The sequence below is a fragment of the Aquirufa esocilacus genome, assembly GCF_042715595.1.
In the GTDB taxonomy this organism is placed as follows: Bacteria; Bacteroidota; Bacteroidia; order Cytophagales; family Spirosomataceae; genus Aquirufa; species Aquirufa esocilacus.
On record NZ_JBBKXX010000001.1, the window covers coordinates 441,645 to 499,315 of the forward strand.

49 protein-coding genes and 2 tRNA genes (1 of these 51 only partly in view) are annotated in these 57,671 nt (G+C 41.8%); 29 read left to right on the forward strand and 22 right to left on the reverse strand.

The window, feature by feature from the left end:
* Positions 1 to 268 precede the first annotated feature (268 nt).
* The 4 genes from SKC37_RS01840 to atpA all read right to left on the reverse strand — a co-directional run bounded on the left by SKC37_RS01840 (position 269) and on the right by atpA (position 4,195).
* Positions 269 to 345 (reverse strand) — tRNA-Arg (locus SKC37_RS01840).
* 41 nt (positions 346 to 386) lie between these two features.
* Positions 387 to 1,664, reverse strand: coding sequence for a GTPase HflX (gene hflX, locus SKC37_RS01845; RefSeq protein ID WP_377979832.1), 1,278 nt, complete (start codon positions 1,662 to 1,664; stop codon positions 387 to 389).
* Positions 1,665 to 1,723: 59 nt separating this feature from the next.
* A complete protein-coding gene (gene atpG / locus SKC37_RS01850) occupies positions 1,724 to 2,602 on the reverse strand; it encodes an ATP synthase F1 subunit gamma (protein ID WP_377979833.1) in 879 nt (292 codons plus the stop codon).
* Between the two features lie 12 nt (positions 2,603 to 2,614).
* On the reverse strand, positions 2,615 to 4,195 hold the full coding sequence (atpA, locus tag SKC37_RS01855) for a F0F1 ATP synthase subunit alpha (protein WP_377979834.1): 1,581 nt from the start codon (positions 4,193 to 4,195) through the stop codon (positions 2,615 to 2,617).
* Positions 4,196 to 4,452: 257 nt separating this feature from the next.
* On the opposite strand from atpA, the gene SKC37_RS01860 reads away from it, so the two are divergent.
* The 8 genes from SKC37_RS01860 to porD are packed head-to-tail and all read left to right on the forward strand — an operon-like array spanning position 4,453 to position 12,216.
* The gene (locus SKC37_RS01860) at positions 4,453 to 5,202 is read left to right on the forward strand and encodes an FKBP-type peptidyl-prolyl cis-trans isomerase (RefSeq protein ID WP_377979835.1); all 750 of its coding nucleotides are present in this window, start codon (positions 4,453 to 4,455) and stop codon (positions 5,200 to 5,202) included.
* A 4-nt stretch (positions 5,203 to 5,206) separates the two neighbouring features.
* Positions 5,207 to 7,300: a carboxy terminal-processing peptidase gene (locus tag SKC37_RS01865; protein WP_377979836.1), complete on the forward strand. Its 2,094-nt coding sequence runs from the start codon at positions 5,207 to 5,209 to the stop codon at positions 7,298 to 7,300.
* Positions 7,300 to 8,100, forward strand: coding sequence for an inositol monophosphatase family protein (locus SKC37_RS01870; protein WP_377979837.1), 801 nt, complete (start codon positions 7,300 to 7,302; stop codon positions 8,098 to 8,100). The genes SKC37_RS01865 and SKC37_RS01870 overlap by 1 nt, the downstream gene beginning before the upstream one ends.
* Position 8,101: 1 nt before the next feature.
* Complete coding sequence (locus SKC37_RS01875) at positions 8,102 to 8,266, forward strand: FeoB-associated Cys-rich membrane protein (RefSeq protein WP_377979838.1); 165 nt, start codon at positions 8,102 to 8,104, stop codon at positions 8,264 to 8,266.
* The gene (locus SKC37_RS01880) at positions 8,253 to 10,004 is read left to right on the forward strand and encodes an ABC transporter ATP-binding protein (RefSeq protein WP_377979839.1); all 1,752 of its coding nucleotides are present in this window, start codon (positions 8,253 to 8,255) and stop codon (positions 10,002 to 10,004) included. Before SKC37_RS01875 ends, SKC37_RS01880 begins: the two co-directional genes overlap by 14 nt.
* 24 nt (positions 10,005 to 10,028) lie before the next feature.
* Positions 10,029 to 10,913 (forward strand): outer membrane protein assembly factor BamD, encoded by an 885-nt coding sequence (locus tag SKC37_RS01885; RefSeq protein ID WP_377979840.1) that lies wholly within the window; start codon positions 10,029 to 10,031, stop codon positions 10,911 to 10,913.
* A 48-nt stretch (positions 10,914 to 10,961) separates the two neighbouring features.
* Positions 10,962 to 11,288, forward strand: coding sequence for a DNA-directed RNA polymerase subunit omega (locus SKC37_RS01890; RefSeq protein WP_130896211.1), 327 nt, complete (start codon positions 10,962 to 10,964; stop codon positions 11,286 to 11,288).
* Between the two features lie 25 nt (positions 11,289 to 11,313).
* Entirely contained in the window at positions 11,314 to 12,216 is a 903-nt protein-coding gene (gene porD, locus SKC37_RS01895; protein ID WP_377979841.1) for a type IX secretion system protein PorD, read from the forward strand.
* Positions 12,217 to 12,381: 165 nt separating this feature from the next.
* Here porD and tilS read toward each other — a convergent pair whose 3' ends face one another.
* Positions 12,382 to 13,716, reverse strand: a complete 1,335-nt coding sequence (gene tilS, locus SKC37_RS01900) for a tRNA lysidine(34) synthetase TilS (RefSeq protein ID WP_377979842.1) — start codon at positions 13,714 to 13,716, stop codon at positions 12,382 to 12,384.
* A gap of 56 nt (positions 13,717 to 13,772) precedes the next feature.
* Between tilS and SKC37_RS01905 the strand changes: the two genes are divergently transcribed.
* Together SKC37_RS01905 and SKC37_RS01910 are read left to right on the forward strand one after the other, a co-directional pair.
* Complete coding sequence (locus SKC37_RS01905) at positions 13,773 to 15,308, forward strand: OstA-like protein (RefSeq protein WP_377979843.1); 1,536 nt, start codon at positions 13,773 to 13,775, stop codon at positions 15,306 to 15,308.
* Between the two features lie 51 nt (positions 15,309 to 15,359).
* Positions 15,360 to 15,710, forward strand: coding sequence for a T9SS type A sorting domain-containing protein (locus tag SKC37_RS01910; RefSeq protein WP_377979844.1), 351 nt, complete (start codon positions 15,360 to 15,362; stop codon positions 15,708 to 15,710).
* A 51-nt stretch (positions 15,711 to 15,761) separates the two neighbouring features.
* Here the strand turns inward: SKC37_RS01910 and htpG are convergent, their stop codons facing one another.
* Complete coding sequence (gene htpG, locus SKC37_RS01915) at positions 15,762 to 17,579, reverse strand: molecular chaperone HtpG (RefSeq protein ID WP_377979845.1); 1,818 nt, start codon at positions 17,577 to 17,579, stop codon at positions 15,762 to 15,764.
* A gap of 87 nt (positions 17,580 to 17,666) precedes the next feature.
* Between htpG and SKC37_RS01920 the strand changes: the two genes are divergently transcribed.
* The 5 genes from SKC37_RS01920 (at position 17,667) to SKC37_RS01940 (ending at position 25,417) form a co-directional block, all read left to right on the forward strand.
* A complete protein-coding gene (locus SKC37_RS01920; RefSeq protein WP_377979846.1) occupies positions 17,667 to 18,560 on the forward strand; it encodes a type IX secretion system membrane protein PorP/SprF in 894 nt (297 codons plus the stop codon).
* A 251-nt stretch (positions 18,561 to 18,811) separates the two neighbouring features.
* The gene (locus SKC37_RS01925; protein ID WP_377979847.1) at positions 18,812 to 21,541 is read left to right on the forward strand and encodes a 2-oxoglutarate dehydrogenase E1 component; all 2,730 of its coding nucleotides are present in this window, start codon (positions 18,812 to 18,814) and stop codon (positions 21,539 to 21,541) included.
* Positions 21,542 to 21,550: 9 nt separating this feature from the next.
* Positions 21,551 to 23,074: a 2-oxoglutarate dehydrogenase complex dihydrolipoyllysine-residue succinyltransferase gene (gene odhB, locus SKC37_RS01930; protein ID WP_377979848.1), complete on the forward strand. Its 1,524-nt coding sequence runs from the start codon at positions 21,551 to 21,553 to the stop codon at positions 23,072 to 23,074.
* A 46-nt stretch (positions 23,075 to 23,120) separates the two neighbouring features.
* A complete protein-coding gene (gene lpdA, locus SKC37_RS01935; RefSeq protein ID WP_377980498.1) occupies positions 23,121 to 24,527 on the forward strand; it encodes a dihydrolipoyl dehydrogenase in 1,407 nt (468 codons plus the stop codon).
* Positions 24,528 to 24,796: 269 nt separating this feature from the next.
* Positions 24,797 to 25,417, forward strand: coding sequence for a hypothetical protein (locus SKC37_RS01940; protein WP_377979849.1), 621 nt, complete (start codon positions 24,797 to 24,799; stop codon positions 25,415 to 25,417).
* 438 nt (positions 25,418 to 25,855) lie between these two features.
* Here the strand turns inward: SKC37_RS01940 and SKC37_RS01945 are convergent, their stop codons facing one another.
* The 5 genes from SKC37_RS01945 to asnS are packed head-to-tail and all read right to left on the reverse strand — an operon-like array spanning position 25,856 to position 30,988.
* Entirely contained in the window at positions 25,856 to 27,214 is a 1,359-nt protein-coding gene (locus SKC37_RS01945; protein WP_377979850.1) for an MATE family efflux transporter, read from the reverse strand.
* Positions 27,214 to 28,521, reverse strand: coding sequence for a UDP-N-acetylglucosamine 1-carboxyvinyltransferase (gene murA / locus SKC37_RS01950; protein ID WP_377979851.1), 1,308 nt, complete (start codon positions 28,519 to 28,521; stop codon positions 27,214 to 27,216). The genes SKC37_RS01945 and murA overlap by 1 nt, the downstream gene beginning before the upstream one ends.
* Before the next feature lie 6 nt (positions 28,522 to 28,527).
* Entirely contained in the window at positions 28,528 to 29,193 is a 666-nt protein-coding gene (locus SKC37_RS01955) for a DUF4290 domain-containing protein (protein WP_223130350.1), read from the reverse strand.
* A 12-nt stretch (positions 29,194 to 29,205) separates the two neighbouring features.
* Positions 29,206 to 29,556 (reverse strand): diacylglycerol kinase family protein, encoded by a 351-nt coding sequence (locus SKC37_RS01960; protein WP_377979852.1) that lies wholly within the window; start codon positions 29,554 to 29,556, stop codon positions 29,206 to 29,208.
* Between the two features lies 1 nt (position 29,557).
* Entirely contained in the window at positions 29,558 to 30,988 is a 1,431-nt protein-coding gene (gene asnS / locus SKC37_RS01965) for an asparagine--tRNA ligase (RefSeq protein ID WP_377977811.1), read from the reverse strand.
* 133 nt (positions 30,989 to 31,121) lie between these two features.
* On the opposite strand from asnS, the gene rpoN reads away from it, so the two are divergent.
* From rpoN to SKC37_RS01990, 5 genes are all read left to right on the forward strand, one after another.
* A complete protein-coding gene (gene rpoN / locus SKC37_RS01970) occupies positions 31,122 to 32,549 on the forward strand; it encodes an RNA polymerase factor sigma-54 (protein WP_377979853.1) in 1,428 nt (475 codons plus the stop codon).
* A gap of 67 nt (positions 32,550 to 32,616) precedes the next feature.
* Entirely contained in the window at positions 32,617 to 32,898 is a 282-nt protein-coding gene (locus SKC37_RS01975; protein ID WP_377979854.1) for a type II toxin-antitoxin system RelE/ParE family toxin, read from the forward strand.
* Position 32,899: 1 nt separating this feature from the next.
* Complete coding sequence (locus SKC37_RS01980; RefSeq protein ID WP_377979855.1) at positions 32,900 to 33,193, forward strand: HigA family addiction module antitoxin; 294 nt, start codon at positions 32,900 to 32,902, stop codon at positions 33,191 to 33,193.
* A gap of 3 nt (positions 33,194 to 33,196) precedes the next feature.
* On the forward strand, positions 33,197 to 33,973 hold the full coding sequence (locus tag SKC37_RS01985) for an enoyl-CoA hydratase/isomerase family protein (RefSeq protein ID WP_377979856.1): 777 nt from the start codon (positions 33,197 to 33,199) through the stop codon (positions 33,971 to 33,973).
* Positions 33,974 to 34,047: 74 nt separating this feature from the next.
* Positions 34,048 to 34,121 (forward strand) — tRNA-Arg (locus SKC37_RS01990).
* 319 nt (positions 34,122 to 34,440) lie between these two features.
* Here SKC37_RS01990 and SKC37_RS01995 read toward each other — a convergent pair.
* Complete coding sequence (locus tag SKC37_RS01995; protein WP_377979857.1) at positions 34,441 to 35,202, reverse strand: hypothetical protein; 762 nt, start codon at positions 35,200 to 35,202, stop codon at positions 34,441 to 34,443.
* Between the two features lie 621 nt (positions 35,203 to 35,823).
* Between SKC37_RS01995 and SKC37_RS02000 the strand changes: the two genes are divergently transcribed.
* Both SKC37_RS02000 and SKC37_RS02005 read left to right on the forward strand, forming a co-directional pair.
* Complete coding sequence (locus tag SKC37_RS02000) at positions 35,824 to 36,333, forward strand: M23 family metallopeptidase (protein ID WP_377979858.1); 510 nt, start codon at positions 35,824 to 35,826, stop codon at positions 36,331 to 36,333.
* Between the two features lie 80 nt (positions 36,334 to 36,413).
* Positions 36,414 to 37,280, forward strand: coding sequence for a bestrophin family protein (locus SKC37_RS02005; RefSeq protein ID WP_377979859.1), 867 nt, complete (start codon positions 36,414 to 36,416; stop codon positions 37,278 to 37,280).
* Positions 37,281 to 37,284: 4 nt separating this feature from the next.
* Here SKC37_RS02005 and SKC37_RS02010 read toward each other — a convergent pair whose 3' ends face one another.
* The 3 genes from SKC37_RS02010 to SKC37_RS02020 all read right to left on the reverse strand — a co-directional run bounded on the left by SKC37_RS02010 (position 37,285) and on the right by SKC37_RS02020 (position 40,711).
* Complete coding sequence (locus SKC37_RS02010) at positions 37,285 to 38,529, reverse strand: alkaline phosphatase family protein (RefSeq protein ID WP_377979860.1); 1,245 nt, start codon at positions 38,527 to 38,529, stop codon at positions 37,285 to 37,287.
* Positions 38,530 to 39,753 (reverse strand): DEAD/DEAH box helicase, encoded by a 1,224-nt coding sequence (locus tag SKC37_RS02015; RefSeq protein ID WP_377979861.1) that lies wholly within the window; start codon positions 39,751 to 39,753, stop codon positions 38,530 to 38,532.
* A 70-nt stretch (positions 39,754 to 39,823) separates the two neighbouring features.
* Entirely contained in the window at positions 39,824 to 40,711 is an 888-nt protein-coding gene (locus SKC37_RS02020; protein ID WP_377979862.1) for a hypothetical protein, read from the reverse strand.
* 149 nt (positions 40,712 to 40,860) lie between these two features.
* On the opposite strand from SKC37_RS02020, the gene SKC37_RS02025 reads away from it, so the two are divergent.
* A complete protein-coding gene (locus SKC37_RS02025) occupies positions 40,861 to 41,520 on the forward strand; it encodes a hypothetical protein (protein ID WP_377979863.1) in 660 nt (219 codons plus the stop codon).
* Here the strand turns inward: SKC37_RS02025 and SKC37_RS02030 are convergent.
* From SKC37_RS02030 to rsmA, 4 genes are read right to left on the reverse strand one after another with little or no spacing between them, the layout of a single operon-like run.
* Entirely contained in the window at positions 41,517 to 41,843 is a 327-nt protein-coding gene (locus tag SKC37_RS02030) for a nucleotide pyrophosphohydrolase (RefSeq protein WP_377979864.1), read from the reverse strand. The two genes, SKC37_RS02025 and SKC37_RS02030, sit on opposite strands and share 4 nt — an antisense overlap.
* A gap of 2 nt (positions 41,844 to 41,845) precedes the next feature.
* On the reverse strand, positions 41,846 to 42,295 hold the full coding sequence (gene dtd, locus SKC37_RS02035) for a D-aminoacyl-tRNA deacylase (protein ID WP_377979865.1): 450 nt from the start codon (positions 42,293 to 42,295) through the stop codon (positions 41,846 to 41,848).
* Between the two features lie 4 nt (positions 42,296 to 42,299).
* Positions 42,300 to 43,676 (reverse strand): magnesium transporter, encoded by a 1,377-nt coding sequence (mgtE, locus tag SKC37_RS02040; RefSeq protein WP_377979866.1) that lies wholly within the window; start codon positions 43,674 to 43,676, stop codon positions 42,300 to 42,302.
* 50 nt (positions 43,677 to 43,726) lie between these two features.
* Complete coding sequence (gene rsmA, locus SKC37_RS02045; RefSeq protein ID WP_130896242.1) at positions 43,727 to 44,509, reverse strand: 16S rRNA (adenine(1518)-N(6)/adenine(1519)-N(6))-dimethyltransferase RsmA; 783 nt, start codon at positions 44,507 to 44,509, stop codon at positions 43,727 to 43,729.
* 72 nt (positions 44,510 to 44,581) lie between these two features.
* On the opposite strand from rsmA, the gene SKC37_RS02050 reads away from it, so the two are divergent.
* The 4 genes from SKC37_RS02050 (at position 44,582) to SKC37_RS02065 (ending at position 52,721) form a co-directional block, all read left to right on the forward strand.
* On the forward strand, positions 44,582 to 47,749 hold the full coding sequence (locus tag SKC37_RS02050) for a PAS domain S-box protein (protein WP_377979867.1): 3,168 nt from the start codon (positions 44,582 to 44,584) through the stop codon (positions 47,747 to 47,749).
* Between the two features lie 111 nt (positions 47,750 to 47,860).
* The gene (gene clpB, locus SKC37_RS02055; RefSeq protein WP_377979868.1) at positions 47,861 to 50,461 is read left to right on the forward strand and encodes an ATP-dependent chaperone ClpB; all 2,601 of its coding nucleotides are present in this window, start codon (positions 47,861 to 47,863) and stop codon (positions 50,459 to 50,461) included.
* A gap of 417 nt (positions 50,462 to 50,878) precedes the next feature.
* Positions 50,879 to 52,111: a hypothetical protein gene (locus SKC37_RS02060; protein ID WP_377979869.1), complete on the forward strand. Its 1,233-nt coding sequence runs from the start codon at positions 50,879 to 50,881 to the stop codon at positions 52,109 to 52,111.
* Complete coding sequence (locus tag SKC37_RS02065) at positions 52,089 to 52,721, forward strand: hypothetical protein (RefSeq protein WP_377979870.1); 633 nt, start codon at positions 52,089 to 52,091, stop codon at positions 52,719 to 52,721. Before SKC37_RS02060 ends, SKC37_RS02065 begins: the two co-directional genes overlap by 23 nt.
* A gap of 185 nt (positions 52,722 to 52,906) precedes the next feature.
* Here SKC37_RS02065 and SKC37_RS02070 read toward each other — a convergent pair whose 3' ends face one another.
* From SKC37_RS02070 to SKC37_RS02080, 3 genes are read right to left on the reverse strand one after another with little or no spacing between them, the layout of a single operon-like run.
* On the reverse strand, positions 52,907 to 54,265 hold the full coding sequence (locus tag SKC37_RS02070; RefSeq protein ID WP_377979871.1) for an aldehyde dehydrogenase (NADP(+)): 1,359 nt from the start codon (positions 54,263 to 54,265) through the stop codon (positions 52,907 to 52,909).
* The gene (locus tag SKC37_RS02075; RefSeq protein ID WP_377979872.1) at positions 54,265 to 55,086 is read right to left on the reverse strand and encodes a fumarylacetoacetate hydrolase family protein; all 822 of its coding nucleotides are present in this window, start codon (positions 55,084 to 55,086) and stop codon (positions 54,265 to 54,267) included. The genes SKC37_RS02070 and SKC37_RS02075 overlap by 1 nt, the downstream gene beginning before the upstream one ends.
* On the reverse strand, positions 55,083 to 55,667 hold the full coding sequence (locus tag SKC37_RS02080) for an IMPACT family protein (RefSeq protein ID WP_377979873.1): 585 nt from the start codon (positions 55,665 to 55,667) through the stop codon (positions 55,083 to 55,085). Before SKC37_RS02080 ends, SKC37_RS02075 begins: the two co-directional genes overlap by 4 nt.
* A 22-nt stretch (positions 55,668 to 55,689) precedes the next feature.
* Between SKC37_RS02080 and SKC37_RS02085 the strand changes: the two genes are divergently transcribed.
* Together SKC37_RS02085 and SKC37_RS02090 are read left to right on the forward strand one after the other, a co-directional pair.
* Complete coding sequence (locus SKC37_RS02085) at positions 55,690 to 57,240, forward strand: NFACT RNA binding domain-containing protein (protein ID WP_377979874.1); 1,551 nt, start codon at positions 55,690 to 55,692, stop codon at positions 57,238 to 57,240.
* Positions 57,241 to 57,301: 61 nt separating this feature from the next.
* On the forward strand, positions 57,302 to 57,671 hold the beginning of the coding sequence (locus tag SKC37_RS02090; protein ID WP_377979875.1) for a sodium/sugar symporter. The gene runs 1,301 nt beyond the window's last position; only the first 370 of its 1,671 coding nucleotides appear in the window; its start codon is at positions 57,302 to 57,304; its stop codon lies off the right edge, out of view.

A 57,671-nucleotide genomic window follows, 5' to 3' on the forward strand; every position in this document is an offset into this window, starting at 1 on the left:
GAGCGTTTAGAAGGTGCGCTCTCTTCTTTTCGTCCTCCGGACTCATTTCCTCCGGACTGACGCTTCGCGTCATGTGGCCCCGCTGGGAATCGAGTCGAGCGCGACCCCGGCCGTCTCTAGCGTTTAGAAGGTGCGCTCTCTTCTTTTCGTCCTCCGGACTCATTCCCTCCGGACTGACGCTTCGCGTCATGTGGCCCCGCCGGGAATCGAGTCGAGCGCGACCCCGGCCGTCTCTAGCGTTTAGAAGGGGCGCTCTTCTGCTTCCCTCTGGGTGGCCCCGCCGGGAATCGAACCCGGATCTAGCGTTTAGGAAACGCCTATTCTATCCGTTGAACTACAGCGCCAATATCTCTACTCTCTACTCTATTATCTCTAATCTATTATCTCTACTCTCCTTCAGGAGTATACCCATCACTATGCCCCATCAAGTGATTTCCCTCCAGCCAGTTAGGGAAAATCTGCATGTGCTTATCTTTCAGCATGTCCATAATCGTCTCCCGAAGTTCCGCTAAGTTGCTGCGTTGTTCTGCTGAGATGAAAACGGTTTTAGGGGTATTCGTTTTCCAATGGGTACGTTTTAAAAAGGCAGTTACTCGGTCCATTTTACTCAATTCGGGCTCGCCGTCTATGCCTACTTCGGATCCTTCGAAGAAAATATCTTCGACGGGGAAGAGGTCAATTTTGTTGAAGACTAAGATAGTTGGTTTGTCACCTACGCCCATTTCATTTAAAATACCCTGAACGACCTCGATTTGTTCCTCAAAATTTGGGTGGGAAATATCTACCACGTGCAATAACACATCCGCCTCACGCACTTCATCTAAGGTAGATTTGAAGGATTCGATCAATAGGGTAGGGAGCTTGCGAATGAAACCTACGGTATCCGTTAATAAGAACGGAATACCCTCCCAAACCACTTTACGGACGGTGGAGTCCACGGTGGCGAATAATTTATTTTCAGCGAAAACATCTGTTTTAGCTAGTTTTTGCATCAAAGTAGACTTGCCCACGTTCGTATATCCTACTAAGGAAACACGGACCATGCGGTCGCGGTTCTTGCGTTGCGTGTAGGATTGCTTGTCAATGGCCTCTAATTTGTCCTTTAGGAAAGCGATTCTATCGTTTGCAATACGTCTATCTGTTTCTAATTCCTTTTCACCGGGACCACGCATACCTACACCGCCACGTTGTTTGGAAAGGTGAGACCACATCCGGGTTAGTCGCGGCAACATATATTGGTATTGCGCGAGTTCTACTTGGGTGCGGGCTTGAACGGTTTGGGCTCTTTGGGCAAAAATATTCAAGATCAACAAACTGCGATCGAGAACTTTGACCTCTTTTCCATATTCCTGGATGTTAAATTCGATGTTGCGGACTTGTGAGGGACTTAAGTCGTCGTCAAAGATGAGCATGTCCACGTCTTTTTCGATAACGTAGGCCATGATATCCTCAAACTTTCCCTTTCCCACGTAGGTCTTGTTGTCTGGTTTCGCTAGGTTTTGGGTAAAACTGTGTAGCGTTATCACGCCTGAGGTAGAAGCTAGAAAAGCTAATTCCGCGAGGTATTCAGCCGTTTGTTCGGCATTTTGCTTTTGGGAAGTGACTGCGACTAAGACCGCGGTTTCTTGTTCCTCATCCGTACTGTGTACTACGTTATTTTTCATTTTAGCTAAAAAAAGCCTTTCTGCGAAGAAAGGCTTTCTTGTTAGGTAAGCTGTTATACTTATGCGTTTAGCGCTTCTGCACCCCCTACGATCTCTAAGATTTCCTTCGTAATGGCTGCTTGACGTGAACGGTTGTACTCTAATTTCAATGCTTTAATTAATTCACCTGCGTTATCAGTCGCTTTATCCATCGCTGTCATACGTGCACCGTGTTCAGAAGAATTCGATTCCAATAAGGCACGGAAGATAGATAATTTGATTGACTTTGGAATTAATTCAGAAATGATTTCTTCCTCAGATGGTTCAAAAATGTAATCAACAGAACTTGCTTTTTCGCCTGATTCTGAGGCTACTAAAGGAAGTAATTGTTCTGTTTGGATGATTTGAGTCGCTACGTTTTTCGAATAGTTGAAAAGAACCTCTACTACATCGAATTGCTTCTCTGTGAAGGCATTTAAAACTACTTCACCGATTTCGCGTACATTCGTAAAATTCAATCGAGTGAAAATGTCAGCGTGAGCCTCATTCACTTTAAATCCACGACGAGAAAGGTATTCTCCTCCTTTTTTTCCTAAGGCCAAAATCTCCACATTCCCAGCTGCGTTCAAGTCTGCATATTTCTCTTGTACTAAAGCCATCGTCGCTTTTCCTACGTTCGCATTGAATGCGCCGCAAAGTCCACGATCAGACGTTACTACAATGATTAATGCACGTTTAATCTCACGCACTTCTGTGAAAGGATTCTCTGCGCCTGCCTCTGTTTGAGCAGAAACCGTTGCAATCATTTCCGCTAATTTCTGAGCGTAAGGGCGCATTTGGTGGATTGCATCCTGAGCACGACGCAACTTAGCCGCGGAAACCATTTTCATGGCTTTCGTGATTTGTTGCGTCGAGTTAACGGATACAATTCTATTTCTTACTTCTTTTAAGGAAGCCATAGTATTCTAATTTTATGCTTTGTACTTAGCTGCTACTTCATTACCCACACGCTTCAAGGTAGCGGTTAAGGCATCATCGTATTTCCCTTGACCTAATGCTACTAACGTATCATTTTCTGTCGCACGTAATACTTGAATGAAATCTTGTTCGAATTCACGAACTTTTTCTACTGGAACGTTATCTAAGTTACCAGTTGTAGCTAAATAAATCATCGCAACTTGCTCCTCTACACGTTGTGGTGCGAATTGAGGTTGCTTTAACATTTCTAAGTTACGGCGACCACGATCGATCGTTAATTTAGTCGAAGCATCTAAGTCAGATCCGAATTTAGAGAAGGCCTCTAATTCACGGAATTGAGCTTGATCTAATTTTAATGTACCAGCCACTTTCTTCATTGACTTGATCTGCGCGTTACCACCCACACGAGATACCGAGATACCTACGTTAATCGCTGGACGAATACCTGCGTTGAACAAGTTTGTTTCTAAGAAGATTTGACCATCGGTGATCGAAATTACGTTCGTAGGAATGTAAGCCGAAACGTCACCCGCTTGTGTTTCGATGATCGGAAGAGCTGTTAAGCTACCGCCACCTTTCACTAAGTGTTTGATCGATTCTGGTAAGTCATTCATATTACGAGCGATCTCATCCGAGTTGTTAATCTTCGCTGCACGCTCTAATAAACGAGAGTGAAGGTAGAAAACGTCACCTGGATACGCCTCACGTCCTGGTGGACGACGTAATAATAGTGAAACTTCACGGTAAGCTACCGCTTGCTTCGATAAGTCATCATAAACGACTAAAGCTGGACGACCTGTATCACGGAAGAATTCACCGATTGCTGCACCTGTAAAGGGAGCGTAGAATTGCATCGGAGCTGGATCACCTGCTGAAGCTGAAACAACAACGGTGTAATCCATCGCACCTGCTTTACGCAAAGTTTGCTCAATTTGCTTCACAGTGGAAGCTTTTTGACCAATCGCTACATAGATACAGAAAACGGGTTCTCCTTTATCGTAAAATTCTTTTTGATTAATGATTGTATCGATACAAACCGCTGTTTTACCTGTTTGACGGTCACCGATTACTAGCTCACGTTGTCCGCGACCTACTGGGATCATTGCATCAATCGCTTTTATACCTGATTGTAATGGTTCTGTAACGGGTTGACGGAAGATTACTCCGGGTGCTTTACGCTCCAAAGGCATCTCGTATAAATCACCTGAGATAGGACCGTTTCCATCGATAGGTTCCCCTAACGTGTTAACGACACGACCTAAGATTCCGTCACCTACTTTAACAGAGGCGATTAAGTTGGTTCTTTTTACGGTATCCCCCTCCTTTACTGAGCTAGAGTCTCCTAATAATACAGCACCTACGTTATCCTCTTCTAAGTTCAAGGCTAGTGCTTTTAGACCGTTTTCAAAAACGATCAATTCACCTGCTTGTACGTTAGATAGGCCGTAAATACGTGCCACACCATCACCCACTTGGAGTACGGTACCTACTTCTTCTAGTTCTGCGACAGTTTTAGCTTGGGATAATTGTTCCCGTAAAATGGCTGAAACTTCATCTGGTCTTACTGATGCCATATAAAATGGAGGGGTTTATTAATTTATAAACTGATTTTTAAACTATTTATTTTGAATCAAATTTCGGGTGCAAAATTAGTCATGAAATTTGAATAATCCCATGATTTATTCAAAAAAAAGACGATAATCATAAGACTTTTTAAAGAACGTTATTTTGACAAATAATTTACACGTGTTAAATGCCGTTAAAATTCTTGAAAGAGAGGCTTTTTTCTGTATCTTCGAGGCTTTCTTTTGACATTAAATTAACACGAAATATGAAAATTAAATTACTTGCCATTCTGACTTGTCTTGTGTCTTTATCTACTTTGGCGCAAACTAAATCAAAACCTAAGCCTACTACAAAGCCTAAATTAACTATTTCGCTGACAAAAGTGCCTGTGAAAGAATTTGCGAATGAAGTTGATTCCGTTTCTTATGCCGTGGGTGTGTTAGTTGCTCAAAATTTTAAATCTCAAAAAGTGACCTTGAATCCAGCGATGGTGGCCAAAGGTTTCGAGGCAGCTACCCGAGGTGGCGCGTTGAAAATGACAGAACAAGAGTGTCAAAACGTTGTTTCTGCCTATATGATGAAAAATCAAGAAGCACTTTCTCTAGAAAAATCGAAAGAATTTTTGCCGAATAAAGAGGCGGGAGAGAAGTTTTTGGCAGAAAACAAAAAGAAAGATTCTGTTATCGTATCAGAATCAGGTTTGCAATACAAAATCATCAAATTAGGCACGGGCCCCAAGCCAGTAGCGACAGATAAAGTGAAAACACATTACCATGGTACTTTAATCGATGGTACGGTATTTGACTCTTCCGTTCAACGAGGCGAACCTATTTCGTTTCCAGTGACAGGAGTGATTCCAGGCTGGGTTGAGGCTTTGCAATTAATGCCAGTTGGTTCGAAATTTAAATTGTTTGTTCCGGAGTATTTGGCTTATGGCGTACGTGGCGGAGGACAAGTTATCAAGCCATATTCTGCTTTAATATTTGAAGTAGAGTTGTTAGAAATCGAAAAATAAACCGATGAAGAAAATACTTCCCATTTTTATTCCTTTATCCCTATTAGTTGTTTGGTTTATGCATGGCTCAGACCTGCAAAATCAGGTGAACTACCAAGAGGGTGATTTACAGCCGTCTGCTTTGCAACGTAAAGTGGAAAGTAAGGTTTTTGAGATTTTAAGTAATTACCATTACCGAAAGGTGCCGGTCAATGATTCGCTGTCTTCGAAGATTTTTGATTCGTATATCAAGCAATTGGACCCGAACAAAGTATTTTTTATTGCAGATGATATTTCTGAGTTAGAAAAGTACCGTTTTGCTATTGATGAGTCACTTAATCTAGGGGATTTAACTCCTGCGTTTCAGATATTTAATGTCTACCAAAAAAGAATGAAAGCACGCTATGCGTTCATTCACTCACAGTTAGATAAGTCGGCAGATTTTACCGTAGACGAGTCCTATCAGCCTAATCGAGAGAAAGCGACTTGGGCAAAGTCGGTTTCAGAATTAGATGATTTTTGGCGTAAGGATTTGAAGCGTCAACTATTGGATTGGAAAATTGGGGGTAAAGCGGATACAACGTCTGTTCGTGAATTAAAGGAACGCTACAAGCGTACTGAAAAATACATGGCGAAAACGAAATCTGAGGATGTGTTCCAGATTTTTATGAATGCCTACACGGAAAGTATTGATCCGCATACGACCTATATGATTCCGAAAGCGGCGGAGGAATTCAATAAGGATATGTCCCAAAGCTTCGAAGGAATCGGTGCCACACTTCGTTTAGATGGTGATTATGTGGGTATTGTAGACCTAGTTCCAGGTGGACCAGCTTACCGAAGCAAGCTAGTGAATCCTAAAGATCGTATTGTGGGTGTTGCCCAAGGCGATGATGGCAAATTCGTTGATATCATCGGTTGGTTTACAGATGATGCGGTGAAATTAATTCGTGGCCCGAAAGGAACAGTGGTTCGCTTAAAGATATTACCCGCTTCCGGTGTAACAGGTTCGCCTACCACAGAAGTGCGTATTGTGCGCGAGAAGATTAAATTAGAGGAGCAGACAGCTAAGAAAGAGATTTTGTTCCAAAAACAAGGCGACAAAACCATCAAAATCGGTTTAATCACGATACCCATGTTCTACCGTGATTTCGAGGGTGCTCGCAATAATGAGGCAGGCTTTAAATCGACTTCGGCAGATGTGCGCAAGTTTTTAGTGGAATTCAAGAAAGAGGGAATAGATGCTTTGTTAATTGACTTGCGTAATAATGGCGGAGGATCCTTGATTGAAGCCGTAGATTTAACAGGCTTATTTATTACGTCTGGACCAGTGGTACAACGTAAGGAATCAACCGGTCAAATCACACAAGAAAACGACGAGAATCCGGAATTAGTCTACGACGGCCCGATGGCTGTTTTGATCAATCGTTTCTCTGCCTCGGCGTCTGAGATTTTTGCCGGTGCGATTCAAGACTATCAACGTGGTATTATCGTAGGGGAGCAATCTTACGGTAAAGGAACCGTTCAAAGCGTGTTAGATTTAAGTCGTTTCGTTCGTTCTGAGAAAGAAAACCCAGGTGTCTTGAAAATCACCTTGGAGAAATTCTACCGCATTACCGGAAGCTCTACTCAGCACAAAGGGGTGAGTCCAGATTTCGCTTTACCATCTGCTTTTTCTGCTGAGGAGTTTGGCGAAAGCTCTCAGCCAAGTGCATTGCCTTGGGATATGATTCGTTCTACGACGTTTACGAAGACGGGAAAAGTAAATCCAGCGACCGTTAAATCATTACAAGTAGCTTTCCAAAATCGCTTGAAAACGAAGCCTGAACTATTGAAATTGAAAGAGGATTTAGAGCGTTGGAAGAAATTAAAGGAAACGAATTCGATTGCCTTGCAATACGATAAGCGCAAGAAGGAATTAGATGACCAAAAGAAAAAACCAGATGAGGCTGCGGCTGTGATGGAAGTGATGGCGGGTGCTGAAACGGAAGACACGAAGTTGGTTTCTAAAGAAAAAGACAAGCACGCGAAAGATACGTATTTGAAAGAGACGCAACAGATTATTGCGGATTGGTTGAAAGGACCTTTGGCAAGCGTAAAACCTGTGGCTAAAAAATAATGAAAGCGTTAACCGATGTGTTGATAGAATCTTCGCAACTGGTTCGAGAGACCGGCCAGTGGATTCTGCAGCAATCATCGCAGTTCACGAGTTCGGATATTATCTATAAAGGAACAAATGATTTAGTTTCGTTTGTAGACCAGCAGGCTGAAGCGAAATTGAAACAAGGTCTTTCTGCTATTTTTCCGGAAGCGGCCTTTATCGCGGAGGAAACTTCGTCGAATTACGAGGAAGTAGGGGATGGTTACTATTGGGTAATTGACCCTTTAGATGGGACCACGAATTTCTTGCATAAATTACCGGTATTTGCGGTTTCAGTGGGTTTAATCCTGAATAAACAACCCATTCTAGGTTTAATCTATGAACCGAATCGCGATGAATTATTTACGGCGGTAAAGGGACACGGAGCGCATTTGAATGGCAAACCCATCCAAGTTTCGACTGAAAATTCGCTTTCTAAGTCCTTACTGGCTACCGGATTTCCTTATTATGATTTCTCTTACCAAGACCGCTATTTAGATTTATTGAAGGAACTTATGCGTTCCTCGCACGGTTTAAGACGCATGGGTGCGGCGGCGATTGATTTAGCTTATACGGCCTGTGGGCGTTTTGAGGGATTTTTTGAAGCAAATTTGAAGCCTTGGGATGTCGCTGCAGGTAAAATCATTATCGAAGAAGCTGGTGGGATGGTGACCAATTTTTCGGGTGGCCAAGACGTTATTTTTACGGGTGAAATTATTGGTGCAGGTCCCATATTCTCGGAATTTTTAGGAACTTTGCAGTCTAAGTGGTTTGATTAATATGGAAAACGGGATCATCTTTTTGGTATTTGCTGCGGCGCTCGTTTATTTAGTTCGCCTGGTGTACAATCAGTTTTGGGGTAAGAATGCAGGCAACTGTGCCAAAGGCTGTGGAACTTGTGCGGCCTCTTCCACCCTCGATAAAATGAACAGTGAAAGAAGCTAATTCCGGTAAAACATTCGATTTTCTGATCATTAAACGTTTGTATGGCTTTATTCAGCCCTATCGTTTTCGCTTTTGGTTTCTGGTCTTTTTGATTCTCTGTATGGCAGGAATTTCTCCTGTTGTACCATTGCTTATACGCTATACCTTAGATAATTACCTAGGATTGACCTTTCAGTCAGATTTATTGAGAATGCTCGGTTGGATGCTAGGAGCGCTCTTATTGCAAACTGGTTTACAGTTTTCTACCTCGTATTTAGCTGGTTATTTAGGCCAAACCGTCATCCGTGATATTCGTATTCAATTGTATGAAAAGATCGTTAATCTGCGATTAGCCTTTTTTGATGCGACGCCTATTGGTCGTTTAGTGACAAGAACAGTCTCCGATATTGAAACACTGAATGATGTGTTTTCTGAGGGATTAGCTTCTATTGCGGGTGATTTGCTGCAATTATTCCTGATTTTAGGAGTGATGTTTTATGCGGATTGGCGCTTGACCTTGATCATCATTGCGACAGTTCCTTTTATGGTCTTTTCGACCTATGTATTTAAGGAATACATCAAGAAATCATTCAATGAAGTTCGGACGGCAGTGGCAAATCTAAATTCATTTGTACAGGAACATATTTCAGGAATGTTAATCGTTCAAATGTTCCATGCCGAAAAGCAAGAATTAGCGAAATTTAACCGCATTAATGAAGAGCACCGCGATGCCAATATTCGAGGTATTTTGGCCTATTCGGTCTTTTTTCCGGTAGCTGATGTTATTGCAGCGATTGGAACGGGGCTTGTGGTGTGGGCAGCGTCTACTTATATCGTGAAAGAGGAGATGGGAGTGGGTACTTTGACCGCTTTCATTATGTTTATCAACTTATTTTACCGACCTATTCGTATGTTGGCTGATCGCTTTAATACCTTACAAATGGGTATTGTATCGACAGAACGTATATTGACGCTCTTGGATTCGACGGATTATATCCAAAATAATGGAAACATTCAGGCGGATCACATCGATGGTAAAATTGAATTTTCGGATGTTAGTTTCGCGTACCAGGAGCCAGAATGGGTAGTTAAAAATGTGAGCTTTACGGTGGAAGCGGGTAAAACCTGTGCCATTGTGGGAGCTACGGGAGCGGGTAAATCATCTATTATAGGTCTTTTAGGTCGTTTATACGATTGCCAAAGCGGTGAAATTAATATCGATCGCGTCCCATTGACTTCGTATGAAATAGGTTCTTTGCGCAAAAATATTGCCGTTGTTTTGCAGGATGTATTCTTGTTTAGCTCCTCGATTGCGTACAATATTCATCTAGGGGACGAATCCATTACGAAAGAAAAGATGGAGGAAGCTGCAAAAGCAGTGGGAGTACATGATTTTATTCTTTCACTTCCAGGTGGCTATGATTATGAGGTCAAGGAACGTGGTGCTACGTTAAGTGTGGGGCAACGGCAGTTGATTTCATTTGTGCGTGCTTTGGTCCATAATCCGAAGATTATTGTCTTAGATGAAGCTACTTCTTCCGTGGATTCTGAAACGGAAGTGTTGATTCAGCAAGCGATTTCAACCCTTATGAAAGGACGTACGGCCGTGGTGATTGCCCATCGACTGTCTACCATTCGGAATTCAGACCAAATTTTAGTGATGGACAAAGGGGAAATTAAGGAACGTGGAACGCAGGATGAATTATTGTCTTTGGATGGTTTATATGCGCAACTCTATCACCTACAATTCAGAAAATAAACGTATCTTTGCGGGCTTATGAATTTGAAAAATAAAATATTAGTTTGTTTAATCGCCTTAATCGGTTTAAGTGCGTGTGGAAAGTTTGAGAAGTTCAGAAAGAGCGCAAACTTACCTACGAAATATAAAGCGGCTGTCGATTACTACAATAAGAAAGATTTTGATAAGGCAGGAATTCTTTTTGATGAGGTATTGCCTTTGTTGACAGGTGATTCTACACAGGAAATGGCTACTTTTTACCAGGCCAAGTGTGATTTCGAATTAGCGAATTACACCGTAGCAAATACCCATTTTAAGCGATTCTCAGAGGTATTCTCTCGTTCTGAATATGCGGAAGAATCTATCTATATGGCGGCTTTTTCGTTGTATAAGGATTCTCCTAACTTTAATTTGGATCAAACAGGTACTTTATCTGCTATTAATGAATTGCAGAGTTATTTGAACAATTATCCGGATTCAAAATACCGCGAGGATTGCAGTTTAATGATTAAGGATCTGCGAAAGAAATTAGAAAAGAAAGCCTATGAAAAGGCGAAGTTGTACTATAAAACCTCGCCATTTAATATTGCCTCGCTAAAATCAGCTGTTATCGAGATTACGAATTTCCAACGCGACTTCCCTGATTCTGATTACAATGAGGAGATGGCTTATTTCAAGGTGGTTTCCCAGTTTGATTTGGCAAAAAGTACTGTCGAATTCAAACAAAAGGAACGTTACGAAGAAGTATTGAAGTTCTATTTAGAATTCATTGATAAATACCCACAAAGTTCGTTCTTAAAAACAGCTGAAAAATGGTATACGGAAAGCCAAAATGAGGTGACCCGAATCGCCAAATTAGAAGCAGAATACAAGGCATTGCAGGAAAAAGAGAAGTCGAATACTTCAAAAATTGCTACGAGCCCGCAATAGTATTTCTTAAAAATTAACGTTAAATTTGCAATCTTAAATTATATAGAGATGTCTAAGACACCAACAAATCCATCCATCATTACACGTGATGTAGACAAGATCGCTGCTAAAACTGGTAACGTATACGAATCAATTTCGATCGTAGGACAACGTGCTCGTCAGATTTCAAGCAAGATGAAAGAAGAATTATCAGGTAAATTATCTGAGTTCGCTTCGTCTGTAGATAATTTGGAAGAGATTTTTGAGAACCGTGAGCAAATTGAAATCTCAAAGTACTATGAGCGTATGCCTAAGCCATCTGCTTTAGCTATTGATGATTTTTTAGCTGATAAAGTTGATTTCAGAAACCGCGAAGAGGGTACAACTGAAAACTAATCCAATCTGATTTTAAAGATCGATCATGAAATCACTACGATTTCTGTTGATATTCCTTTTAAGTTCTTGGGCTGTTCAAGCTCAAGAACTTTTAACTTCTATTAGTATCAGTACCGAGCAAATTCAGCTCGATCAGCAGCGTGGAGGTTCTCAAGTTTACGCTGAATTACAAAGAACGATGCAGGAATTTATGAATGGCCGAAGATGGTCATCTGATAATTTTGCGCCGGAAGAAAAAATCAAATTAAATATCAATTTACTGTTAACGAAATCCTCTGCTCAGGGAGACATCGAGGCCACGGCGCGTGTTCAAGTGTTACGTCCGGTTTTTGGCACTTCATATGAGACGGTCTTGTTGAATTTAGTGGATAAGAATTTCAACTTTAAGTACCAATTAGGTACCCCCATTACCTATAATGACAACAGTTTTTCTGATAATCTGAGTTCGATGATGGCGTTTTATGCTTATTTGGGATTAACTTATTCATATGATTCTTTTGGACCTAAAGGTGGAGATCCTTTTGTTCAGAAGTTAAATAATCTAACTAATCTAGCTCAAAATTCTGGTTCAGGCTGGGGTGTCATCTCAGATGTTCGCAGCAGAATGGGCGTTTCGGAAAACTTGATTAATCAAAACCTACAACCGATGCGGGATGTCTATTACGAATATCATCGTTTGTATTTAGATAAAATGACTGAAAATCCGGACGCTGCCCGAAAAGGCATGTTGGAAATATTAAAGTCAATTCGTCAGATCAATACGTTACGTCCTGGTGCCGCAAGTATTCGTGTCTTTTTTGATGCCAAATCAGAAGAAATCATTTCCCTTTTGGATGAAGCTCCTCCGGCTGACCGCCAGCAAGCCTTTACCTACCTCAGTATGTTGGATCCGATTAGGACGGAGGCTTATCGCAGATTATTAAAATAGCCTCCGGCTATTTTAATAATCTGCGATAAAGCATAGAGCACAAAGCATAAAGAATAAATTTCGAAGTAAATTAGTCCGAAGTCCGGAGGAAACATTTCAAATACTATCCCAGAATGGGATACCATCTTTATTCTTTGTGCTTTATTCTTTATGCTTTAAAAGATTTTAAATCGTAGTTTTTAAATCTTTTAACTCAAACACCGCCACCAACTCTGTCTTATCCGTCACCTTATTCCGATTGTCGATTCGCTGCCCTAGTATCCAAGCAACTGAACCTTTGCTAAGTAGTATTTGCGTATTCTTTTTAATGGCTAAAGGAACTTTCTTGTCAGTCAGGAAGTCAGATATTAACTTCTTTTGGTTCATCCCTAAAGGGCAAAACCAATCGCCATCCTGTACTTTTCGGATTTCAAGCGGAAAGTCCAATGTATCTGCATCTAGGCAGGCCACATTTGGATCTGTAATCGCTTTCCAGTCAGCTGTTCTTTCTTCGATGAAAATATGTAATTCTTGGGTTCCTAGTTGAATAACTTCATCATCCTCAGAGATGACGATGGGTTTGAAGTCAGCTTGACTTTTTAAACTAACAATCCATTGTCCGCGATCGATATTTAAAATATGGCTTGGAGATTCAAAAATGGCTCCTACTTTATCTGCTTTTAAAATAGCTTCAATAGAGGTTGAATTGAAATGGTAGCGGAGTAAAAGCTCCGTTAGTATAACGGTGATTTTAGGCGAAGTAGGCGGTATTGTAATCGTTGTATTTCCTGTGGTATCACTAGTACAGAAATCGTCTACAAAGGCTTGTAACTCTGCCTGCATCCAGGCTTCGATGCCTTTTATTTTTTGGCTGGTGGATGCTAGAGATTGCTCGAAATTTGCGTTTAGTTCTTGGAACTTGGGCATAATTTCGTGGCGAATAAAATTGCGTTGGTACTTGGTCGATCCATTCGATGAATCTTCACGCCAAGCTAATTTATGGGATACGACAAAGTCAAATATGTCGTCTTGGCTGGCAAAGGATAGAGGTCGTATTAAATTACCTGATTTGATTGGAATACCATGAAAACCGGCGATCCCCGTTCCTCTGACTAAATTAATGAGCATCGTTTCAGCGCTGTCAAGTAAGTGGTGTCCCGTCGCAATAAAATCGTATCCCTCTTTCACGCGAATTTCTTCGAACCATTGGTAGCGCAAAATGCGCGCGGCCATTTGGGTAGAAATCTTTTCCTGTGCAGCGAATGCGTTTGTGTCGAAGCAGATGGTGTGGTAGGGCACCTTAAAGGTTTTGGCGAATTTCTTTACAAAAACCTCGTCCGCTAACGATTCCTCGCCCCGAAGACTGAAGTTGACGTGGGCTATGCCGAAATTGAATTTGGCCAAAGAAAAGAGTTTACTCAATACAATGGAATCAATTCCGCCACTCACGGCGATCAAAATTTTCTGATCGGGTTGGAATAAATTCTCTTTTTGGACAAAATGGATAAAATCTTCCAGCATAAAAATGGTAAATTGCGTATTCAATGGAGTCACGAAATTAGTGATTCAATTTCAAGATGCGTTACAAAGGTTGGATTTTCCTGGTATTTCTTCTGAGTCTGTCGTTTTTTAGTCAGGCGCAAGGACAGCTTTTGCAAGTCATTCGGGCGGATAGTTTGAATGGAATGCAACAGGAATTAATTGTGCGCAAGACACTAATAGGACGTGTTTTATTACAACAAGGAACTACCACACTCTCTTGTGATCAGGCCATCTTGAATTCAACTACGAATAATGTGGAAGCTTATGGTCACGTTCGCATCATTCAATCAGATACGGTGACAATTACGGGTGATTCAGCACTATATAATGGGAATATGCGTCAGGCATACATCAGCGGTCGGGTGAAATTAGACGACCATACGATTATCTTGAATACGCCTAAACTTGACTACGATCTAAACTCTAAAATGGCGATTTACCATTCAGGAGCTAAAATTATAGATAAAAAATCCACCTTAACAAGTCGAGAGGGGTTCTATAATACGACTACCAAAAACTTTTTATTTAAAGACAAAGTACGCGTGATTGACAAAGAGGGCGGCTCAGTGAAAGCAGATTCATTGAAATACAATACGCTCTCAAAGGAAGCCTTTTTTATCGCACCCACTGAAATTGTGACGAAAAAAGATACGGTGATTACTAGTCGCGGTTTTTACAATACGGTTTCCAAAGTGTCTAATTTTACAGGTCGCTCCACGGCAAAAACGGATGAGTATATTCTGACAGCGGATACTTTATTTTATGATTCACCTACCCAAATTGGTGTGGCAAAGGGTAAAGTGGAATTTATCAGCCAAAAAGAAAAGGTGATTTTAAAAGGTGATAATGGTCGTTATGCTGGTAAAACAGGTGTTACCCGCGTGTATGGGCATGCTTGGATGCAGAACATCATGGAAAAAGACACCTTGTATTTGACCGCAGATACACTCGTTTCGATTAACATTAAAAAGGACTCCATTCGTAAGTTGTTTGCCTATAAAAATGTCCTCATTTATAAGTCAGATCTTTCCGGCCGATGCGATTCATTAGGTTATAATGTGCAAGATTCGATTATACATTTCTACCAAAAACCGATCCTTTGGACCCAGGATTCTCAATCCCAAGCGGATTCGATTTCTTTGTTTATGGGCAACCAAAAACTAAAGGAAATGCGTTTGCGCGGCAAGTCGTTTGTTATTTCCATTGATTCTGCGAACCATTATAATCAAATAAAGGGCAGAAAAGTATGGGTGCATTTTAAGGAGGATTCTAAATTGAATCGGGTGAATGTAGAGGGGAATGGGGAAAGTATTTATTATGTCATCGATGACAAAAAAGTAACCACTGGCCTAAATAGGGTAGAGTGTAGTCGAATGAACTTGTTTTTTGAAGATAACAAAGTGAAGAAGATTGCCTTTATTACGAAGCCTGAAGCGAAGTTTGTGCCTCCTAAAGAATGGAAAGGTGACCTGCAAGAATTAGACGGTTTCCGCTGGCGCATTTCAGAGAAGCCCACCCTACAAACGATCCTCAAGCGAGTTGAGTATCAGACACTTGTTAAAAAACCTTAAAATGCTTAGAGAGATATGAATTTGTACTAAATTCGTCTCAACGATTTGAGAATGAAAATAGTATTGCGACATATCACTTTAATTTTAATCCTAGCCACCTTGTTCGGATTTAAAAATGACCCCTACTTATTTCAAGGGGATCGCATTTTCGTTTCTCATTTATACCCTAATCCTGCCGTTGATTTTGCTCAAGTAGATTATCAATTTTCTGGTACGAATCAGGAGGTTAAAATTGCGATTTATAATGTATTAGGATTAGTTGTGAAGGAAGTCGAATTGGATAAAGAAGATCGTAGTGCTAAAATTTCCTTACGCGAATTGAATAGTGGACTTTATATGTACCAGCTCCTCGTAGATGGTAAGCCGGTCGCGACGAAGAAGTTGATGGTCCGTAAACAATAAAAAAAGAGCCGCTTAATTAGCGGCTCTTTTGATTTGCCTTAAAGAGGTGTCTTAAAAACCTCCCACTGTTCTCTTAATGAAAGCTGTTAAGTCAGCTCCTGTCAATAGATTTTGCGATAGTAAAGCTAGGTCAGAGATTTGTTTCGCTAGCGCTTTTTGTTCGCTCTCGTCTTTCAAATCAGCTAGTTTACTAATCAACGGGTGGTTTGCATTGATGGTGATGTTATAGGTGTTTGGCATAGCTCCAAACATGCCCATACCGCCACCGCCGGTCTTCGACATATCACTCATTCTGCGCATAAACTCGTTTTGAGTGACGATGGCAGGTAATTCATCGGGTGACATTGCCTCTACGGCTACCACTTTTTGTTTGTCATTCAGGGTTTCTTCGAAGACTTTCTTTACGCTCTCTTTTTGAGCATCAGATAAAATCGCTTCTAGGGTAATCCCTGTATCAATTAATTTGTCGACCGCATCAGCATCTACACGCTTCCATTGCGTCTTTTCTAATTTAGACTCCATCGTGTTAATGAAGTGGCTGTCGATCAGGGTATCCAATTTAATGACTGAATAACCTTTGTTTTGGGCGGATTGAATAAAGGCATCTTGTTGCTCGACGTCGGTGGTATACAAGAAAATCTTGTTTCCGTCCTTGTCTGTTTGGGCAGCTTGCACCTCTTCACTGTATTCGTCTAACGTGAAATACTTGTTATTCGTATCTTGAACTAGACAAAAATCTTTTGCTTTCTCTAAGAATTTCTCATCCGAGATCATTCCGTATTTGATGAATAAACCGATGTTCGCGAACTTCTCTTCGAAAGCAGGACGATCCGATTTGAATAATTCAGCTAACTTATCAGCTACTTTCTTCGTGATGTACGAATTGATTTTCTTCACGTTCGAATCTGCTTGTAAGAACGAGCGAGACACATTCAATGGAATATCGGGTGAGTCGATGACCCCGTGCAATAACATCAAGAATTCAGGAACGATGTCTTTGACCTCATCGGTAATGAATACCTGACGGCTGTAAAGGGAGATTTTTTCGCGTTGCAATTGCATCTCGTTCTTTACTTTTGGGAAATATAAAATACCCGTCAAATTAAACGGATAGTCCACATTTAAGTGAATCCAGAACAAGGGCTTCTCTTGGAATGGATATAATTCCTCGTAGAACTTCAAGTAATCCTCGTCTGTTAAATCAGATGGAGATTTAGTCCAAATCGGGTTCGGATTATTGATCACCTTATCGCCAAACTCAATCTCAATCGGCAAGAATTTGCCGTATTTCTCCAAGATCGACTTTAATTTGAACTCCTCTAAAAACTCTTCTGAATCTTCTGCGATATGCAAGATGATATCTGTTCCGCGCGTTTTCTTTTTGGCTGATCCAATCGTGTATTCGGTAGAACCGTCGCACTTCCAAGTAGCGGCCTCAGAACCCTCTTGGTAGGATTTAGAGATGATCTCTACTTCTTTTGCCACCATAAAGGCAGAATAGAAACCTAGACCAAAATGTCCGATAATACCTTTGTCATCTCCTTGGTCCTTGTATTTCTCTACGAATTCCGTAGCTCCAGAGAAGGCGATTTGGTTAATGTATTTCTTGATTTCTTCTGCGGTCATACCGATACCGTTGTCAGAAATTGTGATCGTCTTTTTGTCTTTGTCAAAACTCACTTTCACCTTTAGCTCCCCTAATTCACCGTTAAATTCACCAATGGAACTTAAACGCTTGATTTTTTGGGACGCATCTACGGCGTTTGAAACTAGCTCACGAAGGAAAATCTCGTGATCCGAATAGAGAAATTTCTTAATGATGGGGAAAATGTTCTCGGTGTGAATGGAGATGTTACCTGTTTCTTTCATATTTATTAAAATTAATAATCCTAAATTTGGTCTACCTTTTGCAATTTTAATTCCAAGTCGTCAGGAGGTGTCACATTGTCAGTTTTTATGAAAAAACTCGTCTTACTTTTATTCCTTTCATTATCATTAAATGCTCAGCAGGAATCTTTGCGGATGGCCTATCCATTTCTCCCCTTAGCCATTAATCCAGCGGATGCAGGAGCGCAGAAGATTTTTTCTGCCAAAGGGATCTTTCGCAAAAAACCTCTTTTTCAGACGATAGGCGGCGCCTCGTCTTCACAACAGTTGATGAGCATTGATATGCCTTTGCAAAAGGGGAGCTGGGGCTTAGGCTTTTTGGGTTACAATACTGATCAATCCTATGCAACTCCCTCTGGCATTATTTCATCGAATTTAGGATTAGCCGTGGTGGGTTCTAAGCATGAGTATTGGGGCAGAGGGAATCAACTGAGTTATGGTGTCAATCTTGGGGTGAATCAATATCCTATTTTAGGCAAATCGGGTTCTAGTGAGTTGTTAGGGAGTATCGGGATAGGGGCGACCTATCGAAAAGAAGCCTTGATGGTGGGAATTTCGAAGCCTACTAATCGATTTGATGGCTTGGGTGATGCGCCTCTATATTTGCAAGCGTCCTATTATTTCCCGGTGGGTGATTTGCATACACTGAAAGTGGGAACCGTTTTGCGAAAGGATCTGCAAACGAAAGTGGATTTTAATGCCGTGTTTTGGTACCAGGAAAAACTAGGTATTGGTTTGTGGTACCAGCAGACGGGTTCTGAGTTTGGTGATCCAGCTTTATTAGGTTCGCTGGAGGTACCGCTAGGTTTGAATTTCAGGGTAGGCTACTCCTATGATTTTCTGGGTAAAAATGTATCGACACTTGGTTCGACTACTTCCAGTGAAGCGTCTGGTTTTCATCAAATTTTCCTCCGTTATGACCTCGATTTTGGGCTGGGGAAATTAGGGCAATTTAGGCCTTAAAACAATAGGCTAATTATTGGTGATTTTAGAGGAAAAAATTGAAATTATTAAAGATTTTTAAAAGCTCTTTTCTACTAGTTACAAAACCTCAGAAATTTGTGCACTTATAGCTAAAAAACCCATGAAAAATTAGGGGTATTTTGCGGAGCAAATAGTAAATTGCGTAGATTTTAGCATTTATAGATTGTTAAGATTGTACTAAACCAAAACATTGAAACATTTCTTTGGCCTAAAGCCTAGAAAATTAACTTATGGATCCATTTTCCTACGTAGCCAATGCCGACACGCAAGTCATAGCTGACTTGTATGAGGCGTACAAACAAGATCCCAATTCAGTAGATAGCTCTTGGAGAGATTTCTTCAAAGGTTTCGACTTTTCTCAAACCTGGTTAGGTGAAGGAGCTCCTGCGGGCGCTGTTTCAGCTGATTCAAGCCACGTTCAGAAAGAAATGGCGGTTATCTCATTGATTAAGGCATTCCGTTCAAGAGGCCACTTATTATCTAAAACCAACCCCGTGCGTGAGCGCAAGGATCGTAAGCCACGTTTAGATTTGGCGGATTATTCGTTGTCTGATGCGGATTTAGATACCGTTTTCCAAGCGGGATCTTTCATGGGTTTAGGAGCGGTGACTTTGCGCACGATTCAAGCAGCTTTACATAAAATCTATGCGGGTTCAGTGGGTTTTGAATATTCGTATATCCGCGACGTCCAGCAAAAAGAGTGGTTACGTAATAAAATCGAGAAGGAAGCACTTTCTTTTAAGCCTACGTTTGAGGAGAAAAAGCACATCCTTCAGAAGATGAATGAGGCCGTTGTTTTTGAGAACTTCTTAGGTACAAAATATTTAGGCCAAAAACGTTTCGGCCTAGAAGGTGGTGAATCCACTATCGCCGGTTTAGATGCGATTATCAATGTGGCAGCTGATGCGGGAGTGAAAGAGGCGATGATCGGGATGGCGCACAGAGGTCGTTTGAACGTTTTGGCAAACATCATGCACAAATCATACGAAGCAATTTTTGATGGTTTCGAAGGAAATGTGCCTCATGAGATTCATGGTGACGGTGACGTAAAATACCACTTAGGTTATTCCAGTAAGCATATTTCTCCAAAAGGAAGCGAGATTTCATTGAAATTAGCTCCTAATCCATCGCACTTAGAAGCGGTAAATCCCTTAGTAGAGGGTTTCTGCCGTGCAAGTGCAGATGCGCATTATAACGGAGATTACGATAAAGTATTACCTATTTTAATTCACGGAGATGCGGCGGTAGCCGGTCAAGGTATCGTATATGAGGTAACTCAGATGGCGAAATTAAAGGGTTACGGAACGGGTGGAACCATCCACTTTGTGATCAATAACCAGGTAGGTTTTACGACAGACTTTGAAGATGCTCGTTCGGCGATTTATTGCACGGATGTGGCTAAAATCATCGATGCGCCTGTATTCCACGTGAATGGTGATGATCCAGAAGCGGTGGTATTTGTGTCTCGTATGGCGGCAGAATACCGTCAAGAATTTAACCGCGATGTATTTGTGGATATGGTTTGTTACCGTCGTAATGGCCACAACGAATCAGATGAGCCTCGTTTTACGCAGCCTACATTGTATGCGAACATCACGAATCATCCAAACCCACGCGAGGTTTACACACAACAATTAATCAAGAACGGCGAGATTGAGGCTAAATTAGCCGAAGAAATGGATTCTGCTTTCAAAGCTGAATTACAGGCTCGTTTAGATATGGTGAAGCAAAAAGTGAGCCCACCGTATGTTCCCTTGAAATTAGATAATCGCTGGTCAGCACTTCGTTTCTCGAACGAAACGGATTTCGATTCATCTCCTAAAACGGCGATCTCAAAAGACGTAATTGATTCAGTAGCGAAGGCCTTGACTTCATTGCCAAAAGGTTTTACTGCCTTAAAGCAAATCGAAAAAGTGATTGCAGATCGCAAAGGATATTTCGAAAAAGGCCAATTAAACTGGGCTACGGCAGAATTATTAGCGTATGGTTCACTTCTTTTAGAAGGCAAACCAGTACGTTTATCTGGTCAAGATGTGCAACGTGGTACGTTCTCTCACCGTCACGTCGTATTACACGACGCGAACACGAATGAGAACTACAATTCGTTAAACCACATCAAAGAGGGTCAAGAGCAAGCGCAGATTTATAACTCCTTACTTTCTGAGTATGGGGTTTTAGGTTTTGAGTTTGGTTATGCCTTAGCGAATCCAGATGCACTAGTTATCTGGGAAGCACAGTTTGGTGACTTCGCCAATGGCGCTCAAACGATGATTGACCAATTCGTTTCATCTCACGAATCGAAGTGGGGTACACAGAATGGTTTAGTGATGTTATTGCCGCACGGTTATGAGGGACAAGGTCCAGAGCATTCGAATGCACGTCCAGAGCGTTTCTTGCAGTTAGCTGCCGAAAACAACATGATCGTGGCGAACTTAACGACGCCAGCGAATATTTTCCACGCTTTACGTCGTCAATTGACTTGGGATTTCCGCAAGCCATTAGTGGTGATGTCGCCTAAGTCCATCTTCCGTCACCCGAAAGTGGTTTCGCCTATCGAAGAGTTTACGAAAGGTAAATTCCAAGAGGTGATCGGTGATAGTTATGCAGATAAGGCCAAAGTGAAGAAGGTATTACTTTGCTCAGGCAAAGTATACTTCGATCTATTGGATCGTCAAGAAAAAGATAAGCGCAAGGATGTGGCGATTGTACGTTTGGAACAATTACACCCATTCCCTACGAAGCAAGTAGACGCAGAATTAGCGAAATACAAAGGCGCAGATGTATTCTTCGTGCAAGAAGAACCGGAAAACATGGGCTACTGGTCGTATGTGATCCGTGAATTTGGCTGGTCTAAATTCAAAGGTTTAGTAGCACGTAAAAAATCCGCTTCTCCAGCGACTGGGTTCTTGAAAGTTCATGGCGTAGAGCAAGCAAACCTAATTAACAAAGCATTCGAATAATAGATTATTATGGCTATAGAAATGAAAGTGCCCGCTGTGGGCGAGTCGATTACGGAAGTGACCGTTGCTACTTGGAACAAGAAGGAAGGCGATCACGTGAAACTAGACGAGGTTTTGTGCGAATTAGAATCGGACAAAGCGACCTTTGAATTGCCTGCAGAGGCGGAAGGTGTGTTGCATATTGTGGCGAAAGAAGGCGATGTTCTTCCGATCGGCGCAATCATCTGTACGATTGAGGCAGGTGGAGCAACGGCTTCGATTAAAGTGGCAGATGCGGCACCAGCGGCAGCTGTGCCTGCAGCAGCAGCAGCTCCAGCTCCAGCGGCGGGTCCTACGTCTGTTTTAGAAGTAAAAGTTCCTGCGGTAGGGGAGTCGATCACGGAAGTGACGGTTTCTGTTTGGAATAAGAAAACAGGGGATAGCGTTTCTTTAGACGAAGTACTTTGCGAATTAGAATCAGATAAAGCGACGTTCGAATTGCCAGCTGAATCAGCGGGTGTATTAGAAATCGTGGCTGAATCAGGAACGGTTGTTCCGATTGGGGGTATTTTGGCAAGAATCACCGTAGGAGGTTCTGTGGCTGCGGCGGCTCCGGCTCCTGCAGCAGCGCCATCTGCTCCAGCAGCTCCTGCTTCTTCAGGGGATGCGACTTATGCAGCTGGTCACCCATCTCCAGCAGCAGCAAAAATATTAGATGAAAAAGGAATCTCCGCTGCTTCGGTAGCAGGTTCAGGCGTAGGTGGTCGTATCACGAAAGAGGATGCGGTTTCTGCGGTTAAACCAGCTTCGGCACCGGCTCCAGCCGCTTCTGCTCCAGTAGCAGCAGCGTCTTCAGAACGTACACGTCGCGAAAAAATGAGCTCATTGCGTAAGACAGTGGCTCGTCGTTTAGTGGCAGTGAAGAATGAAACAGCGATGTTGACGACGTTTAACGAAGTCGATATGAAGCCTGTGATGGATCTTCGCGGTAAATACAAAGATAAATTCAAGGAGAAACACGGTGTAGGCTTAGGCTTCATGTCGTTCTTCACGAAAGCAGTTTGCGTGGCTTTAAAAGAGTACCCATCGGTGAATGCAAAAATCGATGGAGACGAAATCGTATTCCACGACTATTGCGATATTTCCATTGCGGTATCTGCGCCGAAAGGCTTAGTAGTTCCTGTGATTCGTTCAGCGGAAAACTTATCTTTAGCAGGAATTGAATCAGAAGTGGTTCGTTTAGCGGGTAAGGCTCGCGAGAACAAATTGAGCTTAGAGGAAATGAGTGGCGGTACGTTCACCATTACGAATGGGGGAGTATTTGGTTCGATGTTATCGACTCCGATTATCAACGCACCACAAGTGGCGATCCTAGGTATGCACAATATCGTAGAGCGTCCAGTGGTGGTAGATGGTCAAATCGTCATCCGTCCTATCATGTACTTAGCCTTATCATACGATCACCGTATTATCGATGGTCGTGAGTCGGTTAGCTTCTTAGTTCGCTTAAAGCAGCTTTTAGAGGATCCAGCTCGTTTATTATTAGATATTTAATCAATTGGATAGGCCTTTAGGGGCCTATTCGCTTTCAATCGCCTATATGCAAGATTTTGATGTAGTAGTTATTGGTTCTGGCCCTGGTGGATACGTTTCGGCGATCCGTTCGGCTCAATTAGGTTTCAAAGTAGCCATCGTTGAGAAATATGCTGTGATGGGTGGAACTTGTTTAAATGTGGGATGTATTCCTTCCAAAGCGCTTTTGGACTCGTCTGAGCATTATTACAATGCCGTTCATAGCTTCGAAGAGCACGGAATCGATATCGCGAAGCCGAAGGTGAATATGGGCCAAATGATCAAGCGTAAAGCGGGTGTGGTTTCGAATTTGAATGCAGGTATTTCGTATTTGATGAAGAAAAATAAGATCACTACTTTCCACGGTTTGGGTTCATTTGATTCCGCTAAAACGGTGAAAGTGACGAAAGAAGACGGTTCTTCCGAAGTGATCTCTGCTAAAAATATTATCATCGCAACCGGTTCTAAGCCGACGATCTTACCTTTTATCCCCGTGGATAAGGAGCGTATCATTACATCGACGGAGGCTCTAAAGATGAAAGAAGTTCCGAAACACTTAATTGTTATCGGTGCCGGAGTAATTGGTGCTGAATTAGGTTCGGTTTATGCGCGTCTAGGTGCTAAAGTTTCTTTCGTTGAATTTGCGGATAGCATGATTCCGACGATGGACAAGACAATGGGAAAAGAATTACAGAAGTCGATTGCCAAAATGGGCGCCGATTTCTACCTTTCACACAAAGTGACTTCTGCGGCTGTTAAAGGCAAAGAAGTAACGGTGAAAGCACAAGATTCCGCTGGAAAAGAAGTCGAAATCAAAGGTGACTATTGCCTAGTATGTATCGGTCGTCGGCCGTATACAGATGGTTTAAACTTAGCTGCGGCTGGTTTGACTGCTGATGAGCGTGGTCGTGTGGCAGTAGATGAGCACACTCTTCAAACTTCGGTTCCAGGCATTTATGCCATTGGTGACGTCGTTCGTGGTGCGATGTTAGCGCACAAAGCGGAGGAAGAAGGAACCTTTGTAGCGGAAGTGATTGCCGGTCAAAAACCACACATCAACTACAATTTAATTCCAGGTGTTGTCTACACGTGGCCTGAAGTGGCTTCTGTGGGAAAAACAGAACAAGAATTAAAAGCAGCAGGTATCGCATACAAAGAGGGTTCATTCCCGTTCAAAGCCTTAGGTCGCGCGATTGCATCGGGTGATGTGGATGGCGTATGTAAAGTGTTAGCTGATGCAACAACAGATGAGATTTTAGGTGTTCACATCATCGGTGCTCGTGCAGCTGATATGATTGCGGAAGCAGTCGTTGCGATGGAATACCGTGCTTCAGCTGAAGATGTAGCTCGCATGTCTCATGCGCACCCGACGTATACGGAGGCGATGAAAGAGGCTTGTTTAGCGGCTACGGCGAAGAGGTCGATTCACTCGTAGATAAGAGATTATAGAGTAGAGAGTATAGATGGGTTCTACCGTTACAGTCATCAAAAAAGGGAGCATTTGCTCCCTTTTTTGATGGGTATTAATCAGAAGATTTGATTCTTAATAAATATAGTTGGAATCCATTGAGGGGATGAGTTTGGGAAATGTTTTTCTTTTTTTTGAATTAAATGAGAACATTTGACCGTTAGATAAATAGAGAATTTCAGTAAATAAAAAATTATTATATTTAAAAAAAAATTTTAAAAATTAAAAATATAGTCATGTTGTATACTTTTTATTTAGTGAGAATTTTAACATATCTAGTTCTCTTATTACTATTTTTAGGATTTTTCAAACCAAACATATCTCTTTTGTGGTTTAAAGGTGAAAAAACTAAATTGAAATCATTCTTTATATATTTAATTGCCTTAATAATTTTATTAGTACTTCGTGCCCTAACGATGCCGAAAGAAATTCGTGATCAAATCGCTAAAGAAAATATTAGAATTCAAAAAGACAATGATAATTATCGCGAAGAACAAAGAAAGAAGAAAGAAGAAGAGATAAAAAACAGAAAACATAAAATTGAAAATTGTAATAATTTTAAAGACAATACAGGTAATTATACTGGATTTATTATAGAAGATGTATTTTATTATGACTCAAAAAATGTGTACCCTTTGCGTACTTTAGTTGATGGAACCCCAGGTAATACAGTCGCCGTTTCATTCTTTCATCTTGACAATGATGGAAATCAATGTAATATTGATGTTGAGATTCCCACAGACCTTGTAGTTCCCAATATTATAGTTAGTAGTGAAAAAGTGAAATTGAATTTTACTTGTACAGCAGGTCAACTTAAAAGTGGTAATATTATAAATTCCATATCACGAGTTGATTAAAATCAAATTATTCTTACGAATACTGTAATATCAGTTATTTTCTTTTTTTTGTTGGCGTAGTGCTATCATCGGTAAAAGATGAAGCGAAACAAGATTCAGAGGAAAATAACAAGAAATTTAAAAACCTTAGGTGGAATGAAGAAACATGGTTATAGTTTTGTTTTTGGTATTTTTCTTCCCGTTAGGATTATATTATACTTGGAAAACCCCAATTTGGTCCAGTGAAATGAAAACAATTATTTCTTTAATTTATTTTTTTCCGTTAGGTTTATTTAAAATAATAAATCACAGGTTATGATTTTTCTAAACGAATCAAATTTCAAGCAGTTTAACTAATAATTAATTAGTAATTAAATTTGAATAAAATAAAAAAGGTATACTTCCTTAGGGAAGTATACCTTTTTTGATTCTATATCTATTATCTATAATCTCTTATCTCTACTCTACTTCTAATTCCTCAAACTTCACTCGCTTCGCCCTCGCATAAAAGCGCCATGATAGCAGGGCAGAGGAACAAACTAAACTGGCTGTTAAGCCTACCCAGATGCCCACGGCACCTACTTTCTCGTAAATTCCTATGTAATAACAAAGTGGAATTCCGACTCCCCAATAGGAAATAACGGTAATGGCTGTGGGGATTTTATAATCTTGCAAGCCGCGCAATAAGCCGAGTGAAACGGCTTGAATACCATCAAATAGTTGAAATATAGCGCCCCAAACTACTAAGGTAACTGCAATGGCAATCACGGGTAATTCTTTCGTGTAACCCCGGACGAGGTATTCGCGGCCAAAGAAAAACAATAGGGCACAGGCACCCATAAATAGGAGGGAAAGAATTAACGCTGCTTTGCCAGACTTGATGATTCCTGCTCGGTTTCGTTCGCCTATGGCTGTTCCCACATTAATCCCACCCGCCACCGCGATCCCTGTCGCCATCATATACGTAATGGAAGCCATATTAATGGCAACGATATGGGCTGCTTGTGCTGTGACAGAAATCCACCCCATCATAACAACGGCCATCCCAAATGTAGCAATCTCAAAGAAGCCTTGCATTCCTGATGGTACCCCGATGCGGAGAATATTTTTCTCTAACACATTCTTCTGCACATGGACATGTCCTTTTCGCAGGTAAGGTTTGAACTCTTCTCTTGTAAATACATAAATAGCTAATGTTCCCGCCATGAATAAACGTGACAGTAAGGTGGATATGCCAGATCCGAATAAACCCAAGGCAGGTAGTCCCCACAAACCATTGATCAACAAATGGTTGCCGAATACATTTAAAGCCAATGCGATGATGGTAATTGTCATACCCACGGTAGTACGTTGCAATCCATCCATGAAGCTTTTCAAAGCGATGAACCAGAATATGGGTAAAACGGATACGGAGATTAAACTTAAAAAGGGTAAGGTCAAGGCTTTGTTAGCCTCTGTCTGTCCAAATAAGTTGTAGTTTAAACTAACGAGGTACGTGATCAGGATGGTGATTAAGCCTAAAAAAGTAGCTACCCGTAGGTTTGCCCGCAATAAATTACCACATTCTGTTTTATCACCCTCAGCTACGGCTTTAGAAATCATGGGGGATACAATTTGTATGCAAATGATCCCAATGATGGCAATAGTAAAAAATATGGACTGCGCCATGCCGGATGCACCGAGGCTTTCGGCGGCACCGGTGGACATTTGGCCTACTTGAATCGTATCTGCAAGGCCCATAAGCATAACGCCCAATTCGCCTACCACGATAGGTAAGGCCAATTGGACGGTCTGTTTGATTTTAGGAAAAAGGGACATTAGATACGGACGATTTCTGCGCCGATGGCATTTAGGCGTGTATCAATGTTTTGGTAACCACGATCGATTTGTTCGATGTTATCGATGATCGAAGTTCCGTTAGCTGACATCGCTGCGATTAAAAGGGAAACTCCTGCACGGATGTCTGGTGACGACATGCGGATTCCTTTTAATGTTTGCTTGCGGTCGAATCCAACAACTGTAGCACGGTGTGGATCGCAAAGGATGATTTGGGCACCCATTTCGATTAAGCGGTCGACAAAGAAAAGACGGGATTCGAACATTTTTTGGTGGATTAAGACCGTTCCTTTGGCTTGAATCGCTGTCACTAAAATAATCGACAATAAGTCGGGAGTGAATCCTGGCCATGGGTGGTCAGAAATCGTCAACATTGAACCATCAATGAAGTTTTCTAATTCATAATGCTCTTGAGATGGGATGAAAATATCATCGCCACGGAATTCCATTTTGATTCCTAGTTTTTTGAAAACCTCAGGAATGATGCCCAATTCAGGAATTTGGCAGTTTTTGATCGTGATTTCTGATTGTGTCATCACCGCTAAACCGATGAATGAACCGATCTCGATCATATCTGGAAGCATTGTGTGTTCTGTTCCATGCAATTCGTCTACACCTTCGATGATCAACATGTTAGATCCAATACCGGAGATTTTCGCTCCCATTCGGTTCAACATCTTGCTCAATTGTTGCAAATAGGGTTCACAAGCAGCGTTGTAGATGGTAGTTTTTCCTTTGGCTAAAACGGCTGCCATCAAAATATTCGCCGTACCCGTTACAGATGCTTCGTCTAATAACATGTACGCACCCTCTAAATGCGAAGCATCTACCTCATAGATTCCGCCATCTTCTGGGCTATAGTTGAACTTAGCGCCTAATTTCATGAAGCCAAAAAAGTGGGTGTCCAATCTTCTGCGGCCGATTTTGTCTCCACCTGGGGAAGGAATACGTCCTTTTTTGAAGCGGGCCAAAGTGGGTCCTAAAAGCATTACCGAGCCACGAAGCGCAGCCGCTTTCTTTTTATAGGTGTCTGAATCTAAGTAATCAATGTTGACTTGCGAGGCATCAAATTCAATGCTCGATTCCGATAAACGACGCATGCTCACGCCCATGTCGCCTAATAAATCAATTAATTGATTGACGTCGCGAATGTTCGGGATATTGTGGATGGTTACAGGCTCTGCTGTTAAAACCACGGCACACAAGATCTGTAATGCTTCGTTTTTTGCTCCTTGAGGAGTAATTTCTCCTTTTAAACGGCGGCCACCGGTTACTTTAAATGATGCCATAACTGATTACTTATTTTTACGGAAATTGTTATTTCGGTTGTTGTTATTGTTGCTTCTGAAGTTATTCTTCCGGTAGTTATTGTTCCGGTTATTGTTGTTGCTATTCGGGTATTCCGGAGCGTTATAGGCGTTTCTAGCGTTATTTGCCACCTTAGCGTGGCCTAATCCTTCTTGCGAAAGCTCATCCACAATAGTGCCTAAAAGGTTTTCTGACATCTCTTTGATGTTTTGCCAAATCACCGCATCGTCCACCGATTCCTTGTTCCAGGTTACATAAAAACCTTTCATCAAACGGGCGATGTACGCGACTAAAATTTTCTTATCCTCTACTTTTTCTTCTGCGATGGCACGAAGAATTAATAATTCGACGTTACGGCCATAATGCTTGAAACGCAAGTTGTGTTGGTTGTACGCCACTTTACGCGGTGCTTTACCTAACGATTCCGGGGATGGAGAGGGGAAAGGGCCTTGCACATTCAATTCGAAATTCGACATGATGTATAAATCATCCCAAAGCTTCTTCGAATAATCTTGACTATTGTCCTTCATATTCGGGTGAATTTGTTTCATCACCTCTACCATCAAAAACGCGTATTTTGTCCGTTGCTCTTCATCTGCAATGGTCAAAATATAATTCACTAATTTTTGAACACTTGATCCGTATTCTTTCATATTTCTGTGCTCTTAAAGCATTAAACTCATTAAAATGCGCGGGACAGCGACGAGTAAGAAGACGATAATCGCCCAAATCGCCATCACTAAAACCGCTCCAGCGGCATAATCTTTGGCTTTCTTCGCTAATTCACTTTGCTCCGGCGAAACTAAATCGGTGATACGCTCTAATGAGGTATTCAACAACTCAGCCACCCAAACACCCGCCACCGCTAAGGAAATCCAAAGCCATTCCGACGGCTCAAAACCTACTTTCCAGCCCACATAAATCACGACAGCTGTGCTCACCAAATGAAAACGCGCATTGCGCTCATTTTTGATGAGTTCCACTAGTCCATTTATCGCGTGCTTTAAACCAAACATCTTAGAATTCAGCCGTTTTAGGTGTACGTGGGAAAGGGATCACGTCACGGATATTGCTCATACCCGTCACAAACAGCACTAAACGCTCGAATCCAAGTCCAAAGCCAGCGTGTGGTGCAGATCCGAATTGACGCGTTTCTAAATACCACCAGATGGATTCTTCTTCGATACCCACCTCTTTCGTGCGTTGCAATAATTTCGCATAATCATCTTCACGCTGCGATCCACCAATGATTTCACCAATGCCTGGGAACAAAACGTCCATCGCACGAACCGTTTTTCCGTCCTCATCCAGCTTCATATAGAACGCTTTGATGTCTTTAGGATAGTTCGTTAAAATCACCGGTTTTTTGAAGTGTTTCTCTACTAAATAACGCTCGTGCTCAGATTGAAGATCGATTCCCCATTCAACTGGATAAACGAACTTGCCATTCTTATGCGCTTTCGAATTCAACAAGATGTCGATCGCTTCTGTATAGGTCAAGCGTTCGAATTCGTTTTCTGTCACGAAACGTAATTTTTCCGACAAACTTAATTCCGATTGCTCTTCTTTCTTTTTGTTCTTTTCCTCTTCGATTAAGCGCTTTTCTAAGAAAGCAATATCATCAGCGCAGTGATCTAAGGCGTATTTGATACAGAATTTAGTGAAGTCTTCCGCTAAATCCATGTTGTCTACTAATTCATTAAATGCAACCTCTGGCTCGATCATCCAGAACTCCGCTAGGTGGCGGGTTGTATTGGAATTTTCCGCGCGGAAGGTAGGTCCGAACGTATAAACTTTGGACAAAGCCATCGCTCCTAATTCTCCCTCTAACTGTCCTGAAACAGTTAAATTCGTCTCTTTTCCGAAGAAATCTTCCTTGTAATCCACTTTGCCCTCTTCCGTTAATGGAGGATTAATGGGGTCCAAAGTCGTCACGCGAAACATCTCGCCAGCTCCCTCTGCATCCGACCCGGTAATGATGGGCGTGTGTAAATAGAAGAATCCGTTGTTATTGAAATAGGTATGAATCGCGTAGGCCAAAGCATGGCGAACACGCAATATCGCAGAGAAGGTATTCGTCCGAGGACGTAAGTGCGCAATCTCGCGCAAGAACTCTAATGAGTGTTTCTTAGGCTGTAAAGGGTATTTTTCTGGATCTGCCGTTCCGTACACTTCGATGGAAACGACTTCCACCTCTACGTTTTGGCCTTGTCCTTGTGAGGCAATTAACTTACCCGTAACGGCGATACAAGAGCCCGTAGTCACTAATTTCAACGTTTCTTCTGAAACTGTTCCCTCGGATACTACCGCTTGAATATTGTGGATGGTCGACCCATCATTGATCGCAATAAACGCGACAGAAGAGGAAACTCTTTTCGTACGAACCCATCCTTTCACGACGATGCTTTGCTGCGTGGGTGTTAAACCTAGTATTTCTTTGATTTGCATAAATGACTCGGGCATTATTAATAAAAAGGCCTCAATAGAGGCAATAACCCTCAAAAATACGGATAAAAAACCGATTTATTTTATTTATTTGTAATTAAAAATCGGCTTATCTTTGGTGTAGATTATTTAGACAATGCAGGGATTATCCTTAAAACAGAATCAACAACAGAACCTCTCGCCACAACAGATACAATATATCAAGTTGTTGCAGATTCCTACGGCTGAATTAGCGGCTAGGATTGAGGAGGAATTGGAGGATAATCCAGCCTTAGAAGAAGGTTTAGATCACAATGAGGAGCAAGAACCCCGCGAAACTCTAGATGATCTGGAGCGAGAGGAGATGGAAGTAGGGGATTATCTGCAAGATGATTATGCCGGTTATAAGATGGCCGGGGATTCGTATGATCCGAATGAGGAGACGCGTGAACGCCCTTTGGCCACCGAATCCAGCACCCAAGAATATTTATTAAACCAAATCCGTTACGTTGTTCGGACGGAGCGCGAAGAGGTTTTAGCCCAGCAAATCATCGGTTCCTTGGAAGAGGACGGCTATTTGCGTCGTAATATCGAGAGTATCGTGAACGATCTTGCTTTCACCCAAGGCTTTGAAACGGATTATGACGAAGTAGAGCAGGTATTGTTCAAAGTGCAATCCTTAGATCCAGCCGGTATCGCCGCTCGTACTTTACAAGAATGCCTTTCCTTGCAATTGCACCGCAAAGAGTCAGAGTCGCCTGCGCATCTTTTGGCGATTCGATTAGTGGATGATTTTTTTGAGGAGTTCTCCAAAAAGCACTTCAATATCTTACTCTCCAAATTAGCCATCACAGAAGAGGAGCTCAAAAAGGCGATGCAAGTCATCACCCATTTGAATCCCAAACCAGGTGGGGGAGACGACGCTCCCATTGCCCCTTATTTACAGCCAGATTTCATTATCACGAATCAAAACGGCAAGATAGAGATCAAAATCAACGGCAAAAACGCTCCTGAACTTCGTGTTTCCCGTGCTTTCCAAGAAATGTTGCAGACCTACGACAAAGGCGACAAGCAGCAAAAGGATATCAAAGAGGCCGTTACGTTTATTAAACACAAATTAGATTCCGCTTCTTGGTTTATTTCTGCCATACAGCAACGCCAAGGTACCTTGATGAAAACCATGGAGAGTATCGTTGCGAAGCAATATGATTTCTTTTTGACGGGAGATGAGTCCGTTTTAAAGCCAATGAAGATGAAGGAAATCGCCGCCATGATCGAAATGGATATATCCACGGTCTCTCGGGTGGTCTCAGCGAAGTCGGTGCAAGCAGATTTTGGCATTTATCCCTTAAAATACTTCTTCTCCGAAGGCATCACCCACGAATCTGGCGAGGATTTCTCTACCCGAGAAGTGAAGAACATCTTGCGCGAGATCATCGAACAAGAGCCCAGCTCAGAACCGCATTCAGATGAGGATTTGGAGCAATTATTACTCGAACGTGGCTTCGTCGTGAAGCGCAGAACCGTCGCGAAATACCGCGATCAACTGGGGATACCGGTGGCGAGGTTGAGGAAACATTTATAATCAGTTTCTTGATTAGGAATTCAATGTAATTTACTTACCTTTGGAGTTAGTAACGTGATGCGTCATTATGATCAAAACCTTTGGTTCTAAAGAAACTTTAAAAATTTGGAATGGGGAGAGGTCGAAACGCTTACCATTTGAAATTCAAGATATTGCGCGTAGAAAATTACGTATGATTCAAGCCTCAGAGAATATAAACGATTTGCGAATTCCACCTGCCAATCGGTTAGAAAAGCTTTCTGGTTCTGCATCTGAATTCTATAGTATTCGCATAAACGATCAATGGCGAATTATTTTCAAATGGATAAATAACTCAGCAGAAGAAGTAGAAATTGTAGATTATCATTGATATGGAAAACTTGAAAAACATACACCCTGGAGAGGTTTTATTAGAGGAATTTCTAGTTCCTATGGGTATTTCTGCTTATCGCTTAGCGAAAGAAATTAATATACCTCAAACACGTATTTCAGAAATAGTAAAAGGTCGCCGCCGTGTGACAGCAGACACAGCCTTGCGTTTGTCTTTGTTTTTTGGTAATTCTGTGAAATTCTGGATGGGTTTGCAGGATGATTTTGATATTGAAGAGGAATTGAGATTAAAGAAAAATGAATTTGATTTAATTCGTAAATATGAATTTGCATAAGCTATGACTTTCAACTACTTAAAGCTCCAACGCAACGGTCCCATCTGGACCTTGACTTTACACCGTCCTGAGGTATATAATGCCTTGAACGCAGGTTTAATTCACGAAATCAGGGAAGTGGCCGAAGCGGCGCAGATCGATGATGAGGTGCGCGTTTTAGTGATCACGGGAGAGGGAAAAGCCTTTTGTTCTGGGGCAGACTTGAAGTCCGGAGTGAGTGATCCTAATCTGGGAAATGTGTTGCGTTCCATCTACAACCCAATGATTACTGCCTTGCGTGGTTTAAACAAACCCGTTATTGGAGCGATTAATGGGGTCGCAGCGGGTGCTGGCTGTAGTTTAGCCTTAGCCTGTGATTATATTGTTGCACACGAGGATGCTTATTTTTCTGAGTTGTTTGTCCAAATAGGTTTAGCGATGGATGCGGGTTCTACCGCCTTTTTAATGCAGTCTGTGGGCTATCACCGGGCGTTTGATTTAGCGACTACCGGTAGAAAGGTGGGAGCAAAAGAGGCAAAGGAGATTGGTTTAGTTGCTGAGGTTGTTTCAGGGGCTGATTGGGCAGGGAAGGTGCACGAGGTGGCTTTGGCCTTTTCGAAAAAAGCGACCTTAGCTATTTCCTTGATGAAACTTAGTTTACAACGCGCTTATAATCAGGATTTAGCAGCGACGCTAGCCTCAGAAGCGGAAGAACAAACGATTTTGGGGTACAGCGAAGATTTCGCGGAGGGGGTGACTGCCTTTATGCAGAAAAGGGCTCCTCACTTCAAAGGGAAATAATTTTTATAAAATTTTAGAGGATAGTTTTTCATTTTGCCAAAGAAATTCTACCTTTGCAATCCCGAAAGGACAATGGTTGCGTAGCTCAATTGGATAGAGCATCTCACTACGGATGAGAAGGTTTGGGGTTCGAATCCCTACGCGACCACTGATAATAAAATAAATGGCCTGTAGCACAATGTGTTACGGGCTTTTTTGTTTTCAAGGTACAGATATTGGTACAGGTTTTAATTCTGCGTGTAACTTTCGTTGTGTACACACCACCCCAATATTTATGTCTTTTTAGAGCCTATTCTAATTTGCTTACAGTAATAAATATATAGCATTAACTGCTTCGGATTGAAAAGTAGAATCTAATTTATAATACATAAAGAATAACGCCGAATTTTTACGGCATGAGTAGCAAATTGGATAACGCGAGACGAGAGTTGATTTCGCATAAAAATTTCAAATCCGTTACGCTGGGGTTACTCTTGTATATATTCATCAAGATTAATATTCCTGAATAAATATGGTTCTTTTCTTTTTATTTGATTTAATACTTGTGATGCAGTCATATCAGTCATTTCATTGCCATATTTAAACTTAGTAATTCCAATATTCTGAGAACTAAGTGAATTAGACTTATCAAATCTATATTTTACGATTTCTTGTCTATGTTTTTCAAAAGCAGTTTCTCCTCCTCCCCAAACAGAATTAAGTATTAAAATTTCATTATCATTTTTATTATATGCAACAAAGCTTAACGTTCCAGATTTAAAGATTTCTCTAATCCTTATTTCTCCTTCATCAATGAAAACTAAGTAATGAGTTCTTAAAACCCATGCATTATTTGCTGACTCACTTCTTACTAAATAGAGTCTTCCTGATTTTGATAAATCCTGACTAACACCTTTATAAAGTTTAGTTGGATAAAAATCATATTTTTGAACTAATTGAATTAGATTATCTTGGCCCCTAAATACCATAGTAACTGGGGAGTATAAAATAGAATTAGTTCCATCAATGGAATCTACAACTGAATATGGTTGCATCCTTTCGTTATACCTATCTCGTTGAATTGAAATATTGAATTTTTTGTTGTTAATATCAACATTATTACAAGTTGTATCTAGGATAAAAAATGCTTCATCAGCGTAATGTTCATGAATTTTATTTTCCTGAGCATTACAAGAATAAATAATTGAGGCTAAGAGAATAAACTTAATTACCCTTATCGATATTTTCATATTTTAATTTTTTGTTTTGAATAAATAAAATTAAAAAAAGAGCTTAATAACCCAATATCTGCAGTTTTGGCTGTAATTTTTTTTATGTTCATCTGAAACAATAAATAAATCATTTTCCAATTCATAAATATCCTCAGCATATTTTAAAGGGAAAAGCAGTTTTCCTGAATATGAATCTAATAAGCCGATCTTAAGTTTGTTATTTTTGTATTTACCAACCTGAATATATTTTTCCGATAAGGAAAGAACTGAATAATCATACTCTTCATTTGAGGCATATGTCGAATCAGTGGAATTGAATATAGAATATTAAAGATTTTCCTCTAAAAATGGGATGAAATTTTGACCGTAAGTGGATAAAAATAAACTTAATAATACTGTAAGTCTTAAAAATAAGTAAGTCACTTTTTTTATTTTTTCTCCACAACCATAAGAGTATCTCATTTTAAATTTTAATATTCAATTCAAAGCTAGATAATATAATCAAAGAAATTTCCATAGTAAGATATGTAATTATTTAACGGTATTTATTTCGATTTAGGAATAGGTCTTTTTTGTTTTACCATTGTAGTTTAATACTAAACACCACCCCCTTATCGTTCTGAGAAGTAAAATTTCTGCATGCGTCGTAAAATCAAAATTTCATTCCTAGTCTTTTTTGTCATTCTAGGTCTATCTCTTGCACTTCTTTTGGCCTACATTCAGGCGGATGCTAGATTTATTATGCCGGTGAAAAATGCGTCAAGAAACGATTATAGTCAAAAGTCGATGGGTTCTCCCCGCGTAGGGCACAAGCACCAGGGATCTGATATTTTTGCCAAAAAAGGAACCCCTGTTTTATCTGCAACTAGGGGGATTGTTATCTACAATGGAATTCTGAAGCTAGGTGGTAAGGTGGTGCTTGTTTTGGGTCCAGATTTTAAAATGTATTATTTTGCGCACTTGGATACCATCATGACGACTAAATTGCACATGGTGGAAGTAGGAGAGCAGATAGGTGAAGTAGGAAATACAGGTAATGCTAAGTCTACTCCTGCACACTTACATTTTTCTATTCGAAACTTCTTTCCCTATAAACAAGGCAGTTATGAAGACCCTGTGCCATTTTTGAATAAGGCGAGTCGTCGTTAATTCGAAGATTGTGCTAATGGCATATGGAATGGAAGACCTATATTTTTACAGGTCTTTTTTTTTGCCTAATTTACAGTCCTATGGTACAATACAATACAAAAGACTGGATAGCCTTTATCTTTAAGCTGCACAAGTCAGATACTTTTAGGCAATTATTGCCTCTCATGTTCTTTATTGGAGGATATTCCGGATTTATATGTTATTTAGAGATGGAATATTTTCACTTAGGAGAGGATAGCAAGGTGAAGAATATTTCGATTATGCACGGTATGCTGGGATTTGTTATCTCTTTGTTGCTAGCCTATAGAACTAATACGGCCTATGATCGCTGGTGGGAGGGAAGAAAATTGTGGGGATCCTTAGTGAATTCAAGTCGCAATTTGGCATTAAAATTAGCGTCGATTTTAGATAATGAAATTGATCGTCATTTTTATCAAAAAATCATTCCGCTATATGCTCATGTACTTCAAAAACATTTAGCTGATGATGAATCAGGATTAGTGCTGTTTGATGGATTGGATTTGGAAATTGATCATACGAAACACAAGCCTAATCAAGTGGCTAAAATGATTATAAAAAAATCAAATGATCTTTACAAGTCAGGCAGCTTAAGTGGACATCAACTGCTCTATATAAATACAGAATTACAGTCGTTTACGGATGTATGTGGAGCCTGTGAACGAATTAAGAATACGCCTATACCATACTCTTACAGTGCTTTCATCAAGAAATTCATCTTTATATATGTCATGACCTTGCCTTTCAGTTACGTGTTTACTTTAGGTTTTTATGTGATACCCGTAGTGGTTTTTATCTTTTATGTGTTGGCTAGTTTGGAATTAATTGCAGAGGAAATTGAGGATCCTTTTGGGAATGATGCGAATGATTTGCCAACGGAGAAAATTGCGGCAAATATCAAAAAACATGTAGAAGAGATATTGGGGTAATGCCTTATTTCAAGGCCTTTTGCAATACTTGAATATTCCCATCGATCGATTTCGTGTCGTAGGTTAATCCTAAGATTTTGGCCACAAAAGGGTAGACGTTCACATTCTCAAATCCATCTAGTTGAAGTCCAGATTTGATGGCAGGGCCCCAGGCCTGGAAACTGGCACGCATTTCGGATAAAACAGTATCAAAACCGTGTTTGCCTTTTGAGGTTTTGCGCGTAGAGAGGTTGAATACTTGTGGGAGTTTGGGCACTAATAAAAGATCTCCTAAACGGTTATAGCGATCATCTGATTTGCGGTAATGCCAATGCGCTGGAGTTTCATCCATCATATAGGTCGTAAAACGAGTATCCTTTTTCAATTCCTGGTAGGTAGAATCGATTTTCGATGGATCTTTGGCATACACATGTAACAAAGCATCGCCCCAAGGCACCTGAAACGCAGCGGTATTCAATGGCGCAGGTTTACTTATGGTATTCACATTGTCCACCTCTTTCATGCCATGATCGGAGACAAAAACGAAGTTGATGGGCAGTCCTAGGGGAGCAATGGCCGCTTCTAAATCCGCGAGTGCTTGATCGACAAATTGTACCGATTGTTTTACACGCGGGTCTTCTGGGCCAAATTCGTGTGCGTCGTGATCGACCTCCGGAAAGTAGAACGTGATTAAATGCGGACGCTTATCAGCGGGTAAGGAAAGCCAATTTTTGACCTGTGCGATACGTGTTTTGATATCGATGACCTCGTTGTATACGTAATAATAGGAGGGGTAGGTGTCTTGAATATTCGCATCTGACGCCACCCAGTAAAAGCTAGCGGCCATCATTTGCTGTTTTTCAGCGAGTACCCAAAGCGGCGTTCCCCCATACCATTTTCCCTCGCCCACCATTTTCTTGTTGGACATGCGGTACTCTTGACCTGAATGAACGTCTAGATAGGTGTTATCCACTAAGCCGTGATGCGCCGGGTATAAACCCGTGGCGATGCTGTAGTGATTTGGGAATGTTAAAGATGGGTAAGAGGGTTGCATATAGCTCGCCTTTACGCCGGACGCTTCTTTCGATTGCAGGAATTTTGCCTCGTATTTGTGCGAAAAATCGGATCGAAATCCATCTGCTGAAATGATGATAACATAAGGCTTATCTTGTTGAATCTTGGCGTTCGATCTTCCCGCAATGATGTGTTGGGTAGTATCTTGCGCCCAGCCTGAAAGGCTAAAAAACAATAATAAAGCGAGTATTCTCATTTACTTCTTTTTCCAAAAATTGCCTCCAGACTTTCCGCCTGAATGACCACCTGATTTACCACCACCTTTGTATCCACCTGACTTGCCCCCGCCCTTATAGCCTCCGAAAGAACTTTTTTGGGCAGCGGGATTGTATTCAGGCGTCTCCCCAAATTCCTCCGGAACAGGCGCTTTCGTTACTTCTTTCTCTAATAGATCTTCGATTGTCTTAAACTTGCGTTGCTCTGATTCTGTGATGAACGTGTAGGCAGTTCCTTTCGTCTGTGCACGTGCGGTACGACCGATACGGTGGATATAATCCTCTCCATCATTTGGCACGTCGTAATTAATGACTAATTCAATTTCATCAATGTCGATACCGCGACTTAAGATATCCGTAGCGACTAAAATCTTCGTTTTCTTATTTCTAAAATCTTGCAATACTTGCTCGCGAACCTCTTGCTCTAAATCCGAGTGTATTTCCTCAACAGAGAATCGCGCGCGTTTTAAATCAGCCGTCAGGGATTTAACGTTTTGCTTTTTGGAACAAAAAACAATCACGCGGGTATAATCCTGCAACTTCAATAGGTGCTTCACTAGCGGACTCTTTTGCTTCTCGTATACCACAAAAGCCTCCTGAACGATTTGCTCTGGGGGTTTCGAAACGGCGATGTTGATTTCGACCGGATTTTGCAATAGTTTTTGGGCCAAGGTACGCATCTTAGGCGCAAAGGTTGCGGAGAATAGGAGGTTTTGGCGCTTTTCTGGCAGGAACGAAATGATCTTCATCAAATCATCCGAGAATCCCATGTCTAGCATGCGATCCGCCTCATCTAGCACTAAATAACTGCAGTGTTTTAGGTTCACATAGCCCATATTCAAGTGGGCGATCATGCGACCTGGGGTACAAACCACGATATCAACGCCGCTTGTCAAAGCTGTTTTCTCCGTCGTAAAGGAATTTCCATCCCCACCACCATAAATGGCTATCGAGCTCACATTCGTGAAATAACCTAAACCTTCCATGTTTCCGGCGATTTGAATCGCTAGTTCACGGGTAGGAACAATGATCAGGGCATTAATGTGGTCCTCTGGATGAGGTTCGGTAATTAATTTGTGAATGATGGGCAAAAGGAAAGCGGCGGTTTTTCCGGTTCCGGTTTGGGCTGAAGCTAAAATGTCGCGGCCCGCTAAAATGGGTTGTATAACTTGGGATTGAACCGGCGTTGCGGTCTTGTATCCCATGGAACTGATACCGTCTAAAATTTGTGGGCTGAGCCCGAGTTCTTCAAATGTCAAAGTATGTGTGTTTATTTTACCTTCTTAAAGGTGGACAATCAATGCTTCGATCTAAATGGAAGATTAACTGAAATTGAGTAACAAAATAGTGATCGACTAAGTTCGTCGCGTATTCGGATGGAATTAAAAGTTTTGTGGTTAGCTCCGTTTGTGCCGGTTGGTTTTTAGGCGCTGAAAAAAGATTGCCTAATTGCGTACGCAAGCTAGCTTCAAAGCCAAAATCCATAAAGTCGTTCAACCGATAACGGAAACCTACCCCTACAGGAATAGAAAATCCAATCGATGGAATTGTTTCATTGTAATTGTGAATCGGATTTGTCGGATAATCACTAGCTATCACGTCAGAATAATTCCGCCAAGAGGCTCCGGGGATACCAGCACCACCTAAAGAATCCAACTGATAAAGCTCTGGATTCGTAGAAACTAAGGCAATTCCTGCGGATAAATAGGGTGAGAATCGATTGCGCTTTAAATAACTCTGTTGGTTACCATTTAATTCCAAAAGTCCCGAAAGACCGAATTCTATGATATCATTTCTAAAACGGAAACGTAAATCTGGTGTTTTAGGAAGCAGCGCTGAGTTGTCAAAAGTATAATCATTTCCGGCTAAGCGGATATAATTCAAATTTCCTTTAATCGAAAAGTTCTTGCTGACGTGGCGGGTTAAATGACCCCCTACATTGAAACGACTTTGGTCATTCACTAGGCGATTAAACATTGTTAATTCGTCCGTTAGGCTGTAGTAATGCGAGCTGCCTGCCCCAAAACCAATCGAAGTATGTGGATTAAAGGTAGATCTTCTGAAACCAGTACCTCCTTTTTTACCTATTTTCCAAAATTGAGCCTGAGTGGCTGAACTAAACGCCAGGGTAATGATGAGGATTAATGAACTTATTCGTAGCATAGTATGCGGAATTTTTAACGTCAAAAACAAATATACTCATAATTCGATAAACGCTAAGAGCTTGGAATTATTTTGCGTAGCTAATTTGGAATATTTCTAACTTGCTTCTGTCCGGAAGCTTCGGTAATTTTAGGTATAATTCTGTAACCATGAAAAAAATCATTCTCCTTATGTCTTTGGCCATATTGGCTTCTTGTGGATCTAACTCAGAAGTGAGCGCCCCCACTGAGAACTTAAATGAAGTATTGACGTGTATTGATGCCAAAGGCTTAGTCTCTAAATACGGCGCTAAATCAGTTATTCTGGACACATCGATTGTTTCAGGGGATGATACCCTGAAAGGAGCGATCCTTTTCCCAGGGACGGCTAAACAAGCGAATGTATTCTTTCACGATGGGAAAATTTCTGACGTAAGTATTCAAGGTGAAAGTTCTGCTTGGAAAACCGCTTCAGGCTTATATCTAGGTTTGCCTTTGCAAGATGTGGAGAAATTGAATACGAAAAACTTCACCATCTCGGGATTTGGTTGGGCGCACGGCGGCTCAGTGGTTTCTTGGGAGGGAGGTAAATTAGCCGGGGATAGTACGCTAACACACTTGGCTTCTTTCCGTAATAAGCGCCAAAATATCTCCGTAGAGGAATTCAATAAAGTATCAGGAGAGGCTGAATTTGATGTGCGTCATCCATCCATTCAGCAAATGAATCCGGTACTAGAGCAAATTACGATTTTGAAGCCTTACATCCCGTCGAAAGAAGAGGGGAAAGGCATTGCGAAGAAGATTCAATCTAGCCAAATACCGGTTCGCTAAGCTAATTTAGGGTTATTCTTGTGGCGGTCCGCATCGCGTTCCGTCTTCTTTAAGAGGTTCTGTTTTAGAGCCTCTTCTAGGTTTATGCCGGTTTGGTTTGCTATACAAATTAGAACGAAAAGCACATCAGCCATCTCATCACCCAAGTCCTTATTCTTATCAGATTCTTTCTCGGATTGTTCCCCATAGCGACGCGCGATAATCCGAGCGACTTCGCCCACCTCTTCCGTTAACATCGCCATATTGGTTAGCTCGCTGAAATAGCGAACGCCTACCGTTTTAATCCACTCATCTACTTGTTGCTGCGCATTTGAAATCGTCATAATTAAGGGTTTTTAGAGTCGATGATGATGGTGACTGGTCCATCGTTTGTCAAGTTGATTTGCATATCGGCTCCAAAGACGCCGGTTTGGATTAGTTTGCCTACTTTGTCTGACAAGGATTTAATCATCAGCTCATATAGTGGAATGGCTTTTTCAGGTCTGGCGGATTCCAAAAAGCTAGGGCGATTCCCTTTGCGAGTTGCCGCATACAAGGTAAACTGACTCACTAATAAGAGCTCGCCTTGGATGGCTTGTAAATCTAAATTCATTTTTCCCTCCTCATCGGAGAATACACGTAATCCAGCGATTTTACCAGCTAAATAAGCCACATCTTCCGGCGTGTCGTCCACGTGAATGCCTAGTAAAACAACAAAGCCCTGTTGAATGGAAGCCTGTAATGCACCCTCAATGTGCAAAGTAGCTTGACTCACGCGTTGAATAACGGCAATCATAAGATTACAGGAGTAAGTAGACGATCATGAAATAGACTCCATAGCCTAAAATGTCATTCGTCGTCGTGATAAACGGGCCACTTGCCACCGCTGGATTGATCTTCAATTGATTCAATACTAGGGGGGTAATGGTACCCATTAGACTAGCCAGCATTACCACCGCAAAAAGCGAGATGGAAACGGTCATGGATAACATAATTTGGCCTGAATCCACTAATAAAGAACATCCAAAAGCGAATATCGCCGCGATTAATGCGTTGATTAAAGCAACTAAGAGTACTTTCTGAAGACGTTTCCACAACGTGGTATCTAAACCGCTTTTATCTGCTAAAGACTGCACAATTAAAGAAGAAGATTGAATTCCTACATTACCACCGGTCGAACCGATCAACGGAATAAAGGCAGAAATGGCGGGTAAAAGGGAGATGGTATCGTCGAAGCGATCGATGATTTTAGCGGCTAAAAAACTACCCACCATACCACCAATCAACCAAGGAAGACGAGATCGTACTAATAACCACACGGAGTCATCTTCCTCTACATCCTCCGAGATACCGGCCATGACCTGAATATCTTCTTGTGCGGATTCTGTGATGAAATCGACCACGTCATCGATGGTGATGCGGCCTAGTAATCGGCCTTGAATATTAACCACTGGAATGGCCTCTAAATCGTATTTCTGCATTAAATCGGCTACTTCCTCGCCGGAGGCATAGGTTTGAACCGAAACAATTTCATCATCTTCATAGACGTCAGCGATCTTAGAACCACGCTTCGCTAAAATGATTTTCTTTAAGGAAACCGTCCCTAATAACTTACCATCGTCGTCGATCACGTAGACCGAATACACTTTCTCCACGTCCTCCGCTTGCTTGCGGATTTCCTCGACACATTCGGTCACGGTTTGGGAGATGTTAATCTTGATTAACTCTTTTTGCATTAGACCACCGGCGCAGTCTTCGTCGTAATGCATTAAATCGATAATGAAACGGGCCTGTTCGCGGTCTTTCAAGAGTGCGATCACTTCCTCACGTACTTTGACCGGTTGTTCATTTAGAATATCCACCGCATCATCGGAATCGATCACGTTAATGTATTGCGCGATTTCCTTAGAGGTAAAGTTCTTTAGGAATTTCTTGCGGTCATCGGTATCGAGAGTTGATATGATTTCAGCGGCGATTTTCGTGTCAATTAATAACACGATATATTTCGCCTCCTCCGTCGTTAACTCTATCAAGATTTGCGTGATATCCGCAGGGAATAAGCCGTCTAACTTCAATAAAATCTCCTCATTCGCCTGATTTTCGATCAATAAGCGAACGTCCTCTATGAACTCTTTAGTCAGTTCAAACGGAAGGTGATTTGGGTTAACTTCTTCCATGGTTTGAGGGATTTTAGATTTAACAGCGCAAATTAGTAAAAATAGATCGATTAAGCGCCTAGGTAGCCATTATCTTTCCATAAAATCGTTAATTCGGTGAACTCGGCTACGCCTAGTTGTTCGGCACGTTTACTCAGCAAAGGATGTTCCGGTAATTGCAAGGCTCTGAGGGCATTACGCAAAGTCTTGCGACGTTGGTTAAAGGCCATCTTCACTAAAGACTTGAATTTCGCTGGATCGCATTCTAGTTTTTTGTCCCAATTTCGAACGAGGCGAATGACGCCGGAGTTGACTTTGGGAGGAGGGGTAAATACCTCCGGTCCTAAGCTGAACAAGTACTCGATATCGTAGAAGGCCTGCAAAAGCACGCTCAAAATACCGTAATCCTTGTTTCCTGGCTTGGCCGCTAGGCGTACTGCCACTTCTTTCTGTAGCATGCCTACCACCTCAATGCATTGGTCTTTGTATTCCAAAATGCGGAAGAAGATCTGCGTCGAAATGAAATAGGGGAAGTTTCCTACGATGGCGAATTTTTCATCGCCAAAAATGTTCTCTAACGGATAACGCAAGAAATCGCCGTCGATTAAGCGCGGCCCGGTAAATTCTAAATAGTTCTTACGTAAGTAGTCCACAGACTCTTTGTCGATTTCGATGAGGGAGGTTTCGTATTCGGTTTTTTTGACCAAAAACTGTGTCAACACACCCATCCCCGGCCCAATCTCCAATACTTTCGTATAGGCTCCAGCGGGCTGTAAGCCATCTACGATGCGCTTTGCCGCGTCTAAATCATTTAAAAAATGTTGTCCTAAACTCTTTTTTGCTCTTACTTGCACCGGGTCTCTGGGGTTTAAGGAGTAAAATTAAGCCCTTTTTTGTACATTTAAGCAAAATTTTCGATTAAAGGCATGGAGGACAAGCAGGCCCTGATTAAAACATTGGATACCCTGAAGCTTTTTGGCATCGTTATGGCGCTCGATGGTACCATCTCGCATGCGAATGCCTACACGCATCAATTGCTTGGCTACAAGCCGGGGGAATTAAATGGAAAGGACTTTTTTAGCACCCTTGTCCCGGACGGAGAAAGCGAAATCCGCCGTACCTCTTTTGACAAAGCGATCCAGACCGGTGGTCTATTCGAAGAACGCGAACGGAATTACAAAACGAAGTCAGGGGCCATCAAATGGGTAGAAGTCGCTTCTACCGTAGTGAGCGATAATTTCCTGAGTATCATAGGGGAGGATGTCAGCGAGAAGAAGAAAGTGTCAGAAGCCCTAACTCGCTCGAATGCCCAATTACAAGACTTAATTAACAATACGACCGACCTGATTCAAATCACCGGGGTGACCGGACGTTTCCTTTTCGTAAACCGTGCCTGGTTAGAAACCATGGGATATACAGAGGAGGAAGCCAAAGATTTAAAAATACAGGATGTGCTCCATCCCGAGTTTGCTCATCAGACGCAAGCTCAATTTGATATGCTGGCGAAAGGGGAGGATATTCCAGAATTTACCGCCGTATTTAAACGCAAAGATGGTCGAAGGCTCTATGTTTCAGGATCTGCCACATGTCGTTTCGAGCGTGGGGTTCCTACGGCATACCGTTGTATTCTACATAACTCTACGGCGAAAGTCCGTGCGGAGCGAGCGAATAAATTATTCTCTTCTATCTCTCAGGTAGCGATCAATTCCTCAAATCTAGATGATTTGTTTGTGAACATTCACAAGCAATTAGGCGAGGTGATCGACGTGAAGAACTTCTTCATCGCGCAATACGATCCAGGGAAGAGTTATATCTATTTCCCCTACTACATCGATGAATATTTTAACTCCCGGGTGCACTTTACGAAGCGACGCTTAGGGAATGGCTTGACCGAATATGCGTTGATGGCGAATAAGCCGCTGATTTTGCACGATGATGAGATCCATCAGTTAGCGGCAGAGAAGAAGATTTACTTGTATGGGGTGGTTCCTAAAGTTATGCTCTGTGTTCCCCTCCGCATCGGTGATCGCGTGACGGGTATCATTGGAGTGAAATCCTATGAGCGGGCGAATAAATACGAGAACCGAGATCTAGAGTTATTGGACTTTATTTCTGGGCAAGTGGCGATTGCGATTTCGAGGAAGCAGGCGGAAGAGGCTTTGGCCAGAGAAACGGCACGATTAAATTCCATCTTCGAAAGTTCGTCTCACCTCATGTGGTCTGTGAACAAGCGATTGATGCTGATGAGTTTTAATCACGACTATGCGGACTTATTGCAGCAAGAGATCGGGATTACGCCACAATTGAATTTTAGTTCGGAGACGATGGGCTTCAAGATGATGGCGCCGGAGCAACGAAAAGCGATGGAGGAGCATTATAAACAAGCGTTTAGAGGCACGAAACAGCACTTTGAGCTTTGCCTGAATAAGAAAGATGGGACGGATCGCTGGTTAGAGATTTATTTGAATCCCATTTTAGACCAGGGTATTATCTCCGAGGTTTCCGGTATCGCTCGGGATATTACGGATATTAAGAAGTACCAAACAGAACTAGTGGAAGCCCGCGAACAAGCGGAGCACTCGTTGAAGGTGAAGGAACAGTTTTTGGCGAATATGTCGCACGAAATTCGGACGCCTATGAACGGGGTGATTGGGATGGTGGACTTACTTTGCGATACACCGCTGGAGGAAGAACAACGGGATTATTTACAAACGATACGCAAGTCGTCAGAGACGCTACTGCATATTTTGAATGATATTTTGGATTTGGCCAAAATCGAAGCCGGCAAGATGGTCTTACATCCTACGGATATTCTGCTAGAGGATGTTTTCGATCGTTTGATGGCTTTATTTACGCCGTTAGCACATCAGAAAGGGAATAAAGTCTCGTATAAACTAGACGATAAAGTGCCCGCGTATGTGAAGGCTGATGAGACCCGCTTATTACAGATTCTATCGAATCTTACTTCAAATGCACTGAAGTTTACCGAGAATGGTTCCGTTAAGATCTCGGTGAAACCCATTTCGGTTTCTTCTGATGTGTCGGAATTAGAGGTTCGGGTTTCGGATACGGGGATTGGTATCAGTCCTACGAATTTAGAAAAACTCTTTAACGCGTTCCAACAAATAGATAATTCTACCTCGAAAAACTACGGTGGAACCGGATTAGGACTAGCGATTTCTCGCGAATTCTGTAAGATGATGGACGGTGACATCGGGGTGGAGTCAGTGGAGGGAAAGGGAAGTACGTTCTGGTTTACGATTAAACTCGCGATAGGGGATTCTTCTCTAGCGGCCAAAACAAAGAAAGACGAGAATCTTTCCATTTCTGGGACTTTGCATTCCGTACATGCGCGTGTCTTGTTAGTGGATGATAATGCCACAAATCGCAAGGTAGCAAGTCAGATTTTGATGAAGGCGGGTTGTGAGGTTTTGATGGCCTCCAGCGGCCAGGAAGCCATAGGTATTTTGCAAAAAGACGCTCATTTCGATTTAGTGTTGATGGATATCCAAATGCCAGAAATGGATGGAATGGAAACTACGCGTCGTCTGAAAGCATTGAATCTAGCCGCTTTACCACCTATCGTGGCGATGACGGCCTATGCGATGAAGGAAGATCGAGAGCGCTTCTTAGCAGCCGGAATGGACGATTATTTAGCCAAACCGATTCGGGCGCAGCAAATCATTCAGATGGTTTCGCGCTGGGTGTCCGAGGGACACGGCGTCATTCAGGAGGCCGAGGTGTCTACTGGTTTTGTGGTCGACGAAGAGGTTTTAGCCTCGCTTTCGGACGCTGTGGGCGGAGATCCTGCCTTTGTCCAAAGCATGTTAGAAGAATTTACCGCAGAGGCCAAAGAACAGATTACGGCTGCTATCTCTGCTCATGCTGAGTCGAATTGCAAAGGAGTTCAATCCGAACTACATACCTTAAAGGGAAATTCAGGTACCTTAGGTGCGGCACAAGTGCATTCGATTTGTGAAAAGATGGAGTTGAAGGCCAAAGTCTGTGATTTCACCCAATTCGCCACCGAGATTGTCGATCTGCAAATTGCTTTGAAGAATTTCGAAGACGCGATTAAAGCCAAATTCGCCTAATATGCGCCATTTTGGCGTGTTTTTCTTTTTCGTTTCGCGAAATGTTTGCCATTTTTTCCGAATTTATCAATTGGGTATTCATTTGCTAGGTAGGGGAAAAACCTAGCCGATATGAACCCCAATAATTACACCTCACAAGCTGGAATTATTATTCAAAACGCGATGGAAATCGCGAGCCAGAATGGCCAGCAAGCCATTGAAACGGGTCACCTTTTGCAAGCCATCTTGCAAGATGACACCCAAACATCCGCCTTTCTTTTAAAGAAGAATGGCGTGTCTGTTCTACAAATTCAAGAGAAATTACAATCCATCCTTTTTTCTTACCCGAAAGTATCAGGCGCTCAGCCTTATGCGAGCAATGCCTTGCAGCAGGTTTTGACGAAAGCGGAGGCGTTGAAAACTGAATTTGGCGATTCGTATGTCAGTGTAGAGATTTTATTTCTCGCTTTAATCGAATCCAAAGATGCTGTCGCAGACCTATTGAAGTCGCTAGGTATCAACAAAACAAATTTTAAGAAATCCATCACAGAATTAAGAGGAAATAGAAAAGTGAACGATCCACATGCAGAAGGTACTTACCAGTCTTTGGAAAAATACGGTAAGAATTTAAATGAATTAGCGAAAGCCGGAAAAATCGATCCGGTCATTGGACGTGACGAAGAAATTCGCCGGGTCTTGCAGATATTATCCCGCAGAACGAAAAACAATCCCATCCTTTTAGGGGAGCCAGGCGTAGGTAAAACCGCTATTGTAGAAGGTCTAGCCCAACGTATCGTCTCTGGAGACGTGCCTGAAAACTTGAAATCCAAAATCGTGATGTCGCTCGACATGGGACTTTTAGTCGCGGGGGCCAAGTACAAAGGGGAATTTGAGGAGCGTTTAAAGGCGGTGATCAAAGAAGTAACAGACTCCGACGGAGAAATCGTCTTATTTATCGATGAAATCCACACCTTGATTGGCGCAGGTGGCGGAGGCGAAGGAGCAATGGATGCGGCAAACTTATTAAAACCCGCTTTAGCGCGTGGTGAGCTGCATGCCATCGGTGCCACGACTTTGAAAGAGTACCAAAAATACATCGAGAAAGACAAAGCCCTCGAGCGTCGTTTTCAATCCGTTTTAGTCGAAGAACCAGATGTCGCTGATGCGATTTCCATTCTTCGTGGGATCAAGGATAGATACGAATTGCACCACGGTGTTCGAATCCAAGATGACGCGGTGATCGCGGCAGTAGAGTTATCGAACCGCTACATTTCTGATCGTTTCTTACCTGATAAGGCAATTGATTTGATGGATGAAGCGGCTGCCAAAATGCGTCTCGAAATTGACTCCGTTCCAGAGGAAATCGATGACATCCAGCGCAAAATTATGCAGCTGGAGATCGAGCGTGAAGCGATTCGCCGCGAGAATAACAAAGAGAAAGAGACGATCTTAACGCGTGATTTAGCGGATTTATCGGAGAAAAGAGATGCCTTGAAGGCCAAATGGCAAGCAGAGAAATCCGTGCTCGATGCGGTCCGTGCCGAAAAAGAGGCCATCGATCGCTTAAAATTAGAGGCCGAACAAGCGGAACGCCAAGGCGATTATGGTAAAGTAGCTGAGATTCGCTACGGTCGTTTAGTCGAGTCAGAACAGAAATTAAAAGATATGCAAGCGCAGCCAACGGGAGAAAATTCGATGTTGCAGGAGGAAGTGACAGCCGAAAATGTAGCCGAGGTAGTCGCGAAATGGACCGGAATTCCAGTGAGCCGCATGTTGCAAACGGAGGTGGAAAAATTATTGCATTTGGAAGATGAATTGCACAAACGTGTGGCGGGTCAAGACCAAGCCATCGAAATGGTTTCTGATGCGGTACGTCGTTCTCGTGCGGGATTACAAGATCCGAAGCGTCCGATCGGTTCGTTCATCTTCTTAGGTACGACTGGGGTGGGGAAGACGGAATTAGCCAAGACTTTGGCATCCTACCTATTCAACGACGAAAACGCGATGATCCGCATCGACATGTCAGAATACCAGGAACGCCACGCGGTAAGCCGCTTAGTAGGAGCGCCTCCGGGATACGTGGGCTACGATGAGGGTGGTCAATTAACAGAGGCCGTTCGTCGCAAACCTTACTCGGTCGTGTTATTGGATGAGATCGAAAAGGCGCATCCAGATGTTTGGAACATCTTATTGCAGGTATTAGACGAAGGTCGATTAACCGATAACAAAGGTCGTACGGCGAACTTCAAGAACACGATCATCATTATGACGTCTAACATCGGTAGCCACTTGATTCAAGAGAAAATGGCGCAGATGGAAGGCTGGAATAATGCGATAGTGATGGAAGAGACCAAAGAAGAAGTGATGACATTACTGAAACAAGTAGTCCGTCCTGAATTCTTAAACCGTGTCGATGAAGTCGTGCTGTTCGAACCATTGACCTTAGAGCACGCACGCAAAATTTTGGCGATTCAGTTCAAGGAGGTTCAAAAGCGTTTAGCAGAACAAAACATCACGTTAGAAGCTTCAGAAGAAGCCTTGAATAAACTCGCTACGGATGGATATGACCCGAATTATGGTGGTCGTCCGATGAAGCGCGTACTTCAAAAAGCGGTGCTGAACGAATTGTCTAAGGCTATTTTATCGGGTAAAATTCAGAAAGATTCAGCGGTGATGATGGAGTTGGATGCGAAAGGGGAGTTGAGTTTTGAGAATATTATCGTTGAAGTTTAAAGCATAAAGAATAAAGCACAAAGAATAAAGATTGAATCAAAAAAGCGGCAATTGCCGCTTTTTTGACGTTTAGGAAAAACATTTCTGAAATTATCCCCGAAGGGGATTCCAGCTTTAATCTTTGAACTTTTAAATTTGATTCTGCAAGCATTTTTAAAGAATACCAGTTAATTGATAATCTATACGCTGTCTTTTGATTTAAATTGTTTCTCCAGTTTATAAGTTTACTTTTGGCTCAGTGGTGAACTTCAATTTAGATTTGAGCCCACCTATTCTACTTCATATTATTGAAATATTTCTGTTTCAATAATCCTGTTCTCCCCCATCATAATTTGTTTTAATCATCCAACGTATGGATGGTTCTCACCTATCCTCTATTTTGGCCTAGCTAAAATCGAGATAAAAACATCTTTTATTATGGAAAACAAAGTACCATTTACCTCAAGTGAATTTCGAGTTATTCATTTAACCCCTGAATTTTTTTTTAAACTGTTATTCGGGTTAATCTCTCTGTTAGTTTTGAATTCGTGTAGTAAGGAGGCTTTGAAGGAGCCATCAGAGCCATATCAAGAATTAAGACAATGGTATGCTTTCAATAAAATGACTTCTACTGATGAGCCCGTTTTATGGAAATATACCATACCCTTTGCAATGCCAGACAGATCACAGGCTTACCAAATACCTGTGATGTCAAAAGCAGGAATGAAGGATTTAATTATTTACTCTGAAAATGGAATTCAAAAAGGCTTTTATAAGCTGTACACTCCCAAGGATGAAACTCATATAAATATCCAGGTGCTTAATATGTTTGATGAAGTAATTCGTGATGGGGTTTTGATCAAAACAAAAAGAGTTGCCAAGGCGAAGAAAAATGGGGGACTTGATGGTTCAACTGTAAGAGAGATGAATCTTGAACTTGCAGAGGTATTCTGTTATGGACAAAGGCTCCCGATGTATGGGACCTTAGCCGATTTGCCTATCATTTACAGTGAAGGTGGAGGGAGCTATAATCCTTCAATTCCTTCCTTTTTTGGTGGAGGAGGTGGTGCTCCATCAAGTGATTCATATGATATAAATTTTGATCCCTCTGAGGTGCTACTTTTTTCGATTGGGAATAATGTTAAAAATAAATGCTTGCTTGAGGCCTTAAATGGAGTGATTAATTCTAAATATGATATATTAGGGATGTTAAGTGCGTTTAAAGGTACATCGTTAACTATCTATTTTACAGAAGGAGTAAATTTGAAAGATGACGCAGATGCAACTATTTTGCGCAGATCTAATAGTGAGGCATTGATTACAATTAATTCTAGATTAAAAGATTCTTCTCAAGAATATATGGCTGTTGCTATATACCATGAAATATTACATGCCTATTTGGCATTAAAAAAAGGGGAACCGTGGAAAGACGACCTTCAGCATGAAATGATGGCAGGAGATTACTTATATGATTATTTATACGGCATTGAAGCCGTATTGAAAAAACGATTTCCAAAGTATGCTGACGATGCTGACGAGTTGATTTGGTCTGGAGGGCTTATAAATACAGAATATTTTAAAAATCAAATAAAGTTAAATGCTAGAGAAGAAGTTGTTAATACAATCAACAACCACCAAAAAGGAAAAAATGGAACAATTTGCAAAAACTAACATGAAGAGGCTTTCCTATTTAACGTTTTTTTTAGTTTTACCTTTGCTGATGAATGGGCAATACAGTAAAACCAAATTAAGTGGACCCTTTACCTATAAAGGTAATTCAGCCATTAAACTAACTGAAGATAGTTCAAGACAATTGCTAATTAGTGATTTAACTATAGGAGCCTATCTTTCTTCTCAAAATGCATCATGTCGTTCTGATCTTGGACTTTACCTGTTTAAAGTAGATTCTAAAGGCAAAATTCATGAAAAAGATATTGTCTATTTCGGCACTTTGGTGGATTCAACACATGAGAGTATATTAAATAATATCATAAAGACTTCTGGAAAGTTTCTGAAACCTGCAAAAAATGCACGCCAAAAGGAGCATTGGTATTTCTTTAAATACCTCTCAAAGGGATATAAATATGGATGCTATGATCATAAGTGTGGTGCTGAACTAGTCAGGTTAGAGGCTCAATTAGTTAACTACAGCACTATGATTGATGCTGCACTTTATAATGTGAAGGGCATTAATCAAGAATTAACTTTTATTGAAGGAAGTAGTTATGAAGAAGCCATTAGAAAAGGATTAGTTCCACCACCAGAAATTATTGTTAATTAATCCATGATGTAATTTGTATTCTTCCTAGTTCGAGGTTTTTGGCGAGCAAAATTAACACATGTGTTTTTGTGCTTTCCTAGGATGTCTTCATCTATTTTTCAATTAAATGATAGGTTGAATAGCGAAAATCAAAAAGCGGCAATTGCCGCTTTTTGATTCCACCTTTATTCTTTGTGTTCTATGCTTTATAATCTGTTTTGCAAGCAAACCATCCGCGTAAATCGATAAATCGCCTGCGTTCCCACGCTCGTACTCCTCGAGTCTGTAGTAGCAGGAAAAGGTCCTCCGTGGACCATTGCGCCAGAAACTTCCACGCCTGTAGGGAAACCGTTGAATAATAGGCGGCCTACTTTTTGTAACAGCGTATCGATTAATTCGTCTGAAATTTCGTTTTTGGTTCCGTGAATGGTTCCTGTTAATTGTCCGTCCATTGATTCAATAAACGTCAACATTTCTGCTTCATCGTCTACTAAAATTGCGACCGTGCAAGGTCCAAAAACTTCTTCCAAAATCTGGTGATTTGCACTAGCCGCATCTGCCACAAATAGGGCAGGAGATGGTAGGTCGCGCGAGGTTAATTTCTTTGCGTGGTTTGAAAGATTAGCAACGCCGGAAGCGTAGGCAGATGCGATTCCAGGCGTTAAGAAAGTGCCCAATGGTAATTTATCTAATTCCGCTGCTAGCAAATCTAGAAAAGTAGCATCTTTCTTCTGCAAGATGAGTAAACCGGGATTCGTACAGAACTGTCCCACGCCTAAGCAAACTGAACCAGCCAGTCCTGCGGCTAATGCAGCCGGATTTTCGGCGATTTTGTTTGATAATAAAATCACAGGATTCACGCTACCCATTTCCGCATAAACAGGAATGGGATGAGGTCTGCGAACGGCTAAATCATACAAGGCTTTACCTCCTCGGTACGATCCAGTGAAACCCACAGCCTGAATGTCTGGGTGCTGCACTAAATAAGAACCCACTTCATTCGATGAACCGTGAATCAAGGCGAAAACGCCAGCAGGTAAACCACAAGATGCGACCGCTTTTGAAATCGCTGAGCCTACTAATTCTCCTGTTTTTGGATGAGCTGGGTGTGCTTTGAAAACGACAGGGCATCCGGCAGCTAGGGCAGAAATCGTATCGCCACCTGCTACAGAAAAGGCTAATGGAAAGTTGCTAGCCCCAAAAACGGCCACTGGACCTAGCGGGATTTGGGTTTGAAATAAATCCGGTTTAGGTAAAGGTGCACGGTCAGGTTGAGCGGGATCGTGGATTTCTTTTTTCCAAGTAGGATTAGAGATGAAGTCCGCGAAGGCTTGAATTTGGCCAGTTGTACGACCTCTTTCGCCGGTAATTCTAGCTTCTGGGAGATTTGATTCTGTGCAAGCGCTTTGGATTAATTTATCACCTATCGCCAATATTTCGCGGGAAATGGCTACCAGAAATGCAGCGCGATCTACATCTGAAATGCGGCGATAAATAGGGAATGCGGCTTTTGCAGCGGCAACGGCTGAGTCGATTTCTGCCATCGAGGCGTCTTTATAATTCATTAGGCAACGGTTTGAATGAGGGTTCCAATAGGTTCAATCGTAATGTGGATGCTATCTCCGGATTGCAAGGTAAAGGGCAGATCCGGGACGATGCAAGTGCCCGTCATCAAAAAGACACCTGATGGGAAGGACATTTCGCGGGTTAAATAATCGACTAATTCGGCGTGTGAACGCTTCATTTGGGAGATTTCGGTGTCGCCTTGGAAAACGCTTTCGCCGTTTCGGATGATTTCCATCGCGATGATGGTGTTAGGTGCCATTGGTTTATCGGTCACTAACAAGCAAGGTCCTAGACCGGCGGCGGCGTCATAGACTTTGGCCTGCGGTAAATACAAGGGGTTTTCACCCTCGATATCCCTAGAACTCATGTCATTTCCGATGCTGTAGCCCGCTAGTTCGCCGTGCTTATTGACAAAAAGTGTCAATTCTGGTTCAGGTACATTCCAAAAAGAATCCTTCCGAATACGTACCTTTCCGCCCGGCCCTACGGACCGCAAGCGATTACCTTTGTAGAATATTTCAGGCCTTTCGGCGTCATAAACCTTGTCGTAAAAGGTATCTCCGCCGGATTCTTTAGACTCTTCCATTCGCGCCACTTTGCTGCGCAAATAGGTCACGCCAGCCGCCCAAATTTCTTGTGAATCGATAGGGCAGAGGGGTGTTTCGATTTTGGCGTCCTGAAAATTCAAGGATGCGCAATGCTGAAATAACTGGGACTGGTTAATAAACTCATCCCAATTCCCCGTTACCGAGCAAACCAGCCCTTGCTGATCCTGCACCTGAATTCCAGCCGAGGTTAAATAAATTTTATACGATTTCATAGGTTGTCTAGTGAGGCATCAATCTCTGCCGCGTGGCGAGATGCATACTTCAATTCATAGGTACAAAGGTTATCAATTACCTGATTTACTATCGTAATCGGGTGTTTTTTGCAAATTTTCATCACTTCATTCATCTGTGCATACGTGAACTGAATGCTTCGGATTTTCATCGGTTCTTTCTCATAAATCTCCGCCTGTTCTAGCGCATCGACTGCCCCTTCTTTATAGGCTTGGATGAGCCCAGGTACGCCTAACAAAGTGCCGCCAAAATATCGAACTACCGCCACCAGCACATAATGCAGATTTTGAGAGAGAATCGTATTTAAAATGGGTTTTCCGGCACTTCCGGATGGTTCCCCGTCATCGTTTGATCTCGCTTCTTCTGGGGTAAATCCAAGTCGATAGGCATAACAAATGTGGCGTGCTTTCGGGTGTGCTTCTTTCAGCGCAGTCAACTGGCTTTTGATTTCTTCCAAATCTTTCACCGGATATGCCCAACTGATGAATTTACTTCCTTTATCTTTGTAAAGTCCTTCAGCTGGTTTTGCGATGGTGAGATAGGAGTCGGGTATCAATGACATAAGGATAAATTTAGGCTAAGCGATGCACAATAACTATTATTTTCTGCGGATTTTATCAGGGCAATTACGTCAAATATTGATGTATGCGCGCTTAAAGCAGTGTTTTTCGCAGGAGAAGGATGAATTAGTTTTGGGTTTTGAACGCCAAAACGGTGACGATTTCTATATCAAATGCTCTCTCGGCCCCCAATTTTCTAGTCTACAATTTCCGGATTCCTTTCACCGTGCCGGCCGAAATTCCATCGACCTTTTCTCTGATTTACTGTTAGCCGAAGTCCAAGAGGTGGAGATGTACGAAAACGAAAGAGCCTTTGGAATTCATTTTCTAGGCAACTACGTACTCGTATTTAAGCTTTTTGGAAATCGCGCAAACTTGATTTTATACCGCGACGGAGAATATGATTCGCAGTTTCAGAAACGCCTAAAAAAAGACGATGAGCTGACTTTAAATTCCATCTCTCGTTCTATTGATCAAAGTTTTGAAGCCTTGCAGGCAGCTGATGGAGAATATTTCCCGCTCTTTCCCACTTTAGGAAAAGAGGGGCAAGCCTGGCTCGCAGCGCAAGGATATGAAAACCTACACCTGAAAGACCGCTGGGCTCTATTGCAAAAGATGCTTCAAATCCTAGATGAGGGGAGTTATTACGTGATTTCCACGCCCAAAGGCATTGGATTTACCTTATTCCCTCCATCAGCTGAGCCGCTTTCCCAAACTACGGATCCGATTGCCGCCTTGAATCAATTCTATGTGCTGCACTTTTCAGTAGGGGAGTTCACGCGGGAGAAAAGACAAATACAGGAGGGCTTAGAACGTAATTTGGTGAAATCACAACTCTACCTGCAAGAGCTGGAGAAACAAAAAGTCATTCGTGAGACCAATGTGCCATTCGAAGAAATAGGTAATATTTTGATGGCTTTTTTACATTTAGTTCCGGAGGGCGAAAGTAAGGTAGTGTTAGAAGATTTTTACCGAAATCAGCCCATTACGATTAAGTTAAATTCATCCTTAAGTCCAGCTGCTAATGCAGAAAATTATTACCGTAAGGCAAAGAATTTCTCCAAAGAACTCGCGCATTGGGAGGAAAACATTGCGCGTAAGCAGCAAGAAATCGCAGAAATACAGCAAAAAATCGCTTTGTTGGAATCCGTAGAAACTCGTAAAGGCTTAAAACCCTTTTTAGCTCTAGCGACAGATAAGAAATCCTCAGAAGAATTGCCATTCAAGCAGTTTGAGATCGAGGGATGGGTGATTTGGGTAGGAAAAAATGCCAAGAACAATGATCTCTTGACGCTGAAATATGCCAAGAAGCAAGATATATGGTTGCACGCTCGAGACGTTTCAGGGTCTCACGTGATTGTTCGCAATCCACAAAATAGAACCGTTCCGGCTTTCGTCATTGAAAAGGCAGCAAGTTTAGCGGCTTATTTCTCCAAAAGACAAACGGAATCCCTTTGTCCCGTAATCGTTACTTCGAAAAAGTATGTGCGTAAAACGAAGGATTTATTACCCGGTATGGTCATCGTGGATCGCGAGGAAGAAGTGGTTTTAGTGAAACCGGAGCTTTGGAATTAGTACAATTCCGATAAAAAGGTTAATTTAGGCAATTCAAGACCTTAATTAACATAAAAACTCTATGCAATCAAACGGTTTACAAACACTCGACTACTTCGTATTTCTCTTTTATTTCGTGGTAGTAGCTGGTTACGGCTATTGGATTTACAACAAGAAAAAGTCCAAATTATCTGACTCGAATGACTTCTTTTTAGCAGAAGGTTCGTTAACCTGGTGGGCGATCGGAGCATCATTAATCGCCTCTAATATCTCCGCAGAGCAATTTATCGGTATGTCCGGCAACGGTTACAGACTAGGTTTAGCCATCGCTACCTACGAATGGATGGCAGCAGCAACACTCTTAATTGTGGCGATCTTCTTTATGCCAATCTATTTGAAGAATAAAATCTTCACCATGCCTCAATTCTTATCGCAACGTTACTCACCTACGG

What these genes read in the sequence shown, in the direction of transcription:
- rpoN (WP_377979853.1), top strand. Translation starts at nt 31,122, where the DNA reads ATGCAGGGATTATCCTTAAAACAGAATCAACAACAGAACCTCTCGCCA.
- tilS (WP_377979842.1), bottom strand. Translation starts at nt 13,716, where the DNA reads ATGCTGGAAGATTTTATCCATTTTGTCCAAAAAGAGAATTTATTCCAA.
- SKC37_RS01860 (WP_377979835.1), top strand. Translation starts at nt 4,453, where the DNA reads ATGAAAATTAAATTACTTGCCATTCTGACTTGTCTTGTGTCTTTATCT.
- SKC37_RS01905 (WP_377979843.1), top strand. Translation starts at nt 13,773, where the DNA reads ATGCGTTACAAAGGTTGGATTTTCCTGGTATTTCTTCTGAGTCTGTCG.
- atpG (WP_377979833.1), bottom strand. Translation starts at nt 2,602, where the DNA reads ATGGCTTCCTTAAAAGAAGTAAGAAATAGAATTGTATCCGTTAACTCG.
- SKC37_RS01910 (WP_377979844.1), top strand. Translation starts at nt 15,360, where the DNA reads ATGAAAATAGTATTGCGACATATCACTTTAATTTTAATCCTAGCCACC.
- SKC37_RS01870 (WP_377979837.1), top strand. Translation starts at nt 7,300, where the DNA reads ATGAAAGCGTTAACCGATGTGTTGATAGAATCTTCGCAACTGGTTCGA.
- SKC37_RS01980 (WP_377979855.1), top strand. Translation starts at nt 32,900, where the DNA reads ATGGAAAACTTGAAAAACATACACCCTGGAGAGGTTTTATTAGAGGAA.
- SKC37_RS02075 (WP_377979872.1), bottom strand. Translation starts at nt 55,086, where the DNA reads ATGAAATCGTATAAAATTTATTTAACCTCGGCTGGAATTCAGGTGCAG.
- SKC37_RS02030 (WP_377979864.1), bottom strand. Translation starts at nt 41,843, where the DNA reads ATGACGATTTCAAATGCGCAGCAACAAGTAGATGAGTGGATTAAAACG.
- SKC37_RS01920 (WP_377979846.1), top strand. Translation starts at nt 17,667, where the DNA reads ATGAAAAAACTCGTCTTACTTTTATTCCTTTCATTATCATTAAATGCT.
- porD (WP_377979841.1), top strand. Translation starts at nt 11,314, where the DNA reads ATGAAATCACTACGATTTCTGTTGATATTCCTTTTAAGTTCTTGGGCT.
- SKC37_RS01995 (WP_377979857.1), bottom strand. Translation starts at nt 35,202, where the DNA reads ATGAAAATATCGATAAGGGTAATTAAGTTTATTCTCTTAGCCTCAATT.
- SKC37_RS02015 (WP_377979861.1), bottom strand. Translation starts at nt 39,753, where the DNA reads ATGGGATACAAGACCGCAACGCCGGTTCAATCCCAAGTTATACAACCC.
- SKC37_RS02020 (WP_377979862.1), bottom strand. Translation starts at nt 40,711, where the DNA reads ATGCTACGAATAAGTTCATTAATCCTCATCATTACCCTGGCGTTTAGT.
- SKC37_RS01985 (WP_377979856.1), top strand. Translation starts at nt 33,197, where the DNA reads ATGACTTTCAACTACTTAAAGCTCCAACGCAACGGTCCCATCTGGACC.
- murA (WP_377979851.1), bottom strand. Translation starts at nt 28,521, where the DNA reads ATGGCATCATTTAAAGTAACCGGTGGCCGCCGTTTAAAAGGAGAAATT.
- SKC37_RS02050 (WP_377979867.1), top strand. Translation starts at nt 44,582, where the DNA reads ATGGAGGACAAGCAGGCCCTGATTAAAACATTGGATACCCTGAAGCTT.
- SKC37_RS02065 (WP_377979870.1), top strand. Translation starts at nt 52,089, where the DNA reads ATGGAACAATTTGCAAAAACTAACATGAAGAGGCTTTCCTATTTAACG.
- asnS (WP_377977811.1), bottom strand. Translation starts at nt 30,988, where the DNA reads ATGCAAATCAAAGAAATACTAGGTTTAACACCCACGCAGCAAAGCATC.
- SKC37_RS02025 (WP_377979863.1), top strand. Translation starts at nt 40,861, where the DNA reads ATGAAAAAAATCATTCTCCTTATGTCTTTGGCCATATTGGCTTCTTGT.
- mgtE (WP_377979866.1), bottom strand. Translation starts at nt 43,676, where the DNA reads ATGGAAGAAGTTAACCCAAATCACCTTCCGTTTGAACTGACTAAAGAG.
- clpB (WP_377979868.1), top strand. Translation starts at nt 47,861, where the DNA reads ATGAACCCCAATAATTACACCTCACAAGCTGGAATTATTATTCAAAAC.
- SKC37_RS02005 (WP_377979859.1), top strand. Translation starts at nt 36,414, where the DNA reads ATGGTACAATACAATACAAAAGACTGGATAGCCTTTATCTTTAAGCTG.
- SKC37_RS01925 (WP_377979847.1), top strand. Translation starts at nt 18,812, where the DNA reads ATGGATCCATTTTCCTACGTAGCCAATGCCGACACGCAAGTCATAGCT.
- SKC37_RS02070 (WP_377979871.1), bottom strand. Translation starts at nt 54,265, where the DNA reads ATGAATTATAAAGACGCCTCGATGGCAGAAATCGACTCAGCCGTTGCC.
- atpA (WP_377979834.1), bottom strand. Translation starts at nt 4,195, where the DNA reads ATGGCATCAGTAAGACCAGATGAAGTTTCAGCCATTTTACGGGAACAA.
- SKC37_RS01865 (WP_377979836.1), top strand. Translation starts at nt 5,207, where the DNA reads ATGAAGAAAATACTTCCCATTTTTATTCCTTTATCCCTATTAGTTGTT.
- SKC37_RS01875 (WP_377979838.1), top strand. Translation starts at nt 8,102, where the DNA reads ATGGAAAACGGGATCATCTTTTTGGTATTTGCTGCGGCGCTCGTTTAT.
- SKC37_RS02085 (WP_377979874.1), top strand. Translation starts at nt 55,690, where the DNA reads ATGCACAATAACTATTATTTTCTGCGGATTTTATCAGGGCAATTACGT.
- htpG (WP_377979845.1), bottom strand. Translation starts at nt 17,579, where the DNA reads ATGAAAGAAACAGGTAACATCTCCATTCACACCGAGAACATTTTCCCC.
- SKC37_RS01960 (WP_377979852.1), bottom strand. Translation starts at nt 29,556, where the DNA reads ATGTTTGGTTTAAAGCACGCGATAAATGGACTAGTGGAACTCATCAAA.
- SKC37_RS02000 (WP_377979858.1), top strand. Translation starts at nt 35,824, where the DNA reads ATGCGTCGTAAAATCAAAATTTCATTCCTAGTCTTTTTTGTCATTCTA.
- SKC37_RS01945 (WP_377979850.1), bottom strand. Translation starts at nt 27,214, where the DNA reads ATGTCCCTTTTTCCTAAAATCAAACAGACCGTCCAATTGGCCTTACCT.
- hflX (WP_377979832.1), bottom strand. Translation starts at nt 1,664, where the DNA reads ATGAAAAATAACGTAGTACACAGTACGGATGAGGAACAAGAAACCGCG.
- SKC37_RS02010 (WP_377979860.1), bottom strand. Translation starts at nt 38,529, where the DNA reads ATGAGAATACTCGCTTTATTATTGTTTTTTAGCCTTTCAGGCTGGGCG.
- lpdA (WP_377980498.1), top strand. Translation starts at nt 23,121, where the DNA reads ATGCAAGATTTTGATGTAGTAGTTATTGGTTCTGGCCCTGGTGGATAC.
- SKC37_RS01955 (WP_223130350.1), bottom strand. Translation starts at nt 29,193, where the DNA reads ATGAAAGAATACGGATCAAGTGTTCAAAAATTAGTGAATTATATTTTG.
- SKC37_RS01890 (WP_130896211.1), top strand. Translation starts at nt 10,962, where the DNA reads ATGTCTAAGACACCAACAAATCCATCCATCATTACACGTGATGTAGAC.
- SKC37_RS02060 (WP_377979869.1), top strand. Translation starts at nt 50,879, where the DNA reads ATGGAAAACAAAGTACCATTTACCTCAAGTGAATTTCGAGTTATTCAT.
- SKC37_RS02080 (WP_377979873.1), bottom strand. Translation starts at nt 55,667, where the DNA reads ATGTCATTGATACCCGACTCCTATCTCACCATCGCAAAACCAGCTGAA.
- SKC37_RS01975 (WP_377979854.1), top strand. Translation starts at nt 32,617, where the DNA reads ATGATCAAAACCTTTGGTTCTAAAGAAACTTTAAAAATTTGGAATGGG.
- odhB (WP_377979848.1), top strand. Translation starts at nt 21,551, where the DNA reads ATGGCTATAGAAATGAAAGTGCCCGCTGTGGGCGAGTCGATTACGGAA.
- SKC37_RS01940 (WP_377979849.1), top strand. Translation starts at nt 24,797, where the DNA reads ATGTTGTATACTTTTTATTTAGTGAGAATTTTAACATATCTAGTTCTC.
- dtd (WP_377979865.1), bottom strand. Translation starts at nt 42,295, where the DNA reads ATGATTGCCGTTATTCAACGCGTGAGTCAAGCTACTTTGCACATTGAG.